The 56061-nt window shown below is 56.4% G+C and carries 58 protein-coding genes; 18 read left to right on the forward strand and 40 right to left on the reverse strand.

The features are described 5' to 3' along the window. The 9 genes from tuf to fkpA form a co-directional block, all read right to left on the reverse strand. On the reverse strand, positions 1–1112 hold a 1112-nt coding region (tuf, locus tag ACTJJA_RS21080; protein WP_440668893.1), incomplete at its 3' end, for an elongation factor Tu. A 69-nt stretch (positions 1113–1181) separates the two neighbouring features. Next, the gene (fusA, locus tag ACTJJA_RS21085) at positions 1182–3296 is read right to left on the reverse strand and encodes an elongation factor G (protein ID WP_010436278.1); all 2115 of its coding nucleotides are present in this window, start codon (positions 3294–3296) and stop codon (positions 1182–1184) included. Positions 3297–3392: 96 nt separating this feature from the next. Beyond that, on the reverse strand, positions 3393–3863 hold the full coding sequence (rpsG, locus tag ACTJJA_RS21090) for a 30S ribosomal protein S7 (RefSeq protein ID WP_003861706.1): 471 nt from the start codon (positions 3861–3863) through the stop codon (positions 3393–3395). Positions 3864–3959: 96 nt separating this feature from the next. Then, a complete protein-coding gene (gene rpsL / locus ACTJJA_RS21095; protein ID WP_000246815.1) occupies positions 3960–4334 on the reverse strand; it encodes a 30S ribosomal protein S12 in 375 nt (124 codons plus the stop codon). 124 nt (positions 4335–4458) lie between these two features. Next, positions 4459–4746 carry a sulfurtransferase complex subunit TusB gene (gene tusB / locus ACTJJA_RS21100; RefSeq protein WP_089598589.1) on the reverse strand — a complete coding sequence of 96 codons (288 nt, stop codon included), beginning with the start codon at positions 4744–4746 and terminating at the stop codon, positions 4459–4461. A 7-nt stretch (positions 4747–4753) separates the two neighbouring features. Beyond that, positions 4754–5113: a sulfurtransferase complex subunit TusC gene (gene tusC, locus ACTJJA_RS21105; protein WP_440669141.1), complete on the reverse strand. Its 360-nt coding sequence runs from the start codon at positions 5111–5113 to the stop codon at positions 4754–4756. Further along, the gene (gene tusD / locus ACTJJA_RS21110) at positions 5113–5499 is read right to left on the reverse strand and encodes a sulfurtransferase complex subunit TusD (RefSeq protein ID WP_440669143.1); all 387 of its coding nucleotides are present in this window, start codon (positions 5497–5499) and stop codon (positions 5113–5115) included. The genes tusC and tusD overlap by 1 nt, the downstream gene beginning before the upstream one ends. Further along, the gene (locus ACTJJA_RS21115; protein WP_023333674.1) at positions 5499–6221 is read right to left on the reverse strand and encodes a helix-turn-helix transcriptional regulator; all 723 of its coding nucleotides are present in this window, start codon (positions 6219–6221) and stop codon (positions 5499–5501) included. Before ACTJJA_RS21115 ends, tusD begins: the two co-directional genes overlap by 1 nt. A 167-nt stretch (positions 6222–6388) precedes the next feature. Next, positions 6389–7207: an FKBP-type peptidyl-prolyl cis-trans isomerase gene (fkpA, locus tag ACTJJA_RS21120; RefSeq protein WP_440669144.1), complete on the reverse strand. Its 819-nt coding sequence runs from the start codon at positions 7205–7207 to the stop codon at positions 6389–6391. A 238-nt stretch (positions 7208–7445) separates the two neighbouring features. On the opposite strand from fkpA, the gene ACTJJA_RS21125 reads away from it, so the two are divergent. Then, positions 7446–7664, forward strand: coding sequence for a protein SlyX (locus tag ACTJJA_RS21125; RefSeq protein ID WP_042321599.1), 219 nt, complete (start codon positions 7446–7448; stop codon positions 7662–7664). A 51-nt stretch (positions 7665–7715) separates the two neighbouring features. On the opposite strand, the gene slyD is transcribed toward ACTJJA_RS21125, so the two are convergent. The 4 genes from slyD to kefG form a co-directional block, all read right to left on the reverse strand. Then, a complete protein-coding gene (slyD, locus tag ACTJJA_RS21130; protein WP_440669145.1) occupies positions 7716–8294 on the reverse strand; it encodes a peptidylprolyl isomerase in 579 nt (192 codons plus the stop codon). Positions 8295–8388: 94 nt separating this feature from the next. Continuing rightward, entirely contained in the window at positions 8389–8589 is a 201-nt protein-coding gene (locus tag ACTJJA_RS21135; protein ID WP_010436300.1) for a YheV family putative zinc ribbon protein, read from the reverse strand. Positions 8590–8602: 13 nt separating this feature from the next. Next, a complete protein-coding gene (gene kefB / locus ACTJJA_RS21140; RefSeq protein ID WP_100167375.1) occupies positions 8603–10408 on the reverse strand; it encodes a glutathione-regulated potassium-efflux system protein KefB in 1806 nt (601 codons plus the stop codon). Continuing rightward, positions 10408–10962: a glutathione-regulated potassium-efflux system ancillary protein KefG gene (gene kefG, locus ACTJJA_RS21145; RefSeq protein ID WP_085928927.1), complete on the reverse strand. Its 555-nt coding sequence runs from the start codon at positions 10960–10962 to the stop codon at positions 10408–10410. The genes kefB and kefG overlap by 1 nt, the downstream gene beginning before the upstream one ends. Positions 10963–11097: 135 nt before the next feature. Here kefG and ACTJJA_RS21150 point away from each other — a divergent pair, with 135 nt between their 5' ends. Further along, complete coding sequence (locus ACTJJA_RS21150; RefSeq protein WP_333080479.1) at positions 11098–13002, forward strand: ABC transporter ATP-binding protein; 1905 nt, start codon at positions 11098–11100, stop codon at positions 13000–13002. A gap of 15 nt (positions 13003–13017) precedes the next feature. Next, the gene (locus ACTJJA_RS21155; RefSeq protein ID WP_440669146.1) at positions 13018–13950 is read left to right on the forward strand and encodes a LysR substrate-binding domain-containing protein; all 933 of its coding nucleotides are present in this window, start codon (positions 13018–13020) and stop codon (positions 13948–13950) included. An 85-nt stretch (positions 13951–14035) separates the two neighbouring features. Here the strand turns inward: ACTJJA_RS21155 and mdcH are convergent, their stop codons facing one another. From mdcH to mdcA, 8 genes are all read right to left on the reverse strand, one after another. Further along, positions 14036–14932 (reverse strand): malonate decarboxylase subunit epsilon, encoded by an 897-nt coding sequence (gene mdcH, locus ACTJJA_RS21160; protein WP_440669147.1) that lies wholly within the window; start codon positions 14930–14932, stop codon positions 14036–14038. Beyond that, positions 14932–15549 (reverse strand): malonate decarboxylase holo-ACP synthase, encoded by a 618-nt coding sequence (locus ACTJJA_RS21165; protein ID WP_440669148.1) that lies wholly within the window; start codon positions 15547–15549, stop codon positions 14932–14934. The genes mdcH and ACTJJA_RS21165 overlap by 1 nt, the downstream gene beginning before the upstream one ends. Positions 15550–15551: 2 nt before the next feature. Continuing rightward, positions 15552–16511: an AEC family transporter gene (locus tag ACTJJA_RS21170; protein WP_024907941.1), complete on the reverse strand. Its 960-nt coding sequence runs from the start codon at positions 16509–16511 to the stop codon at positions 15552–15554. A gap of 127 nt (positions 16512–16638) precedes the next feature. Continuing rightward, positions 16639–17439, reverse strand: coding sequence for a biotin-independent malonate decarboxylase subunit gamma (gene mdcE, locus ACTJJA_RS21175; protein ID WP_237848178.1), 801 nt, complete (start codon positions 17437–17439; stop codon positions 16639–16641). After that, entirely contained in the window at positions 17439–18272 is an 834-nt protein-coding gene (locus tag ACTJJA_RS21180; protein ID WP_320744038.1) for a biotin-independent malonate decarboxylase subunit beta, read from the reverse strand. The genes mdcE and ACTJJA_RS21180 overlap by 1 nt, the downstream gene beginning before the upstream one ends. Further along, positions 18265–18564, reverse strand: coding sequence for a malonate decarboxylase acyl carrier protein (gene mdcC / locus ACTJJA_RS21185; protein ID WP_440669149.1), 300 nt, complete (start codon positions 18562–18564; stop codon positions 18265–18267). Before mdcC ends, ACTJJA_RS21180 begins: the two co-directional genes overlap by 8 nt. Positions 18565–18573: 9 nt before the next feature. Further along, complete coding sequence (locus tag ACTJJA_RS21190) at positions 18574–19431, reverse strand: triphosphoribosyl-dephospho-CoA synthase (protein ID WP_440669150.1); 858 nt, start codon at positions 19429–19431, stop codon at positions 18574–18576. Then, on the reverse strand, positions 19431–21086 hold the full coding sequence (mdcA, locus tag ACTJJA_RS21195) for a malonate decarboxylase subunit alpha (protein ID WP_010436323.1): 1656 nt from the start codon (positions 21084–21086) through the stop codon (positions 19431–19433). The genes ACTJJA_RS21190 and mdcA overlap by 1 nt, the downstream gene beginning before the upstream one ends. Before the next feature lie 228 nt (positions 21087–21314). Between mdcA and ACTJJA_RS21200 the strand changes: the two genes are divergently transcribed. The 3 genes from ACTJJA_RS21200 to ACTJJA_RS21210 are packed head-to-tail and all read left to right on the forward strand — an operon-like array spanning position 21315 to position 23452. Beyond that, a complete protein-coding gene (locus tag ACTJJA_RS21200) occupies positions 21315–22337 on the forward strand; it encodes a hydrolase (RefSeq protein WP_440669151.1) in 1023 nt (340 codons plus the stop codon). Next, on the forward strand, positions 22334–22552 hold the full coding sequence (locus ACTJJA_RS21205; protein ID WP_010436326.1) for a YheU family protein: 219 nt from the start codon (positions 22334–22336) through the stop codon (positions 22550–22552). The genes ACTJJA_RS21200 and ACTJJA_RS21205 overlap by 4 nt, the downstream gene beginning before the upstream one ends. A gap of 30 nt (positions 22553–22582) precedes the next feature. Then, a complete protein-coding gene (locus ACTJJA_RS21210; protein ID WP_010436329.1) occupies positions 22583–23452 on the forward strand; it encodes a phosphoribulokinase in 870 nt (289 codons plus the stop codon). Positions 23453–23538: 86 nt separating this feature from the next. On the opposite strand, the gene ACTJJA_RS21215 is transcribed toward ACTJJA_RS21210, so the two are convergent. After that, complete coding sequence (locus tag ACTJJA_RS21215) at positions 23539–23943, reverse strand: OsmC family protein (RefSeq protein ID WP_010436331.1); 405 nt, start codon at positions 23941–23943, stop codon at positions 23539–23541. Between the two features lie 311 nt (positions 23944–24254). Here ACTJJA_RS21215 and crp point away from each other — a divergent pair, with 311 nt between their 5' ends. Then, positions 24255–24887 carry a cAMP-activated global transcriptional regulator CRP gene (gene crp / locus ACTJJA_RS21220; protein WP_000242758.1) on the forward strand — a complete coding sequence of 211 codons (633 nt, stop codon included), beginning with the start codon at positions 24255–24257 and terminating at the stop codon, positions 24885–24887. Positions 24888–24944: 57 nt separating this feature from the next. After that, entirely contained in the window at positions 24945–27032 is a 2088-nt protein-coding gene (locus ACTJJA_RS21225) for a YccS/YhfK family putative transporter (RefSeq protein WP_440669182.1), read from the forward strand. On the opposite strand, the gene argD is transcribed toward ACTJJA_RS21225, so the two are convergent. From argD to ppiA, 4 genes are all read right to left on the reverse strand, one after another. Next, positions 27029–28249, reverse strand: a complete 1221-nt coding sequence (gene argD / locus ACTJJA_RS21230) for a bifunctional acetylornithine/succinyldiaminopimelate transaminase (protein ID WP_172701514.1) — start codon at positions 28247–28249, stop codon at positions 27029–27031. The genes ACTJJA_RS21225 and argD overlap by 4 nt on opposite strands. Before the next feature lie 87 nt (positions 28250–28336). Continuing rightward, on the reverse strand, positions 28337–28900 hold the full coding sequence (gene pabA, locus ACTJJA_RS21235) for an aminodeoxychorismate synthase component 2 (RefSeq protein WP_089598576.1): 564 nt from the start codon (positions 28898–28900) through the stop codon (positions 28337–28339). 30 nt (positions 28901–28930) lie between these two features. Continuing rightward, positions 28931–29515 (reverse strand): putative adenosine monophosphate-protein transferase Fic, encoded by a 585-nt coding sequence (locus ACTJJA_RS21240; protein WP_440669152.1) that lies wholly within the window; start codon positions 29513–29515, stop codon positions 28931–28933. A 106-nt stretch (positions 29516–29621) separates the two neighbouring features. Continuing rightward, a complete protein-coding gene (gene ppiA, locus ACTJJA_RS21245) occupies positions 29622–30194 on the reverse strand; it encodes a peptidylprolyl isomerase A (protein ID WP_010436347.1) in 573 nt (190 codons plus the stop codon). A 278-nt stretch (positions 30195–30472) separates the two neighbouring features. On the opposite strand from ppiA, the gene tsgA reads away from it, so the two are divergent. Beyond that, on the forward strand, positions 30473–31657 hold the full coding sequence (gene tsgA / locus ACTJJA_RS21250; RefSeq protein ID WP_440669153.1) for an MFS transporter TsgA: 1185 nt from the start codon (positions 30473–30475) through the stop codon (positions 31655–31657). A 3-nt stretch (positions 31658–31660) separates the two neighbouring features. Here tsgA and ACTJJA_RS21255 read toward each other — a convergent pair whose 3' ends face one another. Further along, entirely contained in the window at positions 31661–32977 is a 1317-nt protein-coding gene (locus ACTJJA_RS21255; protein ID WP_174340030.1) for a cytosine deaminase, read from the reverse strand. 239 nt (positions 32978–33216) lie between these two features. Between ACTJJA_RS21255 and nirB the strand changes: the two genes are divergently transcribed. The 4 genes from nirB (at position 33217) to ACTJJA_RS21275 (ending at position 37906) form a co-directional block, all read left to right on the forward strand. After that, positions 33217–35760 carry a nitrite reductase large subunit NirB gene (gene nirB, locus ACTJJA_RS21260; protein ID WP_440669154.1) on the forward strand — a complete coding sequence of 848 codons (2544 nt, stop codon included), beginning with the start codon at positions 33217–33219 and terminating at the stop codon, positions 35758–35760. After that, the gene (gene nirD / locus ACTJJA_RS21265; RefSeq protein ID WP_042717791.1) at positions 35757–36083 is read left to right on the forward strand and encodes a nitrite reductase small subunit NirD; all 327 of its coding nucleotides are present in this window, start codon (positions 35757–35759) and stop codon (positions 36081–36083) included. The genes nirB and nirD overlap by 4 nt, the downstream gene beginning before the upstream one ends. A 135-nt stretch (positions 36084–36218) precedes the next feature. After that, positions 36219–37592 (forward strand): siroheme synthase CysG, encoded by a 1374-nt coding sequence (gene cysG / locus ACTJJA_RS21270; RefSeq protein ID WP_172701518.1) that lies wholly within the window; start codon positions 36219–36221, stop codon positions 37590–37592. A gap of 143 nt (positions 37593–37735) precedes the next feature. Further along, positions 37736–37906 (forward strand): YhfL family protein, encoded by a 171-nt coding sequence (locus ACTJJA_RS21275; protein WP_008503029.1) that lies wholly within the window; start codon positions 37736–37738, stop codon positions 37904–37906. A 142-nt stretch (positions 37907–38048) separates the two neighbouring features. Here ACTJJA_RS21275 and trpS read toward each other — a convergent pair whose 3' ends face one another. From trpS to ACTJJA_RS21335, 12 genes are all read right to left on the reverse strand, one after another. Further along, positions 38049–39053 (reverse strand): tryptophan--tRNA ligase, encoded by a 1005-nt coding sequence (gene trpS / locus ACTJJA_RS21280; protein ID WP_010436358.1) that lies wholly within the window; start codon positions 39051–39053, stop codon positions 38049–38051. Next, positions 39046–39807, reverse strand: a complete 762-nt coding sequence (gene gph / locus ACTJJA_RS21285) for a phosphoglycolate phosphatase (protein WP_100167359.1) — start codon at positions 39805–39807, stop codon at positions 39046–39048. Before gph ends, trpS begins: the two co-directional genes overlap by 8 nt. Further along, positions 39800–40477, reverse strand: coding sequence for a ribulose-phosphate 3-epimerase (rpe, locus tag ACTJJA_RS21290; protein ID WP_010436362.1), 678 nt, complete (start codon positions 40475–40477; stop codon positions 39800–39802). Before rpe ends, gph begins: the two co-directional genes overlap by 8 nt. Before the next feature lie 41 nt (positions 40478–40518). Further along, positions 40519–41331 (reverse strand): adenine-specific DNA-methyltransferase, encoded by an 813-nt coding sequence (gene dam / locus ACTJJA_RS21295; protein ID WP_042715393.1) that lies wholly within the window; start codon positions 41329–41331, stop codon positions 40519–40521. Between the two features lie 67 nt (positions 41332–41398). Further along, positions 41399–42697 (reverse strand): cell division protein DamX, encoded by a 1299-nt coding sequence (gene damX / locus ACTJJA_RS21300; RefSeq protein WP_440669155.1) that lies wholly within the window; start codon positions 42695–42697, stop codon positions 41399–41401. A 92-nt stretch (positions 42698–42789) separates the two neighbouring features. Further along, the gene (gene aroB, locus ACTJJA_RS21305; RefSeq protein ID WP_042715390.1) at positions 42790–43878 is read right to left on the reverse strand and encodes a 3-dehydroquinate synthase; all 1089 of its coding nucleotides are present in this window, start codon (positions 43876–43878) and stop codon (positions 42790–42792) included. Positions 43879–43935: 57 nt separating this feature from the next. After that, a complete protein-coding gene (gene aroK / locus ACTJJA_RS21310; RefSeq protein WP_010436374.1) occupies positions 43936–44457 on the reverse strand; it encodes a shikimate kinase AroK in 522 nt (173 codons plus the stop codon). 286 nt (positions 44458–44743) lie between these two features. After that, a complete protein-coding gene (gene hofQ / locus ACTJJA_RS21315) occupies positions 44744–45961 on the reverse strand; it encodes a DNA uptake porin HofQ (RefSeq protein WP_440669156.1) in 1218 nt (405 codons plus the stop codon). Next, positions 45873–46277, reverse strand: a complete 405-nt coding sequence (locus ACTJJA_RS21320) for a HofP DNA utilization family protein (RefSeq protein ID WP_440669157.1) — start codon at positions 46275–46277, stop codon at positions 45873–45875. The genes hofQ and ACTJJA_RS21320 overlap by 89 nt, the downstream gene beginning before the upstream one ends. Beyond that, entirely contained in the window at positions 46267–46728 is a 462-nt protein-coding gene (locus ACTJJA_RS21325) for a HofO family protein (RefSeq protein ID WP_440669158.1), read from the reverse strand. The genes ACTJJA_RS21320 and ACTJJA_RS21325 overlap by 11 nt, the downstream gene beginning before the upstream one ends. A gap of 3 nt (positions 46729–46731) precedes the next feature. Beyond that, positions 46732–47226: a PilN domain-containing protein gene (locus ACTJJA_RS21330; RefSeq protein WP_440669159.1), complete on the reverse strand. Its 495-nt coding sequence runs from the start codon at positions 47224–47226 to the stop codon at positions 46732–46734. Then, positions 47223–47999, reverse strand: a complete 777-nt coding sequence (locus tag ACTJJA_RS21335) for a DNA utilization protein HofM (RefSeq protein ID WP_440669160.1) — start codon at positions 47997–47999, stop codon at positions 47223–47225. Before ACTJJA_RS21335 ends, ACTJJA_RS21330 begins: the two co-directional genes overlap by 4 nt. A gap of 120 nt (positions 48000–48119) precedes the next feature. Here ACTJJA_RS21335 and mrcA point away from each other — a divergent pair, with 120 nt between their 5' ends. Next, the gene (gene mrcA, locus ACTJJA_RS21340; RefSeq protein ID WP_120159449.1) at positions 48120–50672 is read left to right on the forward strand and encodes a peptidoglycan glycosyltransferase/peptidoglycan DD-transpeptidase MrcA; all 2553 of its coding nucleotides are present in this window, start codon (positions 48120–48122) and stop codon (positions 50670–50672) included. 79 nt (positions 50673–50751) lie between these two features. Here the strand turns inward: mrcA and nudE are convergent, their stop codons facing one another. Next, complete coding sequence (gene nudE, locus ACTJJA_RS21345; protein WP_010436390.1) at positions 50752–51312, reverse strand: ADP compounds hydrolase NudE; 561 nt, start codon at positions 51310–51312, stop codon at positions 50752–50754. A 321-nt stretch (positions 51313–51633) separates the two neighbouring features. Between nudE and ACTJJA_RS21350 the strand changes: the two genes are divergently transcribed. From ACTJJA_RS21350 to hslO, 4 genes are all read left to right on the forward strand, one after another. After that, entirely contained in the window at positions 51634–53772 is a 2139-nt protein-coding gene (locus ACTJJA_RS21350) for an intracellular growth attenuator family protein (protein WP_089598562.1), read from the forward strand. Positions 53773–53836: 64 nt separating this feature from the next. After that, positions 53837–54520 carry a GMP/IMP nucleotidase gene (yrfG, locus tag ACTJJA_RS21355; RefSeq protein ID WP_440669161.1) on the forward strand — a complete coding sequence of 228 codons (684 nt, stop codon included), beginning with the start codon at positions 53837–53839 and terminating at the stop codon, positions 54518–54520. Next, a complete protein-coding gene (gene hslR, locus ACTJJA_RS21360) occupies positions 54517–54918 on the forward strand; it encodes a ribosome-associated heat shock protein Hsp15 (protein ID WP_042718914.1) in 402 nt (133 codons plus the stop codon). Before yrfG ends, hslR begins: the two co-directional genes overlap by 4 nt. A 24-nt stretch (positions 54919–54942) precedes the next feature. Next, a complete protein-coding gene (hslO, locus tag ACTJJA_RS21365) occupies positions 54943–55821 on the forward strand; it encodes an Hsp33 family molecular chaperone HslO (RefSeq protein ID WP_010436401.1) in 879 nt (292 codons plus the stop codon). Positions 55822–56061 lie beyond the last annotated feature (240 nt).

A 56061-nucleotide genomic window follows, 5' to 3' on the forward strand; every position in this document is an offset into this window, starting at 1 on the left:
TCGTCCATCGCGATTGGGTGGATCAGAGTCACAACCATCTTGATGTTGTCGCCTGGCATTACCATCTCAACGCCTTCTGGCAGTTCGATGGTACCGGTCACGTCAGTTGTACGGAAGTAGAACTGTGGACGGTAGCCTTTGAAGAACGGAGTATGACGGCCGCCTTCGTCTTTGGACAGGATGTACACTTCAGATTCGAACTTGGTGTGTGGCTTGATTGAGCCTGGCTTCGCCAGAACCTGACCACGTTCGATTTCTTCACGTTTGATACCACGCAGCAGAACACCAACGTTCTCACCAGCACGGCCTTCGTCCAGCAGTTTGCGGAACATTTCAACGCCAGTACAGGTAGACTTAGCAGTCTCTTTGATACCAACGATTTCAACTTCTTCGCCAACTTTGATGATACCGCGCTCTACACGACCGGTAACAACGGTACCACGACCGGAGATGGAGAATACGTCTTCGATTGGCAGCAGGAATGGCTTGTCAATCGCACGCTCTGGTTCTGGGATGTAAGAATCCAGGTAGCCAGCCAGTTCGATGATTTTTGCTTCCCACTCTGCTTCGCCTTCCAGCGCTTTCAGCGCGGAACCACGAACGATTGGAGTGTCGTCGCCTGGGAAATCGTACTGAGACAGCAGTTCACGAACTTCCATCTCTACCAGTTCCAGCAGCTCTTCGTCATCAACCATGTCGCATTTGTTCAGGAACACGATGATGAAAGGAACGCCTACCTGACGACCCAGCAGGATGTGCTCACGAGTCTGAGGCATTGGGCCGTCAGTCGCAGCAACAACCAGGATCGCGCCGTCCATCTGCGCAGCACCGGTGATCATGTTTTTAACATAGTCGGCGTGGCCTGGGCAGTCTACGTGTGCGTAGTGGCGAGTCGGGGTGTCGTATTCAACGTGGGAAGTGTTGATGGTGATACCACGAGCTTTTTCTTCTGGTGCGTTATCGATCTGGTCGAATGCACGAGCAGAACCACCGTAGGTTTTAGCCAGAACGGTAGTGATTGCAGCAGTCAGGGTAGTTTTACCATGGTCAACGTGGCCGATAGTACCAACGTTGACGTGCGGTTTTGTACGTTCAAATTTTTCTTTAGACACGGCTATATTCCTTACTATAGTGCTCTCCCCTTTGGAGAGAGCACGGGACTTAGGTTTTAATCCTGTGGATTACTTACCACGGGCTTCAATAACGGCCTGAGCAACGTTGTTAGGCGCATCATCATACTTCAGGAATTCCATGGTGTACGATGCACGACCTTTGGTCAGAGAACGCAGCTGAGTTGCATATCCGAACATTTCAGACAGCGGAACTTCAGCGTGGATCTTAACGCCAGTTACTTCAGATTCCTGACCACGCAGCATACCGCGACGACGGCTCAAGTCACCGATAACGTCACCGGTGTTCTCTTCAGGAGTTTCTACTTCAACCTTCATGATCGGCTCAAGCAGAACTGGTTTTGCTTTCTTAAAGCCTTCTTTAAAGGCAATAGACGCAGCCAGTTTAAACGCCAGTTCAGAGGAGTCAACGTCATGGTAAGAACCGAAGTGCAGACGAACACCCATGTCAACAACTGGATAGCCAGCCAGAGGGCCCGCTTTCAGCTGCTCCTGGATGCCTTTATCAACGGCTGGGATGTATTCGCCAGGAATTACACCACCTTTGATGTCGTTGATGAACTCGTAACCTTTAGGGTTAGAGCCCGGCTCCAGTGGGTACATGTCGATCACAACGTGACCGTACTGACCGCGACCACCAGACTGCTTAGCGTGTTTACCTTCAACATCGGTAACTTTCGCACGAATCGCTTCGCGGTAAGCAACCTGAGGTTTACCCACGTTCGCTTCAACGTTGAATTCACGCTTCATACGGTCAACGATGATGTCCAGGTGCAGCTCACCCATACCAGCGATGATGGTCTGGTTAGATTCTTCATCAGTCCATACGCGGAATGATGGGTCTTCTTTCGCCAGACGGCCCAGAGCCAGACCCATTTTTTCCTGGTCAGCTTTGGTTTTTGGTTCAACCGCGATGGAGATTACCGGCTCAGGGAATTCCATACGCTCCAGAATGATCGGGTGATCTGGGTTACACAGGGTGTCACCAGTAGTCACGTCTTTCAGACCGATAGCTGCAGCGATGTCGCCCGCACGAACTTCTTTGATCTCTTCACGTTTGTTAGCGTGCATCTGTACGATACGGCCAAAACGCTCACGCGCCGCTTTCACGGAGTTCAGGATGGTGTCACCGGAGTTAACCACACCAGAGTAAACGCGGAAGAAGGTCAGGTTACCCACGAATGGGTCGGTAGCAATTTTGAACGCCAGTGCAGAGAACGGCTCGTCATCACTTGCGTGACGCTCAGCCGGAGTATCTTTACCGTCGTCCAGGATGCCGTTGATCGCAGGTACGTCAACTGGGGATGGCAGGTAGTCAACTACCGCATCCAGCATCGCCTGAACACCTTTGTTCTTGAACGCAGAACCACAGGTTACCAGGATGATTTCGTTGTTCAGAACGCGCTGACGCAGAGCTTTCTTGATCTCTTCTTCAGTCAGTTCTTCACCACCCAGGTATTTCTCCATCAGCTCTTCAGAAGCTTCAGCAGCGGACTCGATCAGGTTCTGGTGCCATTCGTCAGCCAGGTCCTGCATGTCTGCTGGGATATCTTCGTAAGTGAAGGTAACGCCTGCGTCTTCTTCGTTCCAGTTGATGGCTTTCATTTTCACCAGGTCGATAACACCGGTGAAACCTTCTTCAGCACCAATTGCCAGCTGCAGCGGAACAGGGTTCGCGCCCAGACGGGTTTTGATCTGACCAACAACTTTCAGGAAGTTAGCACCCATACGGTCCATTTTGTTAACGAACGCGATGCGTGGAACTTTATATTTGTTCGCCTGACGCCATACGGTTTCAGACTGTGGCTGAACACCACCAACTGCGCAATAAACCATTACCGCGCCGTCAAGAACACGCATGGAACGTTCTACTTCGATGGTGAAGTCAACGTGGCCTGGGGTGTCGATGATGTTTACGCGATGCGGTTCGTACTGCTTAGCCATACCTGACCAGAATGCAGTAGTCGCTGCGGAGGTGATAGTAATACCACGCTCCTGCTCCTGTTCCATCCAGTCCATGGTGGCTGCGCCGTCATGAACTTCACCGATTTTGTGGTTTACACCGGTGTAGAACAGAATACGTTCGGTAGTAGTGGTCTTACCGGCGTCGATGTGCGCACTGATACCGATGTTACGGTAGCGTGCGATGGGTGTTGTACGAGCCATTTGATTCCTCGTTTGTTTCTTTAGGCGTTCAGTTAAGTTACCCAGAGCGGGCGGCTTCTCTGAAGCGCCCGCCTGGTGACTAATACTCCGAAGGGATTACCAACGGTAGTGTGCGAACGCCTTGTTGGCTTCTGCCATACGGTGAACGTCTTCACGTTTCTTAACTGCAGTACCTTTGTTTTCTGCAGCATCAGAAAGTTCGTTCGCCAGACGCAGAGCCATGGATTTATCACCGCGTTTACGAGCAGCTTCAACGATCCAACGCATTGCCAGAGCATTACGACGAACCGGACGAACTTCAACTGGAACCTGATAAGTAGAACCACCAACGCGGCGGGACTTAACTTCTACAGTTGGGCGAACGTTGTCGAGAGCGACTTCGAAAGCTTCCAGTTCATTTTTACCAGAACGCTGAGCCAGGGTCTCAAGCGCGCTGTATACGATTGCTTCTGCAGTAGATTTTTTACCATCTACCATCAGGATATTTACAAATTTTGCCAGCAGTTCTGATCCGAATTTCGGATCTGGAAGGATTTTACGCTGACCAATGACGCGACGACGTGGCATGGGAATACTCCGTTGTTAATTCAGGATTGTCCAAAACTCAAAGAGTTTAGTGTGACATTAAGATAAATCAGTTTGGCCTTACTTAACGGAGAACCATTAAGCCTTAGGACGCTTCACGCCGTACTTGGAGCGAGCCTGCTTACGGTCTTTAACACCTGAGCAGTCGAGCGCACCACGAACGGTGTGGTAACGAACACCCGGAAGGTCTTTAACACGACCGCCACGGATCAGGATCACGGAGTGCTCCTGCAGGTTGTGACCTTCACCACCGATGTAGGAAGTCACTTCGAAACCGTTAGTCAAACGCACACGGCATACTTTACGCAGTGCGGAGTTTGGTTTTTTAGGAGTGGTGGTATATACACGAGTACATACGCCACGTTTCTGCGGGCAGGCTTCCAGTGCAGGCACGTTGCTTTTTGCAACTTTGCGTGCACGTGGTTTGCGTACCAGCTGGTTAACTGTTGCCATTAAATAGCTCCTGGTTTTAGCTTTTGCTTCGTAAACACGTAATAAATCGACCTCATACAATATGAGGACGCGAAATTTTAGGGCTACGTCGAAAAGGTGTCAAGAAATATACAGCGATCTCAAATCACCAGTTCATTTGACTGGGGTGTGTCACAGTAAGATTGACGAAATCAGTATAGCCAACCACGTCAATTTTGGCTGAAATTTGACCAGCAAGACCTCGCGCTTCAAGATCGTCTTTCAGCGCAGAGATGGATATGGGGGCACTGCTGAGGATTTCAACGAACTGACTACCATCAAGCGCCGCAAGCACACCGTCCTGAATCAGCAGCAAATCATCCCCTTCGCGCAACATGCTCAGTAACGCGTCGATATCACATTGCCACGGTGAATGGCTCAGGGTGTGCAGCATGTCAGCCTCAGAAAGTCAGAACAGTATCATATTGAGAGAGTTGTTCGCGCAGCGCACCCGCGGGGAGGAGCGTGACATCCAGCACGAAAGACGTCTTATTATTGAGACCGCGCGCAGCCAATGAGTCAGCACACACGTAGAAGGTTTCAATGTCGTAAAGCGGTAAAACTTTGAAGGTAGCGATGTAGTCCCGCGCCAGAATTGCCTGCGGTTGCTGGCCCGCCAGCAGCTGGAATACGCCGTCTCCCAGAAAGAATACGCCAATATCTTCGGTTAATGCGGAGGTTGCGAGCAACGCGTCCAGCCCTTCTCTGCCAGACGCACTCCCATGGGGAGCAGACGAAAAAACAAACGCGACACGCTTCATTAAAACTGCACCACTCTGTCGCAGGTTAGCGCGGCCTGGGCCAGTGCCCCCAGGCCACTCAACGAAAACCCGGGCTGCAGGTTAGCCCCTGGCAAGCCGAGACGCTCCGCTTCAGCCGCATCCGTCACGCCGCGGCGCAATGCCGCTGCCACGCAGATATGCAGCTCAACGCCATGCTTTTCATTTAATGCCTGCCAGGCGCGGACAAGGTCAAATTCATCGCTCGCCGGTGACGTAAACTGGTTCGCGTTATAGACCCCTTCCCGATAGAAGAAGACGCTCGCCAGTTCGTGTCCAGCCTCACGTAGCGCATGAGCAAACTGCAGCGCACTGCTGGCCTGCTGAGTGCCATACGCCGGGCCTGTCACCATTAACGCAAAACGCATTACTTGTCTTGCCCCAGGAAATCGCCGCTTTTGAACTGGCGAATGTAGAGGTAAACCGTGTGCTTGGAGATATTCAGACGATCGGCCACCTGGTTAATGGCGTCTTTGATGTCAAAAATCCCTTTCTCGTAGAGGTTAAGTACGATCTGACGATTCTTGGCGTTGTTCGAGACGTTGCGATCGGCATTCACCTCTTCAATGGTGAACTCCAGCGTCTGGGTCACCAGGTCCTCAACAGAAGAGGCAAAATTCACAGAAGAGCCCACATCTGGGGTTTCTGGTGGAATAAAGGTGCTCATGATTTGCGAGAACGGTACATCAAGGTTCATGTTGATGCACAGCAAACCGATAACACGATGGTCACGGTTTCGAATGGCGATAGTTTCTGATTTCATCAACACACCGCTTTTGGCGCGAGTGAAGTAACATTTGGAGACGCTGCTGTCCGCGCCGGTCATGTCATGCAACATACGCAATGCAAGGTCGGTGATTGGCGAACCAATTTTACGGCCAGTATGTTCACCATTCGCAATGCGGATGGCGGAACATTTCAGATCTTGCAGGGAGTGCAATACGATTTCGCAGTGGGAGCCAATGAGCATCGCTAACCCGTCCACCACCGCCTCGTAGGATTTCAGAATATCGAAGTCGGTCTGGTCAAAAGGACGTTGATCCAGCAAATCGAGTTCACTGGTTTCGTTGGTTAAAAGCGACCTGGACATGAAAAAAACACTCCTTTTCAGGAGCCTGTCGTTAGGTTTTCAGGGCAGGCTCATTATCTACACGGACAACTAAATTAATACAGCGTGTATAGCGCTTTCCAGTGTTAATTATATCTGCCCTACAATAAAAAAACCGCCGCCTCAAAGGCGGCGGTTTTTTTTCAGCATTACTTCTTAGCAGCAGCGGCTTTATCGTCAGCCGGAGCATCTGCCTTGGTATCCGCTTTAGGTGCCGGTTTGATATCCAGCAGTTCTACGTCAAAGACCAGCGTAGAGTTCGCTGGGATACCCGGAACACCGGTTTTGCCGTAAGCCAGATCCGGTGGGATGACCATCTTGATCTTGCCACCTTTCTTGATGTTCTTCAGGCCTTCGGTCCAGCCCGGGATCACACCGTCCAGACGGAAGGAAAGAGGCTCACCACGGGTGTAAGAGTTGTCGAACTCTTTACCGTCGATCAACGTACCTTTGTAGTTAACCACAACGGTGTCGCTGTCTTTAGGCGCATCACCGGTACCTTCTTTCTCAACTTTGTACACCAGGCCAGTAGAGGAGGTTTTTACACCTTTTTCTTTAGCAAAGGTATCGCGGTAGGCTTTGCCTTTCGCTTCGTTGTCTTTGGCATCTGCTTCCATTTTGGTCTGAGCAGCACCTTTCACACGCGCTTCAAACGCCTGCAGAGTCTGTTCGATTTCCTGGTCAGACAGTTTGCTCTTATCTGCAAACGCATCCTGAACACCCGCGATCAGCTGAGCTTTGTCCAGTTTGATGCCCAGTTTCTCTTGCTCTTTCAGAGAGTTTTCCATGTAACGACCCAGAGATGCGCCAAGTGCGTAGGCGGATTTCTGGTCGTCATTTTTGAACGCCGCTTTGCTGTCTGCAGTTGCAGCAGGCTTCGCTGCAGTGTCAGCAGCGAAAGACAGCGGTGCATTCAGTGCGACAGCCATTGTCGTCGCCAGCAGCGTTACTTTGAACAGTGATTTCATCCATATCTCCAGGGCCTGGGGACTCTCACCCCAGCATTAAACGTAAATGAGTGACGTACTATAAATCGTTGCGGAAGAAATCTACAGACAGACTCTCCCGATTCTCGTCTCTTTTCAGACTATTTTTGTTTAAATAAGTTTCTTGCCAAAGGGATGGATACTGCACTTGAGGATAAACTCAGTTAAACTTCGCCGCCGCAGGCCCATTATGGCGAGTGTGAAATTGACGAGGTGAACCATGAAGGACACAATGATTGAAGCGAGACTGGCTGAGCTGGAAAGCCGACTGGCTTTTCAGGACATCACCATCGAAGAACTTAACCAGACCGTGACCGCCCATGAACTTGAAATGGCAAAACTGCGCGATCTGATGCGCCTGCTCACTGAAAAAGTGAAGGCAACGCAGTCGTCGCACATCGCCTCTCAGTCAGAAGAGACGCCACCACCTCATTATTGAGGCGTAAAAAAAGCGGGATTATCCCGCTTTTTTATTTTCCGCATGACGGTATTAGTGGCAGCCGCAGCCGCCGTTGCCGCAACCACCTTTACCGTGGTCGTGATCGTGGCCGTGACCACCGCAGCAGCCATCGTGGCCGTGATCGTGGTCATGGTCGTGACCGTGTGCACCGTGAACGTGGCCATGAGCCAGTTCTTCTTCGGTTGCTTCACGGATCGCAACAACTTCTACGTTGAATTTCAGGTTCTGGCCAGCCAGCATGTGGTTGCCGTCAACCACAACGTGGTCGTCTTCAACTTCAGTGATTTCAACCGGCACCGGGCCCTGGTCGGTTTCCGCCAGGAAGCGCATGCCAACCTGCAGTTCGTCAACGCCCATGAACACGTCTTTAGGAACGCGCTGAACCAGGTTGTCGTCATACTGACCGTAAGCGTCGTTCGCGCCTACAGCAACGTCGAATTTGTCGCCAACGTCATGACCTTCCAGCGCTGTTTCCAGGCCAGAAATCAGGGAGCCGTGACCATGCAGGTAGTCCAGCGGCGCACTCACCGGAGACTCATCAACCAACACACCGTCTTCTGTACGTACCTGATAGGCCAGGCTGACCACCAGGTCTTTTGCTACTTTCATGATATCTCCTGAGCGTGGGAAAATTGCTGGCGCAGATTGTAGCGGAAATCTGCACCCGTGTACCCTTTAGCTTAAAAAAACTCAGGGCATATCGCTAGTCCGGATGAAAAATGCCGATCACTTGCTCTTCTTTGCGAACGTGATCGCGGGCCTCTTTATCAGCCTCACGCATCTGGTGACCGCACTTAACACACTCAACTACATCAATATTATTCTCACGCCACATAGCCAAAGTATCTTGCGCCTGGCAGGTCGGGCATTTTGCCCCCGCGATAAAGCGTTTACGTACAGCCATCTTTCGTTACCCTTTATTCAAATTCGTCCCAGCCGTCCAGTTGGCGTCGTTCCTGTTGCATCTCTCTCTGGAAGATCTCCTCCAGCTCGCGACGCGCTTCCCGCACGCGGGAGATTTGCGCCGTATCGGTATGGACCGGCATCAGCTCGCGCAGCATCCGCATATCCAGCCGGCGGAAGTGCATCTGGGCGCGCTGCGCCTGATGCGGATGCATGCCGAGCGAGATCAGCGCCTTGCGGCCCAGCTCCAGCGCACTGGAGAACGTCTCACGTGAGAAGTGTTTCACACCCGCCTGCAACAATTCGTGAGCTTCAACACGCCCCCGCGCACGCGCCAGAATATGCAGATGCGGGAAATGCTGCTGACACAGCTCTACCAACTTCATCGTGTCTTCCGGATCATTACAGGTAATCACGATGGACTCTGCCGCTTCCGCCCCCGCCGAGCGCAGCAGCTCAAGCTGGGTCGCATCGCCGTAGTAAACCTTATAGCCATATTTGCGCATCAGGTTGACCGCGCTGATATCGCGCTCCAGTACCGTGATGCGCATTTTGTTCGCCATCAGCAAACGCCCAATCACCTGTCCGAAACGGCCAAAACCCACGACGATAACCTGTGGCTTATCATCTTCCACCCAGGGCGCTTCGTCTTCATCATCAGCCGGGTTAAACCGGCGCGACAGCAGTTTATCCACCAGCTTCATCAGCAGCGGCGTGGTCATCATCGACAGCGTGACCGTCACCAGCAGCAGCGCCATCTGGTCATCTTTGAAGAGTTTTTGGGAAGATGCGGTAGAGAACAGCACAAACGCGAACTCTCCTCCCTGGCTTAGCACGCTGGCAAACTGCATACGTTCCGAGCTACGCAGCCCGTAAATACGGGCCAGTACGTAGAGCACCAGCGTTTTCACCGCCACCAGCACCGCCACGCTCACGGCCACCCACAGCAGATGGGTATAAAGCACGCCAAGGTTCAGCGCCATGCCGACCGAAATAAAGAACAGCCCTAACAGCAGCCCCTTAAACGGATCGATGGCAATTTCCAGTTCGTGACGATATTCGCTCTCCGCCAGCAGCACCCCGGCGATGAACGTCCCCAGCGCCATCGACAGCCCCAGCGCATCCATAAACAGCGCAGAGCCAAGCACCAGCAACAGCGTCGCGGCGGTAAACACTTCACGAACGCCCGAGGCGGCAATAAAGCGGAACACCGGACGCAGTAAGAAACGCCCGCCAATCAGCATCCCCGCGAAGGCCAGCACCTTCATGGAGATTTTTACCCAGTCAAAATGATCGTCACCGGATCCTGCCAGCAGCGGCACCAGCGCCAGCGCCGGGATGACGGCCAAATCCTGAAACAGCAGCACCGAAAAGCCCAGCTGTCCGGCTTCGTTGCGATTCATCCCTTTGTCGCGCATCAGCTGCAGCGCCATCGCCGTGGAGGACATCGCGAGGCCAATCCCGCCGATCACCGCCGCCTGCCAGGAAAACTGCGTCAACATGAGCAGCCCGCCCAGAATCGCGGCGCTGAACAGCACCTGTGCCGCCCCCACGCCGAAGATGGAGCGCCGAAGCTGCCACAGCTTGGACGGGTTCAGTTCAAGGCCGATGATGAACATCAGGAACACGACGCCCAGTTCAGAGAAGTGGAGGATCTCATCCACATCGCTGATGAATCCCAGCCCCCAGGGGCCGATGGCGATCCCCGCCAACAAATACCCCAGCACTGCACCGATCCCGATACGTGCCGCAAGCGGCACCGCCACAACCGCCGCAAATAAAAACAACACCCCGGCGAGGAGTAAATTCGATCCTTCCATCAACGACCTCCTGCCGGAATCGGTGAGGCCAGCCATTCACCGTAGGCTCTGGCGTGGCTCGCCAGCTCTTGTGGCTGCTGGCGTCGCGCCCAGTAGACAATAATCGGGCTCATCCAGTGCATACGGCACATTGCCGCCGTCAGCTCAAAGGGACGCAGGATATCGCTCATCGGATAGCGGTTCAGCCCGTCGTGACGGTAAGCGCTTTCTGGTTCACCGGTCGTGATGACGCTACGCCAGTACTTTCCCGCCAGCTGGTTGCCCCCCACCCCGCTGGAGAAGCCCCGGCTCAGCACGCGGTCCAGCCACTCTTTAAGCAGCGCCGGACAGCTATAGGTATAAAGCGGATGCTGGAACACAATGACGTCATGCTGACGCAGCAGTTCCTGCTCGTAAGGAATATCAATAAAGAAATCAGGATAGTGCGCGTAGAGATCGTGCACTGTTACGTTACTGAGCTGTGTGGCCGGCTTAAGCAGCACCCGGTTCGCCACCGAGTCCTGAGATTCCGGATGGGCATACAGCAGCAGCACCTTTGCTGTCTGAGACATCATTCCCCTCCCGGTCTTGTTTCTGTTTTTGTGTATCGTCGTTGTTTTGGGCTACCATGGCGGCCCGGTGCGGAAAATGGCCCACACCTTACATTATCATAATGACAAATTAACATAGTCGGAACATACGGCGCTTCTATGATTGTTTTCTCCTCGTTACAAATTCGCCGCGGCGTGCGCGTCCTGCTGGATAACGCCACCGCCACCATTAATCCAGGTCAAAAAGTGGGTCTGGTCGGCAAAAACGGCTGCGGTAAATCCACCCTGCTGGCGCTGCTGAAAAACGAGATTAGCGCGGATGGCGGTAACTTTACCTTCCCGGGGAACTGGCAGCTTGCCTGGGTAAACCAGGAGACGCCTGCGCTGAGTGAACCGGCGCTCGACTATGTTATCGACGGCGACCGTGAATACCGCAAGCTCGAGGCAGAACTCAACGCCGCGAACGAGCGCAACGACGGTCACGCCATCGCCACCGTTCACGGCAAGCTGGACGCCATCGACGCCTGGACCATTCGCTCCCGCGCCTCCAGCCTGCTGCACGGCCTGGGCTTCAGCAATGAACAGCTGGAACGCCCGGTCAGCGACTTCTCCGGCGGCTGGCGTATGCGCCTCAACCTTGCGCAGGCGCTGATCTGCCGCTCTGACCTGCTGCTGCTCGATGAACCGACCAACCACCTCGATCTTGATGCCGTTATTTGGCTGGAGAAGTGGCTGAAGAGCTATCAGGGCACTCTGATTCTGATCTCCCACGACCGTGACTTCCTCGACCCGGTGGTGGATAAAATCATTCACATCGAACAGCAAACGATGTTCGAGTACACCGGCAACTACAGCTCCTTCGAGCGCCAGCGCGCGACGCGCCTTGCCCAGCAGCAGTCCATGTACGAAAGCCAGCAGCAGCGCGTGGCACACCTGCAGAGCTTTGTGGATCGCTTTAAGGCCAAAGCGTCAAAAGCCAAGCAGGCCCAGAGCCGCATCAAGATGCTGGAGCGCATGGAGATGATTGCCCCGGCGCACGTGGATAACCCGTTTCACTTCAGTTTCCGCGAGCCAGAAAGCCTGCCGAACCCGCTGCTGAAGATGGAGAAGGTCAGCGCGGGCTATGCCGAGCGCATTATTCTCGATTCCATCAAGCTCAACCTGGTGCCGGGTTCGCGCATTGGCCTGCTGGGGCGCAACGGTGCCGGTAAATCGACGCTGATCAAACTGCTGGCGGGCGAGCTTAACCCGGTCAGCGGTGAAATCGGCCTGGCGAAGGGCATCAAGCTCGGCTACTTCGCCCAGCATCAGCTGGAATTTTTACGCGCGGATGAATCGCCGATTCAACACCTGGCGCGTCTTGCGCCGCAGGAGATGGAGCAGAAGCTGCGCGACTACCTCGGCGGCTTCGGCTTCCAGGGCGATAAGGTGACGGAAAACACCGAGCGCTTCTCCGGGGGCGAAAAAGCCCGTCTGGTGCTGGCGCTGATCGTCTGGCAGCGCCCGAACCTGCTGCTGCTCGATGAACCGACCAACCACCTGGATCTCGACATGCGTCAGGCGCTGACCGAAGCGCTGATCGAGTTCGAAGGCGCGCTGGTTGTGGTTTCGCACGACCGCCACCTGATCCGCTCTACCACGGACGATCTCTACCTGGTACACGGCGGCAAAGTTGAACCGTTCGACGGCGATCTGGAAGATTACCAGCAGTGGCTGACGGACGTGCAGAAGCAGGAAAACCAGCCGGAAGAGTCCGCGAAAGACAACGCCAACAGCGCGCAGTCGCGTAAAGACCAGAAGCGCCGCGAAGCCGAACTGCGCACCCAGACGCAGCCGCTGCGTAAAGAGATTGCCCGTCTTGAAAAAGAGATGGAAAAGCTCAACGCCACGCTGGCTACCGTTGAAGAGAAGCTGGGCGACAGCGGGCTGTACGACCAGAGCCGCAAAGCGGAACTGACCGACTGTCTGCAAACCCAGGCGAAAACCAAATCCAGCCTCGAAGAGTGCGAAATGGCGTGGCTGGACGCGCAGGAACAGCTGGAAGCCATGCTTCAGGCCGACTAAACCATCGGGAGGGTTATGCGTTTCGATACCACGAGCGATATTACATTCCGCAAGCTCAGCATCTTCATGACGTTTATGGAGAAGGGGAATATCGCGCGTACCGCCGAAACGCTGGGCCTGAGCGGGGTCAGCGTGCACCGCGCGCTGCACACCCTGGAAGAGAACGTGCGCTGCCCGCTCTTTACCCACAAGGGGCGTAACCTGATTGCGCTCCCCTCCGCGTGGACGCTGCTGGAGTATTGCCAGGAGGTGATGCAGGTGATGGAGCGCGGGCTCGAGGAGTCCCGCAAAATCGCCGGTATCGGCCAGGGGCGGCTGCGCGTGGGCACGCTCTACTCGCTCACCCTGGAAACCGTACCGCGTCTGATTATGGGTATGAAGCTGCGCCGTCCGGATCTGGAGATGGATCTGACGATGGGCTCCAATGACACCCTGCTGCACATGCTGGATGAAGGCTCGCTGGACGCGATTCTTATCTCCATCTCCGAAAGCGACATCGACCGTAACAGCCTCGAAGTGCTGCCGCTGTTCCACGACGATATTTTCCTTGCCGCACCGGCTTCCGCCACGCTGAATACCTGCGGCCCCGCGGATCTGCGTGATTATAATGACCAGAAATTTGTCGCCCTGGCGGAAGGGTTCGCCACGTATGCAGGGTTTCAGGAAGCGTTTCATATCGCCGGGTTCGAGCCGGAAATCGTCACGCGCGTTAATGACATTTTCTCGATGCTGAGCCTGGTGCAGGCAGGCGTTGGATTTACGCTGATGCCGGGCAGGATGAAGAAGGTCTACGAGAATTCCGTGCAGCTGTTGAAGCTGGCGGAACCGTACCAGATGCAGCAGCTGATCGCGATTGTCTTTGCCCGTAACCGCGAGCAGGACCCAAGCCTGCGCGCGCTGGCGGCCGAAGGTCGGATGTATGCGCGCAGCTTACAGGAAGGTGCCTGATGTTATTGCCCGGTGGCGGCTGCGCCTTACCGGGCCTACTCCTGGATTGTAGGCCCGGTAAGCGTAGCGCCACCGGGCAACAAACTCATCGCTGAAGCCGACCCGCCAGATGCACCGCCACATCAACCCCGCTGCGCTCAAGAGAGATAGTCTCCCCTTCCCACGCGGCCTGTCGCGTCAGACAGGTCAGTACGCCGCCGGGCGGCATCTCGATCGCCAGCCGGGCTTCGCGTTCGTTAGCGGAAATCATCGCCTCCTGCCAGCGCACCGTACGCGCCATGTTCATCGCCAGATCGTCGGCAATCTTTTCCGGCTGCCAGAGCACGCGCCCGGTGCTGCCGCTCAGGTAGGCGCAGCGTGGACGAGCCAGCGTAACGGGCTCAAACGCCGACGCCAGCTTTTTCGCCGGTTCCGCCAGCAGCGCGCAGTGCGACGGCACGCTAACCGCCAGCCGCCTGGCCTTGCTCGCTCCTTTTGCCAGTGCGCGTTCTGCCACCTGTGCCATCCCGTCATTGGTTCCGGCAATCACGATCTGCGTTTCAGCGTTCAGGTTGGCAATATAGGTTCCGGTGCCTTCAATCAGCGTTTCCACCTGCGGCAGGGTCAAGCCCATGATTGCCGTCAGGCCGTAGCCGTGCGGATAAGCCTGTTCCATTAGATCGCCGCGCAGCGCCACCAGACTCAGCGCGTCCGAAAAATCCAGCGCGCCCGCGATAACCGCCGCCGGATAAGCGCCGATGGACAGACCGCTGACGATATCCGGCGTCACGCCGCGACGCTCCAGCTCGCGCCCCCAGGCCACGCCGGCAATCAGCAGCGAAAGCTGAACCGCGCGGGTGTGAGCGAGTGAGGCTGCACTGTCCAGCGTATCCACTTCGGCGCCAAGCACCTCTCGCGCCTGTTCCAGCTCCGTTCCCGGCAGGTTTTGCAGCATACCTTCGTGCTGCGTGCCCTGTCCCGGAAAGGTAAACAGTATTTTCATCACTCCTCCCTGCGCCACGGATCCGCCACCAGGCGCGGTCCACATTGAGTTTTCAGCAGCGTTTTGCCGTCGCGCAGCCACTCCGCCAACGCAAAGCCCCCTTCGGGGGTATCGACCTGCGTATCCGCCCGACACAGTGCGCGGCTCAGCTGCGACTGCCATGCGGTAAAAGCATCCGGGGAAATCGGCTCAGGGGCGCGGATCAGCAGGTCCAGATCGCTGTCGGCATGGATCACCGGAATGCCGGTCGCCAGCGCGTAGCCGGTGCTGCCGGTAATGCCCCACGTCCACGGCCACGCCTGCTGAGCCAGCTGCAGCGCCACCTGAACCGGCGGCTGGGTCACAAAGGGCGAGCGCAGCAGATCGGCGGTGACGCACAGGTCTTCAGGCGGCACCACGCGCTGCACGTTTTCGGTCTTCACCCATCCGGCTGCCCGCTGGTCGCGACGCAGGCCGCGCACGCCAACGGGAATACGGCCTTCATTATCAACATCACGCCGCACCACTACCGGCAGGCCAATATGCCAGGCTGCCTCAACCCAGGATTCGGTGATGCCTTCCAGCGCGTCGCGCGCGGTAAGCCAGATGAGGTCGTGCGGGCGTAATGTTGTGGTCATGATTACATTCCTGAAGTCAGCGAGATAAACAGCGGCAGCGACAGGATACACAGTACGGAGCTTAACAGCAGCACGGCTTCAGCATCCGGCGACTGCACGCCAAAACGGTTACCGAACACCACGCCGAAGAAGCCCGCAGAAAGCGCAATCATCAGGATAGCGGTAATCGCCACCGAGCCGTGCAGACCGAAGATCAGCACGATACCCCAGGCAATCGCTGGCTGAATCAGCAGCTTGGCGATGGTCGAGGTAATCACCATGGTGTTGATCTGCAGCTTGCGGGCAGAGAGGATCACCCCGGTCAGGAACAGCGCCGCTGCGGTGGCGGACAGCCCCAGCGGTTTAATCGCCGCAAGCACCAGTTCCGGCATTTTGATGCCGATGGCGGAGAGAATCACGCCCAGCAGCGGGCCCATCACGATCGGTTTTTTAATGGAACGCCACATCAGCACCGGCAGCATGGAGAGCGTTGAGCCGGAATTATTCCCCTCGGCGCGCGCTTTCTCGCGCTCCAGGATCAGCAGACAGAACGGGGTCATCAGCACCGAACCGCAGGCAATAGAGACCGCAACGGAAAGCGACGTGGAAGATCCTTCACCCAGCACGCTGCCCAGAATCGGCAGACCGAGCGCCGCGTAGTTCGGCAGGGCAACGGTAAGCGTCAGCACCGCCGCGTCCTGCGGGGATTTCTTAAAGACTTTTGTGGCAAGGAAGTAGATGGCCGCATAGGTGATCCACATCGCCAGAGTAAGCACCAGGATCAGCGGCGACTGCGCCACGATGCCGGTCCACGGGGTTTGCACGGTGGCGCTGAACAGCGCGGCTGGCAGTGCAAAATCCATCACGAAGATATTAAGCAGGGAAACGTTTTTGTTATCGACCATCTTTGCCTTACCGGCCCAGAATCCCAGCAGCATGATGACGAAAATCGGTGCAAGAGCATGAACAATTACGTAAGTCATAAATCACCTGTAGTAAAAAAAGTTTTAGCACTGGTGCGATGTTTATTATTTTTCAGGATGCAGGCTCCCACGCGGGCGCAGCAGGCGCGCCCACGGGGTTTGCATCTCTGGCAGGTCTCTTTTTTACTTACCAGCTGGCTCGCATACGTTCGCGTACGAGCGCCGAGCTGCGGCGGTTGTCAGCACCCAGACGGTTTTTCAGCGTGGTGTCCTGACGAGCGTCACTGATGGCCTGTTGCAGGGTGGTTTTCACCTGCGCCAGATCGTTATCGGATGGGGCGTCCGGGTTGCTGATGTCCAGCAGGTTAGAAAGCAGCCCCAGCGTGGCGTAGTTGCTGATGTCATACGCCATTGGCGGAATGGTTGCCGCCAGTTTTTCCAGGGCCTCCACGGTACGCAGCGTAATGCGCGCCGCAGACTCTTTGCCCATCGCGTGGATCAGCACGCCTTTGTCGTTAAAGGCAATCAGGCGGTTGGCCTGGTAGCCGTGCGCCAGGAATGCGCCGGACATCGCCTTGCCGACGATAAGCCCAATCACCGGGTGACCGGCCAGACGCGCGTTAGCATACGCGGCAGCGGCTCCCGCCAGCGCCTGATGAATACCAAACGCCTCTTCACGACGGCCATAGGCCTGGCTTGGGACGTCAATCACCGCCACAATCGGGCGCTTAACGGCCTTATCGGCATCCGCCGCGACGGTTTCGCTGACCACTTTCGCCAGGGTCCAGCCTTCCAGCAGACCGACTTCACCTTTCGCGGCGCGCGGGAAGTGGTTGTTGGCATCCGGCACCACGGCCACAAAGCGCACCGCTTCACCATTAAGCTCGCCGTCTGCCGCCTGCACGGACGGGCATAACCCTTCCACACGTTTTGCATTCGGGGCGAGAATGTCCAGCCAGAGTTCGCCACGGCTCATTGAGTTAGTCATCATTTCACCTCCCGGGCAAAAAGCGCGTTAATTTGTTCGGCATCGGCCTGTTTGCGGGTGTCGAAATTCGTCAGACGGTTCAGGTAATCGTCGTAGTTATCGGTGCGATGTTTCGCCGGTACGCCTTTCGCTATCGCCTCGTTCATCGCCGCTTTCACCGCGTTTACGCCGTCGCCTACCAGCGCATCCACCAGACCGCTTTGATAGCGCACTTCACCGCCGGTCATGCTCCAGATAAACGGACGGTCGCGGGAGTCGTACTCTTCAATCCCCGCCTCCTGCTCGATAACCTGCGGGCCGTTGAGGCCGAGACGCGCTTCACGGGTCACGATCAGGTAGCTGCACAGCGCCGCGGCGATGGACATGCCGCCGAAGCAGCCCACGGTCCCGGCAACAATCCCGACCACCGGGGTATACCGGCGCAGGTCAACAATCGCGGCGTGGATATCGGCAATCGCCGCCAGGCCGAGGTTAGCTTCCTGCAGGCGTACGCCGCCGGTTTCGAGGCACAGCACCGCCTGCGTCGGAATGCCGTTGCGGTTATCTTCTGCCGCCAGCTCCAGCGCCGCCGCCATTTTGGCGCCGGACACTTCGCCCATGCTGCCGCCCTGGAACGCGCCTTCAATCGCGACGACGACCGCAGGCTGACCGTTGATGGTGCCCTTCGCCACCACCATGCCGTCGTCGGCCTGTGGCACAATACCCTGTGGCCCAAGCCATGGGGAGATAATGCCCTCAAACGGATCCAGCAGTTCGCGGTAGCTGCCGTCATCCAGCAGCGCCTGCGCGCGCTGGCGCGCTTTTAGTTCGATAAAGCTGCTGTCGTTACGCATGGCTCACCCCCTCAAAGACCTGTTCGATGCGAATGCGCGCCACACCCGGCGTCGCGCCGAAGTCGTGGATGGTCAGTTTGCCTGCGGGCAGGCTGCTGACGGTGTGCAGACGGTTGAACAGCGCCTCCCAGCGACCACGGCTGTTGTCGACTGAAGTGGTAATATCAATGGTTAAGGTCTGGCCCGGTTCGGCGGCGAACAACACCTCCATATCCCCGGAGCCGACGACGCCTGCCAGCGCCCTGCCGCTTAACGTGCGGCTGGCTGGCATGGTCAATGTAATTTTTTCCATAACATCCTCTTAATGCTTTGAATAAGGCGTTTCGACGCGGTCGAGAAACAGCGTGGCGGCAAGCAGGTCGGCAGCGCCGCCCGGTGACGCGTTGAGCGAGAGCATCTGGCGGTCTAAGCTCACCAGCGCCTGCTGGCCTTCGGGCGTAGCGCATCCTCCGGCGTTCAGTACCGCACGAGCACCGTTCTGCATGGCGTCCAGCCCCTCCATGCCGGCGCGCGACAGCACGCAGGTGTCGGTGAGTGACGTCATGATCGCCATCAGCGCGTCGAGCCTCGCATGCGTTTCGCTGCTGCCGTTGAGACGGCTGAGGCGAAGCTGCGGCAGCGCGCGCTGCATAACGTGCGGGAACGCCTGCTGCGCCTCTTCACGCGCGCCCGGCACGCGGTAGCGGTGCGTGGCGCGCAGCCCTTTGCTGAACACTTTCGGCGCCGCATCGTCCGGGAGTTTCGCCAGCTGAGCGGCGGTATTCGCGACGGCCTGCGCAGTCGCCTCCCCGCCCAGCATCGCCACCGCGCTCACCAGCAATCCCAGCGCCCAGATCGCACCACGGTGGGTATTAACCCCGTCGGTGGCTGCCATCATCTGCTGCTCGCCTTCGCGGCCAAGACGACCAACGGTTTGCCGAAGCGCAATGTCCGCCGGACGCTGCCAGCTCTGCTGCGCCAGCGCCTGAAACGTGGGGGTCAGGCTGTGCGCCGAGCGCTCCATCAGCGCAAGGGATAAATCGTGGTGCGCGCCGTTCCCCCGACTGTCCACCAGACCGGGTTTCGGGCTTAAACGTGCTTCGTCAATCAGACACTGCGTGGCGGTTCGCGCCAGCCATTCGGCACCGCCTTCAACCTGAATCTGGGGCAGAAGTTTCATTACCAGCTCCGGAATTTCGCAGGTGGGTTATACAGACCGCCGGACCACTCCACGAGGTCTGACACGCTGCCTGCCGCCAGCAGAGAGCGGGTGGCGTCGGTGCGGCGAATCCCCATATCTTCCGGATACACCACTTTGCCGCTCTGGCGCAGTTCCGCCACGCGTTTGGCGTCAACGCCCAGGCCGATATCGGTGATCCCCGCGACGGCGGCAACCATGGCCCGACGCTCTTCCAGATCTTTCGCCCGGTAGAGGTAGGCAATTCCCTCTTCCGTCAGCACGTGCGTCACGTCATCGCCGTAAATCATCACCGGAGCCAGCGGCATGCCGGAGGCTTTCGCCACGTCGACGGCATCGAGTTTTTCCACGAAGGTCGGCTTCACGCCCGCCTGGAAGGTTTCCACCATCTGCACGACCAGCTTTTTACCGCGCTGCATCGGATCCGGCTCGGTGATCATGTTCAGCCAGGCCGGGGTCGCATGACGACGACCGTGCGGGTCATGGCCCATATTTGGCGCACCGCCGAAGCCGGAAAGACGACCGCGGGTCACGGTTGAGGAGTTGGCATAGCCGTCAACCTGCAGCGTAGAGCCGATGAACATATCCACCGCGTACTGGCCTGCCAGCTGGCAGAAGGCGCGGTTGGAACGCATGGAGCCATCGGCACCGGTAAAGAAGACATCAGGACGGGCGCGGATGTACTCTTCCATCCCCAGCTCGCCGCCGAAGCAGTGCACGCTTTCCACCCAGCCGCTTTCAATGGCGGGGATCAGCGTCGGATGCGGGTTCAGCGTCCAGTGTTTACAGATTTTGCCCTTCAGGCCGAGCTGTTCGCCGTAGGTGGGCAGCAGCAGCTCAATCGCCGCGGTGTTAAAGCCGATACCGTGGTTCAGGGACTGCACCTGGTGTTCCGCATAGATGCCTTTGATCGCCATCATCGCCATCAGGATATGTTCCTGTTTGATCAGGCGCGGGTCGCGGGTGAACAGCGGTTCAATAAAGAACGGCTTGTCCGCAACGACCACGTAGTCGATCCAGGAGCCCGGAATATCGACGCGCGGCAGATCGCACTCGTCGTCCACCAGCTCGTTCACCTGCGCGATGACGATGCCGTCGTGGAACGCGGCGGCTTCCACCAGCGCCGGGGTATCTTCGGTACTCGCCCCGGTGTAGAGATTGCCTTTGCGGTCGGCTTTAAAACCGGCAATCAGCGCCACGTTGGGGGACAGGTCGACGTAGAGGCGCGAGTAGAGTTCGATGTAGGTGTGAATTGCACCGATTTCGAGCTGACCGTCTTCCAGCAGCTGCGAGATACGCAGGCTCTGTGTCCCGGAGAAGGAAAAATCCAGCTTGCGGGCGATGCCTTTTTCAAAGATATCGAGATGCTCGCTGCGGCCAACGCTCGGCATGATCATATGCAGGTCGTGAACGATTTGCGGGTTCACTTCAGCCAGCGAGCGGGAAAGGAAATCCGCCTGCTTCTGGTTGTTGCCTTCCAGCACAACTTTGTCGCCCGGGGCGATCAGTTTTTCCAGCATGGCGACAAGATCGCCGGTTGGCAGTACTTTGCCCTGCACCGGTACGGACGCCAGACGACGCGCTTTCTCGCTGCGTCGTGTGTTCCATTGCCGGGTGGGTGTTTGCCCAGATAACATTATTAACCTCCTGATTCAGCACATCATTCTGATTTGCTTAACGTTGAGTAAAGTCTGCGCTCTGGCGAGAAAGGCATCAATTAAGCGTAGAGCTGAATCATTAGCCTGAGAGTAATAATCAAGGTAAAGATTTGTGATCGGGATCAGTTCATGGTTCGGAAATCCAGGCTAAACGGGGTACAATTCGGAAGGTATAGTAAATTTCTGACAAGAATCAGCATCGCCCTTATGACCCAAATCATTCCATCAGACTTCGACATTGCAGCCGAAGAGAGCGCAGAGTTCGTGCCCATGCGCGGCGTGGCTAACCCCCACCTGCAAACCATGCTGCCGCGCCTGATCCGCCGCAAGGTGCAGTTCACCCCGCACTGGCAGCGCCTGGATTTGCCGGACGGCGACTTTTTAGATCTCGCCTGGAGCGAAGCGCCGGAGCAGGCCCGACACAAACCTCGCCTGGTGGTGTTTCATGGTCTGGAAGGCAGCCTGCACAGTCCCTACGCCCACGGTTTAATCGAGGCGGCGAAAGCCCGCGGCTGGCTGGCTGTGGTGATGCATTTTCGCGGCTGCAGCGGCGAGCCGAATCGCCAGAAGCGCATTTACCATTCCGGCGAAACCGAAGACGGCACCTGGTTCTTACACTGGCTGAGAGAAAATTTTGGCACGATGCCAACGGCGGCGGTGGGCTATTCGCTGGGCGGCAATATGCTGGCCTGCCTGCTGGCGAAAGAGGGTGATGCGGTTCCGCTGGATGCCGCTGTTATTGTCTCCGCCCCCTTTATGCTGGAGCAGTGCAGCTACCATATGGAAAAAGGGTTTTCTCGCGTCTATCAGCGCTACCTGCTCAACCTGCTGAAGGCCAACGCCGCGCGCAAGCTGAAAGCCTACCCTGATACCCTGCCGGTTAGCCTGCAGCAGCTCAAGCGCGTGAAGCGTCTGCGCGAGTTTGACGATCTGATTACCTCGAAGATCCACGGTTTTGCCGATGCGATTGACTATTACCGTCAGTGCAGCGCCATGCCGCTGTTGAATCAAATCACCACGCCGACGCTGATTATTCACGCCAAAGACGATCCGTTTATGGATCATCACTCCATTCCGGCACCGGAGCATTTACCGGCTAACGTGCAGTATCAGCTCACCGAGTACGGCGGGCACGTCGGCTTTGTTGGCGGCACGCTACGCAGGCCGAAAATGTGGCTGGAAACCCGCATCCCTGACTGGCTCACCTCTTTTCTGGACGGTAAAAAATGATTATCCCCTGGCAGGATCTCGCTCCCGAAACGCTCGATAATCTGATTGAAAGCTTTGTATTACGTGAAGGCACCGATTATGGTGAACAAGAACGTTCGCTCGAACAAAAGGTCAGCGATGTTAAGCGCCAGCTGAAAAGTGGCGACGTGGTGCTGGTGTGGTCCGAACTGCATGAGACGGTCAATATCATGCACCGCAACGCGTTTCACGGCTGATCTGTAAACCTTTCCAGTCAGGGAGTTGCTATGTCTGCCAGACATCCGGTTATTGCCGTAACGGGCTCAAGTGGTGCGGGTACCACCACCACAAGCCTCGCCTTTCGCAAGATTTTCGCACAGCTGAATCTCCGGGCGGCAGAAGTGGAGGGCGATAGCTTTCACCGCTATACGCGCCCGGAAATGGACATGGCCATCCGCAAGGCGCGCGATCTGGGCAAACACATCAGCTATTTCGGGCCGGAAGCCAACGATTTCAGCCTGCTGGAACAAACCTTCCGCGAATACGGGCAGAGCGGGACCGGGCAGTCCCGCAAATACCTGCACACCTACGACGAAGCGGTTCCCTGGAATCAGGTGCCGGGGACGTTCACCCCGTGGCAGCCGCTGCCGGAGCCGACCGACGTGCTGTTTTACGAAGGGCTACACGGCGGCGTGGTCACGCCTCAACACGACGTCGCGCGTCACGTGGATCTGCTGGTCGGCGTGGTGCCGATTGTTAACCTTGAATGGATCCAGAAACTGACGCGTGACATGAGCGAGCGTGGGCATTCTCGCGAAGCGGTGATGGATTCCGTCGTGCGCTCCATGGAGGATTACATCAACTTCCTGACGCCGCAGTTCTCCCGCACCCACATCAACTTCCAGCGCGTGCCGACGGTAGATACCTCCAACCCGTTTGCGGCCAAAACGATCCCGTCGCTGGATGAGAGCTTTGTCGTCATCCATTTCCGCAATCTCGAAGGCATTGATTACCCCTGGCTGCTGGCGATGCTGCAGGGCTCGTTTATTTCGCACATGAATACGTTGGTGGTGCCGGGCGGAAAAATGGGGCTGGCGATGGAGTTAATTATGACGCCGCTGGTCCAGCGACTGATGGAAGGGAAGCAGATCGCGTAAGTTGTTTTGCCCGGTGGCGCTGCGCTTACCGGGCCTACGGTCGTGCTTTTGTAGGGCGGGTCAGCGAAGCGCCACCCGCCAAAAGATTAAGCCTCGATCACTTCATACGAATGCGTGATTTTTACCGCTTTCTCCAGCATTAACGCCACAGAGCAGTATTTCTCCGCAGAAAGGTCTACGGCGCGTGATACTGCGGCATCTTTCAGTTCTTTACCGGTCACGATAAAGTGCAGATTAATGTGCGTGAACAGGCGTGGCGCCTCTTCGCGACGTTCGGAAGTAAGCTTCACTTCGCAATCGGTCACATCATGGCGACCTTTTTGCAAAATCGACACCACGTCAATTGCACTGCATCCGCCCGCCGCCATCAGCACCATCTCCATCGGGCTTGGGGCTTTGTCGCCGGAGTTACCGTCCATCAAAATCTGATGTCCAGAAGCGGATTCGCCCAGGAACGTTAAACCTTCAACCCATTTGACACGCGCTTGCATATTCATTAACTCCAACGTTGCATTTTTGGTGACAGATTACGCGTGCATTACATTTCTCGCAACGGAAGGCGACCTGCATCATGCTGAAGCGAGACACCAGGAGACACGCGGCAAAAGCTATGCTAAAACACTCTGGATGCTACAGTAATACATTGACGTTACACATGTATGCAGAGGACATCAAACTTTACTGGCTGCGAAACGTTACGACAGCCGACTTCCCAGGGTATGGGTAAGAATTCGATTGCAACCCCAGAGTCCGGATGCATCTTATGACTCTGGTGACAGCTTATAACAGAGGATAACAGCGCATGGTGCTTGGCAAACCGCAAACAGACCCGACTCTCGAATGGTTCTTGTCTCATTGCCACATTCATAAGTACCCATCGAAGAGCACGCTGATTCACCAGGGTGAAAAAGCGGAAACGTTGTATTACATCGTTAAAGGCTCGGTGGCAGTGCTGATCAAAGATGAAGAAGGGAAAGAGATGATCCTTTCTTATCTGAACCAGGGCGATTTCATCGGTGAACTGGGCCTGTTTGAAGAGGGCCAGGAACGTAGCGCCTGGGTTCGTGCAAAGACAGCATGTGAAGTGGCTGAAATTTCTTACAAGAAGTTCCGTCAGCTGATTCAGGTTAATCCTGACATCCTGATGCGTCTTTCTTCCCAGATGGCGCGCCGTCTGCAGGTGACGTCTGAGAAAGTGGGTAACCTCGCCTTCCTGGACGTGACCGGCCGTATCGCGCAGACCCTGCTGAACCTGGCGAAACAGCCAGACGCCATGACCCACCCTGACGGCATGCAAATTAAAATTACCCGCCAGGAAATTGGTCAGATCGTCGGTTGCTCCCGTGAAACAGTAGGCCGTATCCTGAAAATGCTGGAAGACCAGAACCTGATCTCCGCCCACGGTAAAACCATCGTGGTTTACGGAACGCGTTAATTCCGCTTAAACGGCGTGGCATCGCAAGGTGTCACGCCGTTTTTGTCTCTACTCCCCATGTGGCGCAGGCTGATCTATCACCCGGAAGTTAACTACGCACTGCGACAAACGCTGGTGTTGTGCCTTCCTGTGGCCGTGGGCCTGATCCTCGGACACCTCCAGCAAGGTCTGCTGTTTTCCCTCGTGCCCGCCTGCTGCAACATTGCCGGTCTGGACACGCCGCATAAGCGCTTTTTCAAACGCCTGATTATCGGTGGCTGTCTGTTTGCTGGCTGTAGTCTCGCCGTACAGCTCCTGCTTGCCCGTGATATCCCGCTGCCCCTGATCCTGACCGTGCTGGCGATGACGCTTGGCGTGACGGCGGAAATCAGTTCGCTGCACGCGCGCCTGCTGCCCGCCTCGTTGATTGCGGCTATCTTCACCCTGAGCCTCGCCGGGAATATGCCGGTATGGGAGCCGCTGCTGATCTACGCCCTTGGCACGCTCTGGTACGGGGTGTTTAACTGGTTCTGGTTTTGGCTCTGGCGGGAACAGCCGCTGCGTGAATCCCTGAGCCTGCTCTATGTGCAGCTTGCGGATTACTGTGAAGCCAAATACACCCTGCTCACCCAGCATACCGACCCGGAGAAATCCCTGCCGCCGCTGCTGACGCGCCAGCAAAAGGTTGTCGACCTGATTAGCCAGTGCTACCAGCAACTGCACATGCTTGCCGCCAACAAGAACCACGAATACAAACGGCTGCTGCGCACCTTCCAGGTCGGGCTGGACCTGCAGGAGCATATCTCCGTTAGCCTTCACCACCCGCAGGAAGTACAAAAGCTGGTAGAGCGTAGCCATGCAGAAGCGGTGATCCGCTGGAACGCCCAGACCGTCGCCGCGCGGCTTAAGGTACTGGCTGACGATATTCTCTATCACCGCTACCCCACGCGTTTTAACATGGATAAACAGCTCGGCGCGCTGGAGAAAATCGCCCGTCAGCATCCGGATAACCCGGTAGGCCAGTTTGCCGCCTGGCACTTCAGCCGTATCGCCCGCGTGTTGCGTACGCAGCGCCCGCTTTATCCCCGCGACCTGATGGCGGATAAGCAGAAACGTCTGCCGCTGCTGCCTGCGCTCAAAAGCTATCTGTCACTGAAATCCGCCGCCCTGCGCAACGCGGCGCGGATAAGCGTGATGCTGAGCATTGCCAGCCTGATGGGCATGGCGCTGCACCTGCCTAAACCCTACTGGATCTTAATGACCGTGCTGTTTGTCACGCAGAACGGCTACGGGGCCACGCGAGTGCGTATCTTCCACCGGGCTGGCGGAACGCTAGCCGGGCTGATTATTGCGGGCGTGACGCTTCACTTCCACGTGCCGGAAGGCTATACGCTGGTCGGGATGCTGGCGATCACCATGGTGAGCTATCTGATCATCCGTAAAAATTACGGCTGGGCGATGGTGGGCTTTACGGTCACGGCGGTGTACACCCTGCAGCTGCTCACGCTCAACGGCGAGCAGTTTATCGTGGCTCGTCTGGTCGATACACTGATTGGCTGCCTGATTGCCTTCGGCGGTATGGTCTGGCTGTGGCCGCAGTGGCAGAGCGGATTGCTCAGGCAGAACGCCCATGACGCGCTGGAAGCCGACCAGCAGGCCATTCGCCTGATCCTTAGCGACGACCCGCAGCCCTCCCCGCTGGCTTATCAGCGGATGAAGGTCAACCAGGCGCACAACGCCCTGTTCAACTCGCTCAATCAGGCGATGCAGGAGCCGGGGTTTAATTCACACTATCTTGCAGACATGAAGCTGTGGGTGACACACAGCCAGTTTATCGTCGAGCACATTAACGCCATGACCACGCTGGCGCGCGAGCACACGATGCTGACGCCGGATCTGGCGCAGCGCTATTTGCAGTCGTGTGAAATTGCGTTGCAGAGGTGTCAGCAGCGTCTGGAGTATGACTCGCCGGGTGAATCGGGAGATTCGAATATTCTGGAAGCGCCTGAAACGCTGACCCACGGGCCGATGAGCACCCTTGAGCAGCATCTGCAGCGCGTTCTGGGGCATTTGAACACCATGCACACCATTTCATCGGTGGCATGGCGTCAGCGCCCGCATCACGGGATTTGGTTAACGCGACGGTTAAAGCGAACCGAGTATTAGCCTTTAACGATCTTCGCGACCGCCGCGGCAAAGCGGGTTAACCCGTCCTCAATATCTTTATCTTCCACCACCAGCGACGGCGCAAAGCGCATCACGTCAGGTCCGGCATTGAGCACCATCACCCCTTCGTGCGCGGCGGCGTGCAGGAAATCACGCGCGCGGCCTTTGAACTGCGGCTTCAGCTCGGCGCCAATAAGCAGCCCCATGCCGCGGATCTCGCTGAAAACATCATATTCATCGTTAATCTGCTGGAGATGCTTCACGAACAACTCGCGCTTCGCGCTAACGCCGTTCAGCACCTCAGGCGTATTGATAATATCAAACGCGGCACCCGCCACGGCGCTCGCCAGCGGGTTGCCGCCGTAGGTAGAGCCGTGAGAGCCGACGTGGAACGCAGAGGCAATCTCCTGCGTCGTCAGTACCGCACTCACCGGGAAACCGCCGCCGAGCGCTTTGGCGCTGGTCAGGATGTCCGGCGTCACGCCATAGTGCATGTAGGCAAACAGATCCCCGGTGCGCCCCATGCCGCACTGCACTTCATCAAAGACCAGTAGCGCCTGATGCTCGTCACACAGTTCGCGCAGCCCTTTCAGGAATTCCGGCGTCGCTGCGGTCACGCCGCCTTCGCCCTGAATAGGCTCGACCACCACCGCGCAGGTGTGGTCGTCCATTACCGCTTTCACGGCATGCAGATCGTTAAACGGCACGTGGACAATATCTGCCGGTTTCGGGCCGAAGCCGTCGGAATACTTCGGCTGGCCGCCAACGGAGACGGTAAAGAAGGAGCGTCCGTGGAAGGCATTATGAAAGGCGATGATTTTGGTTTTGTACGGGCTGTGGCGCGTGGTGGCGTAGTAGCGCGCCAGCTTAAAGGCGGTTTCGTTGGCTTCGGTGCCGGAGTTCATAAACAGCACGCGTTCCGCGAAGGTGGCATCGATGATCTTACGCCCCAGACGAAGCGCCGGTTCGTTGGTGAACACGTTGCTGGTGTGCCACAGGGTTTCGCCCTGAGTTTTCAGCGCCTCCACCAGCGCGGGATGGCAATGGCCCAGCGCCGTCACCGCAATCCCGCCCGCGAAATCAACATACTCTTTACCCTGCTGATCCCAGACGCGGCTGCCTTTCCCCTTCACAGGGATAAACTCAGCCGGTGCATAAATCGGCAGGATCACTTCATCAAATGTTGCACGGGTAATTGCTGGTTGTTCAGTTGCCATGTCATGACCATCCATTTTTATGTCACAGTGATTGTGAAAATATAATCACAAAATATGCATAAAAAATCACAGCAAGGCAACAGATATTCAGCGATTGAGGAAATTTGCCAGCAGCGCGTGTCCCTGCTCGCTGAGGATGCTTTCCGGATGGAATTGCACGCCTTCGAGATCCCACTCGCGGTGACGGATCCCCATGATCTCCTGCGTCTCGCTCCAGGCGGTGACCTCAAAGCAGGCGGGTAGCGTCGGCGGGTCAATGACCAGAGAATGGTAGCGCGTCACGGTTAACGGATTATTTAACCCTGCGAATACGCCCGTGCCGGTGTGGGTGACCGGAGAGGTTTTCCCGTGCATCACTTTCGCCGCGCGCACGATGGTGGCACCAAACGCCTGGGCAATAGCCTGATGGCCCAGGCAGACGCCCAGAATAGGCAGTTTGCCTGCATAGTGGCGGATAACATCCAGAGAAATGCCCGATTCCGAGGGCGTACACGGCCCCGGTGAAATCACGATTTTCTGCGGGGCCAGCGTGTCGATATCGGCCAGGGTGAGGTCATCATTACGGCGGACAACCACCTCTGCACCCAGTTCACAAAAATACTGGTAAAGGTTCCAGGTGAAGGAATCGTAGTTATCAATCAGCAGAATCATGGCGGCTCCCGAAAAAAATGCCGCCCTATTCTACTCAGATTCCCGTGCTTCGCTCACTACTTTGGCAAAGATAGCGCTCAGCGCGGTCAAATCGCCCATTGCGCCGCTTCGGTTAGCCGCCACCCACTGCTCGGGATCGATATCCCGCCAGTCCAGCGCGTAACCCGCGTGGATCGCCAGCTGCTCGAAGAAGACGCGTTGGGCAATGCCGTTGCCGCGCATAAAAGGATGCAGCATATTGATTTCACAGTAGTAATGGCTAACTTTGTCAACAAAAGCCGCCTTCTCAAGACCCACAAGATACTTTTCGCTTTCAAGCGCCGCCATCAGCTCGTTGCCCATCTTCTCGATGTACTCGAAATGGCAGAAGGGAATGTCGCCCTTAAAAATATCGTCGGTACGGAATTCGCCTGCCCGCTTCATCTCACTGTGATACAGATGGCGGTGAATCAGGCACAGATGGGGCAACCCGGGCGCGGATGGCCCAAGCTCCAGCGTTTCGATGTGGGGCGCTGAAGGACCATGACCTTTTTCAAGGAGACAACTGGCCTGCAAATTGACGCTACGCTGCTGTTCCCAGAGACGGGATTTTTGCTTGTCGGTGAGTTTTTTCACTTAACGCCTCCCTGAATAGTCCGTTTGCCACAAGTATAAGCAGCAAAACGCGCTTTCGCAGGGAGGGCTACATAACGCGGGCAGATGAAACCCGCGTTCAGAAGAGTTACGGCAGAACTTTTGCGGACAGGATAACGATCGGTTTTGACGGGACATTCTGATACGGGCCGACGTCGTGAGTAGGCACCTGAGAAATCTTGTCGGCCACGTCCATCCCTTTCACGATTTTACCGAAGACGGCATAGCCAAAGTCACGCTGGCCGTGGTCAAGGAAGGCGTTATCCGCCACGTTGAGGAAGAACTGGCTGGTCGCGCTGTCTTTATCGGCGGTACGCGCCATGGAGATAGTGCCGCGCTTGTTCAGCAGGCCATTGTCCGCTTCGTTTTTAATCGGCGGGTTTGGCTGCTTCTGCTGCATCTGCTCGTTGAAACCGCCGCCCTGCACCATAAAGCCCGGGATCACGCGGTGGAAAGTAGTGTTGTTGTAGAACCCACTGTTCACGTAGTCGAGGAAGTTTTTCACAGAAACAGGGGCTTTCTGGCTGTTCAGTTCCAGCTCAATATTCCCGGCAGAGGTGGTCAACAGGACGTGAGGGTCACCCTTGGCTGCCAGCGCAGCAGGGGAAACGGCAGAAAGAGCAAACACAGCTGCAACAGCCGCCAGTGTTGATTTGAGCATGAGAATTCCTTAACAAAGCGCAGTATAAAAAGCGAATGGCTTGATTCTAAAGAGCAGTATGAACGGAGACCAGCCTTTTACCTAATTTTACGAAATTGAAACAGTTGTTACCGCGCAAACGATTGGTAATGGCGCTATTTTACGTGATCTGCATCACACAAAAGCATGCAAATGTGATCAATATTTTCTGAAAAGATTTAATTAGATCACTTTCGAGTCTAAAATCTGCCCGCTCTCAGCGCCTTCCCGGCGCTTTTCTTTTTCTGAACAGGCCAGACATGACTAACAGCAATCGCATCAAGCTCACATGGATCAGCTTCTTCTCCTACGCCCTGACCGGCGCGTTGGTGATCGTCACCGGGATGGTGATGGGAAATATCGCAGACTACTTCCAGCTGCCCGTTTCCAGCATGAGTAACACCTTTACCTTCCTGAACGCGGGGATCCTGATCTCTATCTTCCTGAATGCCTGGCTGATGGAAATTGTGCCACTGAAAACCCAGCTGCGTTTCGGCTTTGTGCTGATGGTCGCCGCCGTGGCGGGCCTGATGCTGAGCCACAGCATCGCCCTGTTCTCCGCCGCCATGTTCGTACTCGGTCTGGTCAGCGGGATCACCATGTCGATCGGTACGTTCCTGATTACCCATATGTATGAAGGCCGCCAGCGCGGCGCGCGCCTGCTGTTTACCGACTCCTTCTTCAGCATGGCCGGTATGATCTTCCCGATGGTGGCTGCCGTTCTGCTGGCGCGCAGCATCGAGTGGTACTGGGTTTATGCCTGCATCGGTCTGGTCTACGTGGCGATCTTTATCCTGACCTTCGGCTGCGACTTCCCCGTGCTGGGCAAGAAAGCACAGACTACCGCAGAACCCGTCGCGAAAGAGAAATGGGGCATTGGCGTGCTGTTCCTCTCCGTTGCCGCCCTGTGCTACATCCTGGGCCAGCTGGGCTTTATCTCCTGGGTACCGGAATACGCGAAAGGGCTGGGCATGAGCCTGAACGACGCGGGTAAGCTGGTGAGTGATTTCTGGATGTCATACATGTTCGGCATGTGGGCGTTTAGCTTCATCCTGCGCTTCTTCGACCTGCAGCGTATTCTGACCGTGCTGGCGGGCCTGGCAACCGTGCTGATGTATCTGTTCATCAATGGTTCGCCGGAACATATGCCGTGGTTCATTCTGACCCTGGGCTTCTTCTCCAGCGCGATCTACACCTCGATCATTACCCTGGGCTCTCTGCAGACCAAAGTGGCCTCGCCGAAGCTGGTTAACTTCGTCCTGACCTGCGGCACCATCGGCACCATGCTGACCTTCGTGGTCACAGGCCCGATCGTCGCCCACAGCGGTCCGCTGGCGGCGCTGCACACCGCGAACGGTCTGTATGCCGTGGTGTTCATCATGTGCTTCATCCTGGGCTTCGTGACCCGCCACCGCCAGCACAACGTCGCAGCGGCGTCTCACTAACGTCTACGCCCCTTTGCGCTCGGCAGAGGGGCTGTTTCTGGCAAAGCTCACCTCTTCTCCCCCGACATCCATCTGGATCCACGTCTGCGCCAGCTGCGTCGTGGCAATCACGCGTCCCTGACGAATCGACCAGCGCACCGGCACCTGGCAGCGCACCGCTTCAAACCCGCTCTCCGCAGGCAGAATAATCAGGTTTGCCGGGTTCCCCGTCTTAATACCGTAATCGCTCAGGCCAAAGGTCCGGGCGCTGTTATGGGTGATCAGGTTCAGGCCGTTGTCGATTTGCGGATAGCCCATCATCTGACAGACGTGCAGTCCCATATGCAGCACCTGCAGCATATTGCCGGTCCCGAGCGGATACCAAGGGTCAAACACATCATCGTGACCAAAGCAGACGTTAATGCCCGCGTCCTGCAGCTCTTTCACGCGCGTGATGCCGCGGCGTTTCGGGTAGTCATCAAAGCGCCCCTGCAGGTGGATATTCACCAGCGGGTTAGCGACGAAGTTAATCCCTGACATTTTCAGCAGGCGGAACAATCGCGAGGTGTATGCGCCGTTGTAGGAGTGCATGGCGGTAGTATGGCTGGCCGTCACGCGCGGACCGATGCCTGCTTCATATGCCAGCGTCGCCACCGTCTCGACAAAGCGCGACTGTTCGTCGTCAATTTCGTCGCAGTGAATATCCAGCGGGCGGTCATATTTCTTCGCCAGATCAAAAGCGATATGCAGCGACTGGACGCCATACTCGCGGGTGAACTCGAAGTGCGGGATCGCCCCCACCACGTCGGCCCCCAGCTTTAACGCCTCTTCCAGCAGCGCCGCGCCGTTCGGGTAAGAGAGGATCCCCTCCTGCGGGAACGCGACGATTTGCAGCGTCACCCACGGCGCGACCTCCTGCTTCACCTCCAGCATCGCCTTCAGGGCGGTGAGCGTCGGATCAGAGACATCCACATGGGTGCGGACAAACTGGATGCCGTTGGCGATTTGCCACTTCAGCGTTTTCCAGGCGCGCGCTTTCACATCCTCATGGCTGAGCAGCGCCTTGCGCTCGGCCCAACGCTCAATACCTTCGAACAGGGTGCCGGACTGGTTCCAGTTTGGCTCCCCCGCCGTCTGGGTGGTATCGAGATGAATATGCGGCTCGATAAACGGCGGGATCGCCAGCCCGCCGCGCGCATTCAGGATTTCGTAACTTTCGGCATGGGTATCATCCATTGGTGTGATATCACCAAAACGACCGTTCTCGATGGCGATTTGCCACAGCCCTTCCCGACCCGGTAAGCGAACATTCTGGACAAGCCAAAGCGGTGTTGTAGACATACCTTTCTCCCGAAAAACACGGCTGATATTTAGGAGTACGCATTTTCAAAAAACGCACTCTATTTTGTACACAAAATCAACGAATACGAAAAGCCAGCAAATTCCATAACTTATAAAAATCCTGACAAATCAGTCATATACCACCTTGTGGGTAGGTGAAGGCGTATTTGATTTGCATCAATAAGTGCCCCTGCTGAATCGTTAAGGTAGGCAGTAATAGAAAAGAAATCGAGGCAAAAATGAGCAAAGTCAGACTCGCTATCATCGGTAACGGCATGGTCGGCCACCGCTTTATTGAGGATCTTCTCGATAAAGCCGACGCCGACCGTTTCGACATTACCGTGTTCTGTGAAGAACCCCGCAAGGCGTACGACCGTGTGCACTTGTCTTCCTACTTCTCCCATCATACCGCCGAAGAGCTCTCTCTGGTGCGTGAAGGTTTCTACGAGAAGCATGGCGTAAAAGTGCTGGTGGGCGAACGCGCCATCACCATCAACCGTCAGGAAAAAGTGATCCACTCCAGCGCCGGGCGTACGGTTTTTTACGACAAGCTGATCATGGCGACTGGCTCCTATCCGTGGATCCCGCCTATCAAAGGCTCGGAAACGCAGGATTGCTTCGTTTATCGTACCATTGAAGACCTCAACGCCATCGAATCCTGCGCCCGTCGAAGCAAACGCGGCGCGGTCGTCGGCGGCGGCCTGCTGGGTCTGGAAGCGGCTGGCGCGCTCAAAAACCTCGGCGTTGAAACCCACGTCATCGAATTTGCCCCGATGCTGATGGCCGAACAGCTGGACCACATGGGCGGTGACCAGCTTAAGCGTAAAATCGAAAGCATGGGCGTGAAGGTTCACACCAGCAAGAACACCAAAGAGATCGTGCAGGAAGGCACAGAAGCGCGCAAAACCATGCGCTTTGCCGACGGCAGCGAGCTGGAAGTGGACTTTATCGTCTTTTCCACCGGTATTCGTCCGCGCGACAAGCTGGCGACCCAGTGCGGTCTTGCCGTGGCGCAGCGCGGCGGGATCATGATTAACGATGCCTGCCAAACCTCCGATCCGGATATCTACGCCATCGGCGAATGCGCCAGCTGGAACAACCGCGTTTACGGTCTGGTCGCGCCGGGTTACAAAATGGCGCAGGTCGCCGTTGACCATATTCTCGGCAGCGAAAACGCGTTTACCGGCGCAGACATGAGCGCCAAGCTGAAGCTGCTGGGTGTGGACGTAGGCGGTATTGGCGATGCGCACGGTCGTACCCCGAATTCCCGCAGCTACGTCTACCTCGACGAAAGCAAAGAAGTCTACAAACGCCTCATCGTCAGCCAGGACAACAAAACCCTGCTCGGTGCGGTACTGGTGGGCGATACCAGCGACTTCGGCAACCTGCTCCAGCTGGTGCTGAACGCCATCGAGCTGCCGGAGAACCCGGACGCGCTGATCCTCCCGGCGCACGCCTCCAGCGGCAAGCCGTCTATCGGCGTGGATAAACTGCCGGACAGCGCGCAGATTTGCTCCTGCTTCGACGTCACCAAAGGCATGCTGATCTCCGCCATCAACAAAGGCTGCCACACCGTGGCGGCGCTGAAAGCGGAAACCAAAGCCGGTACCGGCTGCGGCGGCTGTATTCCGCTGGTCACTCAGGTGCTGAACGCCGAGCTGGCGAAACAGGGCATCGAAGTGAACAACAACCTGTGCGAGCACTTCGCGTATTCTCGCCAGGAGCTGTACCACCTGATCCGCGTGGAAGGCATCAAGTCCTTCGATGAACTGCTGGCGAAACACGGCCAGGGCTATGGCTGTGAAGTCTGTAAACCGACCGTCGGCTCCCTGCTGGCCTCCTGCTGGAACGAGTACGTGCTCAAGCCGGAACACACGCCGCTGCAGGACACCAACGACAACTTCCTGGCGAACATTCAGAAAGACGGCACCTACTCCGTCATCCCACGTTCCGCCGGTGGCGAAATCACGCCGGAAGGGCTGGTGGCCGTGGGCCGTATCGCCCGTGAATTTAACCTGTACACCAAAATCACCGGCTCCCAGCGTATCGGCCTGTTTGGCGCGCAGAAGGACGACCTGCCGGAAATCTGGCGTCAGCTGATTGAAGCGGGCTTTGAAACCGGCCACGCGTATGCCAAAGCGCTGCGTATGGCGAAAACCTGCGTGGGCAGCACCTGGTGCCGCTACGGCGTGGGCGACAGCGTGGGCTTCGGCGTGGAGCTGGAGAACCGCTACAAAGGCATCCGCACCCCGCACAAAATGAAGTTTGGCGTCTCCGGCTGTACCCGTGAATGTGCGGAAGCACAGGGTAAAGACGTGGGGATCATCGCCACCGAGAAAGGCTGGAACCTTTACGTCTGCGGCAACGGCGGGATGAAACCACGCCACGCGGACCTGCTGGCAGCGGATCTTGACCGCGACACGCTGATTCAGTATCTCGACCGCTTCATGATGTTCTACATCCGCACCGCCGATAAGCTGACCCGTACCGCCTCCTGGCTGGATAATCTGGAAGGCGGCATCGACTACCTGAAGTCCGTCATCATCGACGACAAACTGGGCCTGAACGAACAGCTGGAAGCCGAAATGGCTCGCCTGCGCGAGGCGGTGATCTGCGAGTGGACTGAAACCGTGAACACGCCTGCGGCGCAGACGCGCTTCAAACACTTTATCAACAGCACCCAGCGCGACCCGAACGTGCAGGTAGTGCCAGAGCGTGAACAGCATCGCCCGGCAACGCCGTATGAACGCATCCCAGTGACGCTGGTGGAGGAAAACGCATGAGCCAGTGGATAAACATTTGCGATATTAACGACATTATCCCCGCCACCGGCGTATGTGCGCTGCTGGGCAGCGAGCAGGTCGCGATTTTCCGCCCTCGCCACGATGAACAGGTTTATGCCATCAGCAATATTGACCCGTTCTTCGAGGCCAGCGTGCTCTCCCGTGGATTGATTGCCGAGCATCAGGGTGAACTGTGGGTTGCCAGCCCGCTGAAAAAGCAGCGCTTCAGCTTAACTGACGGACGCTGCATGGAAGATGAAAGTGTCTCCGTGAAACACTACGACGCCCGCGTGAAGGACGGCAAGGTGCAGCTGAAAGGCTAATCCCCCGCCTTTTCAATACGAAAAGCTTATGACCCCTTATGGGTAACGGCAGGAAAAACCGTATGTTCTGTACGATTCCTGCTGTTATCCTGACGTCAATCATTACCCCCTCCATGAATGCTGCGAGGTAACGTCGTGGATCACCTGCCGATATTTTGTCAATTACGCAACCGCGACTGCCTGCTCGTGGGTGGCGGCGACGTGGCTGAACGCAAAGCGCGCCTGCTGTTAGAGGCTGGCGCCCGACTCACCGTCAACGCCCTCGACTTCGCCCCACAGTTTGAGGTCTGGGCCCAGGAAGGGATGCTCACGCTGGAACAGGGTGAGTTTAATGAATCCCTGCTGGATACCTGCTGGCTGACCATCGCTGCGACGGATAACGATGAAGTGAACCAGCGCGTCAGCGACGCCTGCGAAGCGCGACGCATCTTCTGTAACGTGGTGGATGCGCCGAAAGAGGCCAGCTTCATCATGCCGTCGATTATCGACCGTTCGCCGCTGATGATCGCAGTGTCGTCCGGCGGTCGCTCGCCGGTTCTCGCCCGCCTGCTGCGGGAAAAGCTGGAGGCCGTGCTGCCCCAGCATCTTGGTCAGATAGCTCATTACGCCGGGCAGCTTCGTACCCGCGTGAAGCAAACTTTCTCGACCGTGGGCGAGCGTCGCCGCTTCTGGGAGAAATTCTTTGTTAACGACAGGCTGGCACAGTCGCTGGCGAATCAGGACGCGAAAGCCGTTGAAGAGACGACCGAACAGCTGCTAAGCGAACCGCTGGATCACCGCGGTGAAGTGGTGCTGGTGGGCGCAGGTCCCGGCGATGCAGGTTTGCTGACCCTGAAAGGGCTGCAGCAGATCCAGCAGGCCGATATTGTGGTTTACGATCGCCTGGTGTCCGATGACATCATGAATCTGGTGCGCCGCGACGCCGACCGCGTGTTCGTCGGTAAACGCGCGGGCTACCACTGCGTGCCCCAGGAGGAGATCAACCAGATCCTGCTGCGTGAAGCGCAAAAAGGTAAGCGTGTGGTGCGCCTTAAGGGCGGCGATCCGTTTATCTTTGGCCGCGGCGGCGAAGAGCTGGAAACCCTGTGCAACGCGGGCATTCCGTTCTCTGTCGTGCCGGGCATTACGGCGGCGTCAGGGTGTTCAGCCTACTCAGGCATTCCGCTGACCCACCGTGATTACGCCCAGAGCGTGCGTCTGGTGACGGGGCACCTGAAAACCGGCAGCGAGCTGGACTGGCACAACCTGGCCGCCGAAAAGCAGACGCTGGTGTTCTATATGGGGCTTAATCAGGCCGCGACTATTCAGGCGAAACTGCTGGAACACGGCATGGAGGCAGATATGCCCGTCGCGCTGGTAGAAAACGGTACCGCCATTACGCAGCGCGTGGTGGATGGTGTGCTGACACAGCTTGGTGAACTGGCGCAGCAGGTAGAGAGTCCGGCGCTGATTATTGTTGGCCGCGTGGTTGAACTGCGCGAAAAACTCAACTGGTTCTCTAATCACTAACGCATATCCGCCCTTCTTCGAGTAGTCCTTAACCGGACTACTCCCCTGTTACCGCTTGTCGATAACATACCGCCCTGAAATGGAACTTTTCCATTTATTCCCTCGTGTTACATCCAATTTAAGTTTCAAGACAAGGAATGCGTATGTTCAAACTGGCAAAAGCCGCCGTTCTGGTCGGCCTGTTATCGACTCTGACCGCCTGCACCGGTCACGTGCAAAACACCAAAAATAACTGCAGCTACGATTACCTGCTGCACCCGGCGATCTCCATTTCGAAGATCATCGGTGGCTGCGGCCCGGCGGCACAACAGTAAGCGATTTTCAGGCGTAAAAAAACCGGGATTTCCCGGTTTTTTAGTTTTGGTGGTGCGGCCTGATGCCCTCACCCTGGCCCTCTCCCACAGGGAGAGGGAACAAACCCTAAAAACGGTAACGTGGTTACCGTTTTGCTTTTACCTAAGGTTTCGCGACAAACCCAATTGCTTCGTACACCGCTTTCAGGGTTTCGGACGCGCGCGCGCTGGCTTTTTCCGCGCCGTCTTTCATGACCTTCTGCAGGAAGGCTTCGTCGTTGCGATAGCGGTTATAGCGCTCCTGAAGCTCGGTCAGCATGCCGGAAACGGCGTCTGCCACTTCACCTTTCAGGTGGCCATACATTTTGCCTTCGAAGTGCTGCTCCAGCTCAGGAATGCTCTGGCCGGTGACACCGGAGAGAATATCCAGCAGGTTGGAGACGCCCGCTTTGTTCTGCACATCGTAGCGCACAACAGGCGGCTCGTCGGAATCGGTCACAGCACGCTTGAGCTTTTTCACCACCGATTTCGGGTCTTCCAGCAGGCCGATAACGTTGTTGCGGTTATCATCTGACTTGGACATCTTCTTGGTCGGCTCCAGCAGCGACATCACGCGCGCACCGGATTTCGGAATGAACGGCTCTGGCACTTTAAACACATCGCCGTAAATTGCGTTGAAGCGCTGGGCGATATCACGGCTCAGCTCAAGGTGCTGCTTCTGGTCTTCACCCACCGGCACCTGGTTGGTTTGATACAGCAGGATGTCAGCCGCCATCAGCACCGGATAGTCAAACAGACCGGCGTTGATGTTTTCAGAGTAGCGCGCGGATTTATCCTTGAACTGGGTCATGCGGCTCAGCTCGCCGAAATAGGTGTAGCAGTTCAGCGCCCAGCCCAGCTGTGCGTGCTCTGGCACGTGAGACTGAACAAAGATGGTGCTCTTCTCTGGATCGATACCGCAGGCCAGATATAAAGCCAGGGTATCCAGCGTGGCTTTGCGCAGCTTCTCAGGATCCTGACGCGCGGTAATCGCGTGCAGATCGACGATGCAGTAAATGCAATGGTAATCATCCTGCATGCTGACCCACTGACGTAACGCACCCATGTAGTTACCAATGGTCAATTCACCTGACGGCTGTGCGCCACTAAAAACGATGGGCTTAGTCATTATTCAATTCCTGATGTTCACTGTGCGAAAGCCCGAGTGCGGGCAACAAATCTTTGAAGTGGTCGAACACGACATCCGGCTCACTCAGCGTGATGGCCTCACCGTAGTTGTAGCCATAGGTTAATCCCACGGAAGGACAGCCTGCCGCTCTGGCAGCCAGAATATCATTACGGGAATCACCGACAAAGAGCAGCTCCGCTGGCGTTAAGGATAATTTTCCTGCCACCAGCAGAAGCGGTTCCGGGTGCGGCTTTTTGTTCTGCACGTCGTCGCCGCCCACAATCACGGAGAAATACTTCGCGATATCCAGCGCTTCCAGAAGCGGTGCGACAAACGGCGTCGGCTTGTTCGTCACCAGACCCAGCGGGATGCCTTTGGCGTGAAGTGCGCTCAGCGTTTGTTCAACATCCGGGAACAGGAAGCTGCCCTCTTCAACGGTCTCTTCGTAGAAACGATCGAACAGTTTACGCAGAATACGCAACTGCTCATCTTTAGGAATGTCGGCGTGATCGACGCTCGGTTTACCCTGCGCAGCACGCTGCGATGCGCGTTCCTGACGAGCCCAGGTCAGGGCGCGATCCATCAGCACATCTGCGCCGTTGCCAATCCACGTCACCACGCGCTCTTCGCCCGCAACGGGTAATTCGAGAGCATACAGCGCCTGATCGACGGCGCTCGTTAAGCCAGGCGCGCTGTCGACCAGCGTGCCGTCGAGGTCAAATGCGATACCCCGGGTTGCCTGCAATTTATCCATGACTTACCTTCGCCAGTTCACGGCGCATTTCATCAATGACTTTTTTGTAATCCGGTTGGTCGAAAATCGCTGAGCCTGCAACGAACATATCCGCGCCCGCAGCCGCAATTTCACCAATGTTATTCACTTTCACGCCGCCATCCACTTCCAGACGAATATCGTAACCTGACTCGTCAATACGACGGCGCACTTCACGCAGTTTATCGAGCGTCTGAGGAATGAACGACTGGCCGCCAAAGCCCGGGTTAACGGACATCAGCAGGATCACGTCCAGCTTATCCATCACGTAATCGAGATAGCTCAGCGGCGTAGCCGGGTTAAAGACCAGGCCTGCTTTACAGCCGTTCTCTTTGATCAGCTGCAGCGTGCGGTCAACGTGTTCGGAGGCTTCCGGGTGGAAAGTGATGATACTGGCGCCCGCAGCGGCGAAATCAGGCACGATGCGATCAACCGGTTTTACCATCAGGTGCACGTCAATCGGTGCGGTAATGCCGTAGCTACGCAGCGCCTTGAGCACCATAGGACCGATGGTCAGATTGGGAACGTAGTGGTTATCCATAACGTCAAAATGGACGACATCCGCGCCAGCCGCCAGTGCGTTGGCGGTGTCTTCACCCAGGCGGGCAAAATCGGCCGACAGAATTGAGGGAGCAATCAAAAACTGTTTCATCCGCATCTCCTTGAAATGTGTTTACCGGCGGGCAAAACGGCTCAGGGGCGATAAAGAGCCAGGAGTTCGTCCACCTTTTTACGTGTGCCGCCGTTGCTGCTAATGCTACGCCGCACCTTGACCTGAAAATGCTTCGCGGCTTTGTACCATTCGCGCGTATCAGGGGTATCGTGATTCGAAATTAACACCGGAATTCTTTTGCTGACCAGCTTTTCCGCCATCTCCGCCAGACGCGCCTGCTCGGCAGGGCTGAAGCTGTTGGTGTGATAAGCGGTAAAATTCGCCGTCGCAGAGAGCGGGGCGTAAGGCGGGTCGCAGTAGACGACCGAGTTTACGCCAGCCAGCTCCATGCACTCCTCATAGGAGAGACAGTGGAATTCTGCATTCTGCGCTTTTTCAGCAAAGTGGTACAACTCATCCTGCGGGAAGTAAGGACGCTTGTAGCGACCAAACGGCACGTTAAATTCACCGCGCAGATTATACCGGCACAGGCCATTGTAGCCATGGCGGTTGAGGTAGAGGAACAACAGTGCGCGACGGAACGGATCCTGGCTCTGATTAAACTCAGTGCGGAACTGATAGTAAACGTCAGGATGGTTGTTCTCAGGGGTAAACAGCTTCCGCGCCTCTTCCACATACTCATCGGTACGCAGCTTAACAATGTTATAGAGGCTGATAAGGTCGCTGTTGATATCCGCCAGGATATAACGAGAAAAATCGGTATTCAGGAATACCGATCCAGCGCCCACGAAGGGCTCGATAAGACACTCGCCTTTCGGCAGGTGCTTTTTAATATCGTCGAGCAGGGGGTATTTCCCCCCTGCCCATTTCAGAAAAGCGCGATTTTTTTTCATGCTGACTAACTGATTACACCTTCTCCGGCTGTGGAGAAAGCTCCGACAGCATCCTGCGCTTTAAACATTACTTCAGATCGGCCTGCACCTGATGAATCGGCTTCGCCCACGGGTTCTTCGCCTGGACATCAGCGGGCAGTGTTGCAACGGCGCGTTTCGCTTCATCTTTAGAAGCATACACACCGCTTACCAGCACATACCACGGCTGCCCGTTGCGGGTCGTCTGATAAACAACGTAGTTTTTCAGATTTGATTTCTTCGCCCAACCGTTGAGGTTGTCATAGTTAGACGAACTGCTCAGCTGCAGGGTGTAATTGCTGGATGGCGCAGATTTCAGAGAACCCACGTTGCCTGCCGTTTTACCTGCTGCTGCGCTGGAAGTGGTTGCCGTTGCAGTTGGTGCTGCCGTCGCTGCTGGTGCCGTTGTGGTTGCTGTCGCTTTTGGCGCTGCTGTTGCCGTTGGCGCTTTCACCGGCTCGCTCACTGCAGGTTTGGTCTGCGCTGGCGCTTTCACTTCAGGCGCTTTAGCCACAGTCTGCGGCTTGCTTTCACGCTTCGGCTCAATTACGGCCTGTTTGCGTTCCTGGCGCGGTGCAGTCTGCGTCTGGCGCGGTTTGGTTTCCGTTGTCGGCGCGGTTGCCGTTGCTTGCGGTTGTGCATTGCTACCGCGAATCGGCGCGACGGTTGCAGGTTCAGTTGGCAGCGTAGAGTTGACCACCACGTTGTTCATCTGATCCTGGTTCTGAGGCTGCGTCAGTGCGTTGTTCAGATCGCCCTGAACCTCTACACGCTGCTGACCCTCTGGCGTAGCAGGTGCCTGCCCTTCGGTCGGGGTAGAAGAGACTGGCGGCAAAGACACATCCTGCGGAGGCGTGGTATTACCCGCAGTCTGCTCTGCAGACGTGGTACCCGGTGCAGGCTGCGCACCGTTTGCCTGGTCGGTCGCATCGTTACCTGACAGGTTGATGCTCTTCTCGGTAGAAGCCGTCTGATCGGCTGAATTCGTTGAGGGTGCTTTCAGCGCGGAACCAATGCCGACAATCAGCAGCAGCAGTACCAGAACGCCCAGCCCCATCATGATGTACTGGCGGGAAGCCGGTTTCGCCGCTACCGCTTTTTTACGTTTACGCGGGCGACGCTCTACAGGCTCTTCGTCCATTGAATCTTCTTCGGACTCATAATCCTCTTCTTCTCGCTCATCACGCGCGTTACGGCTGCGTGAAGGGCGACGATCGTCTGCATCCAGATCAACATCGTCAAAATTGATCTGCGGCTCGTTATCACGTTCTGAAGATTGACGAGAACGACCAGTACGACGATCGCTGGGATCGGGTTTCAGCTCGTCTTCTGGTTTGAATTCATCCATTTAACACCCCACTCAAAGGCTTATGCCAACGACTTTGCATTTCACCTGAAGCTAAACGACCACCGGTAACAGTGGCCTGACCTTTCTAGTTGTTACGCCTGCTGACAATCAGCGATAGCGCCAAGAACGACATCGTGCGGCACTCCGCCGCGCATTTCACTCTTCCCTATTGCAAGCGGGAGTACCAGACGCATCTCACCTGCCAATACTTTTTTATCGCGCATCATGTGGGGTAGATACGCCTGCGCAGACATCTCCTGCGGCCCAGTCACTGGCAACCCGGCACGTTCAAGCAGCGCAATAATGCGCGCTGTCTCTTCCGGTTTGAACTGACCCAGGCGCTCAGACGCACGCGCAGCCATGACCATACCGGCCGCGACCGCTTCGCCATGAAGCCAGTTGCCGTAGCCCATTTCAGCTTCGATCGCGTGACCAAACGTATGCCCCAGATTCAGTAAAGCACGTAAGCCCGTTTCGCGCTCGTCTGCTGCAACGACTTCTGCTTTCAGCTCACAACAACGACGAATACAGTACGCCAACGCTGGCCCGTCAAGGCGCAGCAGGGCATCCATATTCTCTTCCAGCCAGGTGAAGAACTCACCGTCAAGAATAATGCCGTATTTGATCACTTCTGCAAGACCAGACGCCAGCTCACGCTCAGGTAAGGTTTTCAGACAGTCGAGATCCACCACCACCGATGCCGGCTGGTAGAATGCGCCAATCATGTTTTTACCGAGCGGATGGTTGACGGCGGTTTTGCCACCAACAGAAGAGTCGACCTGTGACAGCAAGGTCGTTGGGATCTGAATAAAGCGCACGCCACGTTGATAGCTGGCGGCAGCAAAGCCTGTAAGATCGCCTACAACACCGCCGCCGAGGGCGAGCAGTGTCGTATCGCGACCGTGCGGTTTTTGCAGAAGTGCGGTAAAGACGGTATCAAGCACCGTCAGGCTTTTATACTGCTCGCCATCGGGCAGAATCACACTGTCGACCTTCACGCCCGCCTGCTCAAGCAGGTGGCGCACGCGGTCAAGATAAAGCGGAGCCAGTGTCTCATTGGTGACCAGCATCGCCTGATCACCCGCTTTCAGTGGTAAGAAGGAAGCTGGGTCGTTAAACAAACCAGCCGCGATGGTGATAGGGTAACTACGTTCCCCGAGAGTAACTGTAATCCTCTCCATGACGCGACATCCACCTTAAATGCTTTTACCCGCAGGCGAGTGTATATAAAGCCAGAATCAGTTGCTTTCCAGCATATGAATAATCTGGTTTGCAACCACTTTAGCGCTCTGATCGTCAGTACGAATGGTCACATCAGCAATCTCTTCGTACAGAGGATTGCGTTCGCCTGCCAGGGCTTCCAGAACTTCACGTGGTGGCGTTTCAACCTGCAGCAGCGGGCGCTTTTTATCGCGCTGCGTACGTGCCAGTTGTTTTTCGATAGTTGTCTCAAGATAGACCACTACACCACGGGCGGAGAGACGGTTGCGGGTTTCGCGAGATTTAACAGAGCCGCCGCCAGTTGCCAGCACAATGCCCTGTTTTTCCGTGAGTTCGTTGATCACTTTTTCTTCTCGGTCACGGAAACCTTCTTCGCCTTCTACATCGAAGACCCAGCCCACATCCGCTCCGGTTCGTTTCTCAATCTCTTGATCAGAATCGTAAAATTCCATATTGAGTTGTTGAGCTAACTGACGCCCAATAGTGCTTTTGCCGGCACCCATAGGCCCAACCAGAAAGATATTGCGTTTCTCTGCCATTTTTTCGGTACTACTAAGACTATTCGTTAATGGTAATCCCCGCTTCGCAGACACCCAGCGTAGCAGGACATGAACTGAAACCTCATATGCAATAGAGCGAGAGTCAGACTAAAAATTATCTCAATACTCCGGCTTGTTTGGCAACTGATTAAATCACCGCACCAGACGCATAAGGTAATAAGACGTAAGTCCAACTCAAATCGGTACTCCTTGTATGCTAATTCATGCCCCACGTCAAACATCTGCAACAAACTGAATGCAAAATCCTTGCGGGGATCGTTACCCATTAATGAATACCGACCAGGCGTGGCGTAATAAACACCACCAGCTCGCGCCGCTCGTTATCTTTGCCGTCGTGACGGAACAGTTGCCCAATCCAGGGGATTTTCCCCAGCCCCGGCACGCTATCACTTCCGGTTTTGTTCTTTTGCGAGAAAATACCGCCCAGCGCCAGCGTTTCTCCGCTTTTTACCTCCACCTGCGTTTCTATCTCTTGCTTATCAATTGCCAGCGTTTCGCCATCGGCCTGCTGAAGCACCTGGCCCGGCATGTTTTCGCTGATGTGAAGCTTCAGACGCACGCGCCCTCCCGGCAGCACCACCGGCGTGACCTCCATCCCTAGCACGGCCTCTTTAAATTCCACGGAGGTCGCGCCGCTCTCGCCGCTGGAGACCTGATACGGAATTTCGCTGCCCTGCTTGATGCTGGCCGGTTGCATATGGGACGCCAGCAGCCGTGGACTGGCGATAATATCCACCTGCTGTTTTTGCTCCAGAGCCGACAGTTCCAGATCCAGCAGCCTGCCGTTGATGCGCCCAATGTTAAACCCGACGTGCGTGGTCGCACTGGCGACCGACAGATCTGCCCCGAGCGTCGTGACCTGCCCCACTTTACCGGCCTCTGTAGCCTCTGCGAGATTCCATTTCACCCCCAGTTCACGCAGGCTTTTTTCGTTAATGGTGACGATATGGGCCGAAAGCTCCACTTGCTCAACGGGCAGGTCCATCTGCTCCGCCCAACGCTTTAGCACATCCACGACGCTCTGATTATCCCGCACCCACAGTCGATTTGTGCGCTTATCGACGGATAAACTGCCCTTCGGGCTCAGGAGCCTTTCGGCGTTTTTTTGCACGTCTGCGGCATCCGCCCAGGTGAACGGAATGCTGTGTGAGACGAGCGGTGCCTCAAGCAACCGCCGTGCCTGCTGCTCGCGCTGCCAGGCGGCAGTATGGACATAAAAGATGCCGCCATCTTCCTGCAGGACCAGCCCGGCACTGGTCACCACCGTCTGCAGCGCCTGTCGCCAGGGCACGCGCGTTAAATTCAACGAAAGCGAGCCCGTCACATCCGGCGATACCACCAAATTACGGTTCTCCTGCGCCACCAGCGCCTGTAGCACCTGTACGACAGGGACATCATCCACCACGAGGGTGACGGGTTTTGGCGCGGCGGCCCACAGGGGCTGGCTGAGCGCCAGCAGTAACAGCAGTATCCTTAACGTCACTTTTATGCGTTCCTTCTCGTTGCCATGTCCATTGCGTCGGTTCACACAGGTCACCGACATCCACGGTCAGCTGTTGTTGATCCATCTTGCTCACCTGCCAGCCAGGCGGTAAACGTTCATCCTTTTTCACGCGGTGCCAGCGCTGTTGTCCGTCGCGCAAAATGCCGATTTCCATGCTGCCACCCACCATTCCCTGATATCGCCACTGAGTGAGCTGCCCAACCGCGCAGCTATCCTCCGGAGGCTGGAAGGGATCGCGCATTCCAGTCAGAAACAGCAGCGAACAGAGAATCAGGTAGCGCACCTTACTGCGCATGATCGCTCTCCAGCTGCAGGCTAAGGCGTAGCGTTGCGCCTTCAGGGGCAAGGTTAAATGCGCTGATGCGCACCGCCTGCTGCGCCAGACGGGAAAACAGTGCAGGGACATCTGACCATAGCGCATCCAGCACCAGTTCCCCGCCGTTCTGCTGCGGTTTCCAGTGCACCAGCGCGGTTCTCTTGTCCTGAAAATCCAGCGGCGAGAAGGGCTGAACGGGCGGCATCTCGCGCCGGGCTGGCGCCACGGGTTGCCGTCCGGCCCCAGGCCACAACGTGGCATTCGATTGCCTGCCGCGAATGGATAACGCCTCGAGTTCTGCACACTTCAACCCGACGGGCCGGACCAGAAGCCCCCATACGGCCATGGCAATAGCCCCGGACACCACGCACCAGCAGATCACCCGCACAGAAGAGCGGATGTCTACCCAGCGTTGCAGACGTTGTTCCACGGCCTACCCCCGGCGCTTAATCTGAAAAGTGAACACCCAGCGGCCCTGGCTATCCTGCTGCAGTTCACCAACAGACCCGAAGCTAAACCCTGCCACCTGTTTCAGCGCATCCGTCATGGCCGCAAGCGCCGGGAGGGCGGAGGCATACCCGCTCACCGTAAGCACAGGCGGTTGATAACGTAACGCTGAAAGCCAGGCTTGCGCTGGCATCACGGCAGAGAGTGACTCCAGTGCCGGTTGCCATGCGACGGGACGAGATTCCACCTCAGTCGTCGCCGGGAGTGCAGAGGGGCGCTGACGTGTTTTCAGTATTTGCTGCACCGCGTTGATTCCCGCCAGTTCACTCTGTAGCCCACGCAGCTTCACGTCATGGTTCATCCGCAGGCCAAGCCCGACGGTCAGCGTCACCAGCAATGAAGCGATAAACAGCACGCCCCAGAAGCGCAGGCAGCGCATCCGGCGCTGCTGTCGCCACGGTAAAAAATTCGCCGTGCTCATTCAGGCACCTCACTCATGGCCAACGCCAGCGCGACGGTAAAATCAGCACCGCACTCGGGTAAGGGAGGCTGGCAACTGACCAGCAGTTTCAAGGGGTCACGTGTGGCATCGAACTGAACGATGTCATCAGAAGAGAGCGCAAGCAGGGCCGCCAGCTCGGTGACATCTTTCGCTTCTGTGGCGTAGCGCCGTCCCCACTGGTGGCGCATCGCCCACAACCACTGGTGCCGATCCCGCCAGGCGACGCACTGAGCAGGGGCAACGGCAGGGAGGAGATTCCCTAACGCGCCTGCATCCGGCGTGATAGCCGCTAACCGCAAGCGCAGCGTTTTTGCCAACAACAAAAGGGCATCGACTTCGTTGTTTTGCGCCGCCGTAACATGAAATGTGTTGCTGAACGTGTCCTCCACATAGTCAAAGCACAGCCCGTCTGTGGACATCTCCAGCTCACGGGACAGCGTGGAACCCACCCAGGAAACCTGCTCGCTGTCACGAAGGGCCATGGACGGGCGCGGCAGCGAGCGTTGCAACGTGCGCGCAGCGGGAAATGAGAGGAATACCCGGTGGTAATGGGGCAATGCCCGCCGCCAGTCGCGTAACGCGGCAACCAGATGTTCTGGCTTGAGAATTTTCCCGTCGCGGATAATCCCGTCTGCCAGAGAAACAGCCCACCAGCGCCGTAAACGCCACCCTGACTTCTCTTTGGTCAGCGCTACAATGAGCACCCTATCTTGTTGAATATGAATGCCCGTTTGCCAGGTTTTGAAAGCCATACTTCACGATCTCCTTATCGCCCGTCAGAGTGACGGCTATATCAATGAATCAGGCTTGCCTTTATACTACCGCGCGATTGTTTAGAAACTGCCCAAGTGAAACCAGATGGGAAATCTCCGGTGAAGTTCGTAAAGTATTTATTGATCCTTGCAGTCTGTTGCATTCTGCTGGGAGCAGGCTCGATTTATGGTTTGTACAAATATATTGAGCCGCAGCTACCTGATGTCGCCACGCTTCGTGATGTGCGGCTCCAGATCCCAATGCAGGTCTATAGCGCCGATGGCGAACTCATGGCGCAATATGGCGAAAAACGCCGTATCCCGCTGACCTTAAAACAAATTCCTCCCGTGATGGTGAACGCTTTTATCGCCACCGAGGACAGCCGTTTTTACGAGCACCACGGCGTCGATCCGGTGGGGATTTTCCGCGCCGCCAGCATAGCGTTGTTCTCCGGTCATGCCTCTCAGGGGGCCAGTACCATTACGCAGCAGCTGGCGCGTAACTTCTTCCTCAGCCCTGAAAAGACGCTGACGCGTAAGATCAAAGAGGTGTTTCTCGCGATCCGCATCGAGCAGCTGCTGAGTAAAGACGAGATCCTTGAGCTTTACCTCAACAAAATCTATCTCGGTTACCGCGCCTATGGCGTTGGCGCTGCGGCGCAGGTGTACTTCGGTAAGCCGGTAGAACAACTGACGCTGAGCGAAATGGCGACCATCGCCGGTCTGCCGAAAGCGCCATCCACGTTCAACCCGCTCTACTCCATGGACCGTGCAACTGCGCGTCGTAACGTGGTGCTGTCGCGTATGCTGAGCGAAGGCTACATCAGCCAGACCGAGTACGACCAGGCACGCAGCGATGTTATCGACGCTAACTACCATGCGCCGGAAATCGCCTTCTCCTCACCGTATCTCACCGAGATGGTTCGTCAGGAGATGGTGAGCCGTTATGGCGAGAAGGCCTATGAAGACGGCTATCGCGTATACACCACAGTGACCCGCAAAGTTCAGCAGGCGGCACAGCAGGCAGTGCGTAACAACGTGATGGATTACGACATGCGCCACGGCTACCGCGGCCCGTCGAACGTGTTGTGGAAAGTGGGCGAAAGCGCGTGGGACAGCAAGAAAATCACCGACTCGCTGAAAACACTACCAACCTATGGCCCGCTGCTGCCAGCCGTTGTCACACAGGCCGATCCGCAGGAGGCCGTCGCACTGCTGGCAGACGGCACGTCCGTCTCGCTGCGAATGGACGGGATCCGCTGGGCCCGTCCGTACCGCTCTGACACGCTGCAAGGCCCGACGCCGCGCAAAGTGACTGACGCGGTGCAGACGGGTCAGCAAATCTGGGTTCGCCAGGTGGGCGATGCGTGGTGGCTGGCACAGGTGCCAGACGTGAACTCCGCGCTCGTCTCCATTAATCCGCAAAACGGTGCGGTGATGGCGCTGGTCGGCGGGTTTGATTTCAACCAGAGCAAATTTAACCGTGCCACTCAGGCGCTGCGTCAGGTTGGCTCTAACATCAAGCCGTTCCTCTACACCGCCGCGATGGATAAAGGGCTGACGCTCGCCAGTATTCTCAATGACGTACCGATTTCCCGCTGGGATGCCGGTGCGGGTTCTGACTGGCAGCCGAAGAACTCTCCACCGCAATATGCGGGCCCAATCCGTCTTCGTCAGGGTCTGGGGCAGTCGAAAAACGTGGTGATGGTTCGCGCCATGCGCGCCATGGGCGTTGACTATGCGGCAGAGTATCTGCAGCGCTTCGGCTTCCCGGCGCAGAATATCGTCCATACCGAATCGCTGGCGCTGGGCTCCGCGTCCTTTACGCCGCTTCAGGTCGCGCGCGGTTATGCGGTAATGACGAACGGCGGGTTCCTGATCGATCCGTACTTCATCAGTAAAATTGAGAACGACCAGGGCGGCGTGCTGTTCGAGGCGAAACCAAAAATCGCCTGTGCTGAGTGCGATATTCCGGTCATTTACGGCGATACGCAGAAGTCTAACGTACTTGAAAACAAAGACATGGAAGATGTCGCTATTTCTCAGGAACAGCAGAACTCAGCGGTACCACAGCCTCAGCTGGAGCAGGCTAACCAGGCCCTGGTTGCCCAGACCGGTGCGCAGGAGTATGCCCCGCACGTGATCAACACGCCGCTGTCGTTCCTGATTAAGAGCGCGCTGAATACCAATATCTTTGGTGAACCGGGCTGGCAAGGCACCGGTTGGCGTGCCGGACGTGATTTGCAGCGCCGCGACATCGGCGGGAAAACGGGGACCACCAACAGCTCGAAAGATGCGTGGTTCTCCGGTTACGGGCCGGGTGTGGTCACTTCTGTCTGGATCGGCTTTGACGATCACCGCCGCGATTTGGGTCGTACCACCGCCTCCGGCGCGATTAAAGATCAGATCTCCGGTTACGAAGGCGGTGCGAAGAGTGCGCAACCGGCGTGGGATGCGTACATGAAATCCGTTCTGGAAGGCGTGCCGGAGCAGCCGCTAACGCCTCCGCCGGGCATTGTGACGGTCAACATTGACCGCAACACCGGTCAGCTCGCCAATGGCGGAAATAGCCGTGAAGAGTATTTCATCGAAGGCACGCAGCCAACCAGGCAGGCGGTGCATGAGGTGGGAACAGAAATTATCGATAACGGCGAAACGCACGAGTTGTTTTAAGCATAAAAATGCCCGGTAAAAACCGGGCAAAGAATTGTAGGCCGGGTAAGGCGAAGCTGCCACCCGGCTTTTTTATGGCCTACAGCCGCCCCTGCCCTTTCAACCACTCGCGTACCAGGAACAGGGCGCTCACGTTACGCGCTTCGTTAAAGTCCGGATCTTCCAGTAAATCCATCAGATGCGCCAGCGGCCAGCGAACCTGCGGCAGCGGCTCCGGCTCGTCTCCTTCCAGCGATTCTGGATAGAGATCTTCCGCCACCACGATATTCATTTTGCTGGAAAAATAGGACGGTGCCATGCTCAGTTTTTTCAGGAACGACAGCTCATTCGCGCCAAAACCGACCTCTTCTTTCAGTTCACGATTGGCGGCTTCGAAAACGGTCTCGCCAGGATCGATCAGTCCCTTAGAAAATCCCAGTTCGTAAGATTCAGTTCCTACCGCGTATTCACGGATCAAGATCAGGTGATCGTCAACGATGGGGACAATCATCACTGCTTCACGCGAAGAGGGGCGCATACGTTCGTAAACGCGACGCACACCGTTGCTGAACTCCAGGTCCACACTTTCCACATTAAACAGGCGCGATTTAGCGACGGTTTCAACGCTCAGAATGGTGGGTTTTTGTAGTGGTTTGCTCATCTTGACGGGTCTTTGCTGTGTGAACTGGCGTTATTGTGCGATATGCCGCACGGTTTGGGCAATGTCAATTGTACTTTATTTACATTTATGCAACGTAACTGGAATCAATCCTTAATTCAAAACAAATGTCAAGAGGTTGAAATGTTTCCAGGAATTTGCTGATATCGCGCCATCACAGGCTTTGCTATTATCTTCGGTCACTGGGATGCGCTTCAGAATGCTCAAGTTCGACTCCATACTTGCCGATAGCCAACCACAGACTCTCATTCATGTTAAAGGTGCTACTGACTACACCTGTAAGATAAGTAAGATGGGGAAAGCATGAGCACCATTTTGATTGTTCTCACTGCTATGCTGGCCGCCGCGCTGGTTGCAGGGTGGGCGTACAGGCGTCGCGTACAGCGTCGATATCGACTGCCCTTTTTAAACGCTTTTGCGGGTGCGACGACACGTAAGCTCGCGCCTGAAGAACGCAGCGCCATTGAACACTACCTCGATAACCTGAACCGCGCTCAGCAGTCTCCTGGGCCAACGGGTGCCAGTACTGCGCCGGTCTCCCTCAATCTTAACGCACAAAGCGACACCGTGCTCTGCGTGACGCGCTCGATCACCCGTTACGGCATTACGACTGACGACCCTAACAAATGGCGTTATTACCTGGATTCTGTCGAGGTCCATCTGCCGCCATTCTGGGAACAGTACATTAATGATGAAAACAGCGTAGAGCTGATTCATACCGACTCCCTGCCGCTGGTTATCTCGCTAAACGGCCATCACCTCAATGAGTACGTGCATGAAGCGCCGCGCTTCGCGCTGGAGCGGGCAAGTTCAACGCAGGCCAGCATTCGCGGTGAAGAGACAGAGCAGATTGAACTGCTGAACATTCGTCAGGAGACGCATGAAGAGTACGCCTTAAGCCGTCCGGATGGTATTCGTGAAGCGGTGCTGATTGTTGCGGCATTTCTGCTCTTTTTCTTCTGCCTGCTCACGCCAGATGTTTTCGTTCCCTGGCTTGCGGGCGGCGCAGTTCTGCTCCTGGCGGCCGGATTGTGGGGTCTGTTTGCCCCTCCGACGAAAACGTCGCTGCGTGAAATTCACTGCCTGCGTGGAACGCCAAAGCGCTGGGGTCTCTTCGGCGAGAACGATCAGGAGCATCTCAATAATATCTCGCTCGGTATTATCGACCTTATTTATCCGCGCCACTGGCAGCCGTGGATCGCCCAGGATTTAGGGCATAAAACCGATATCGATATCTACCTCGACCGCCACGTGGTGCGTCAGGGGCGTTATCTGTCTCTGCACGATGAAGTGAAAAACTTCCCGCTTCAGCACTGGCTTCGCAGCACGGTCATTGCTGGTGGCGCAGCGCTGGTCTTTTTGATGCTGCTACTTTTCGTGCCGCTGGATATGCCCATTAAGTTCACCCTGTCATGGATTAAAGGGGCGCAGACGGTGGAAGCCACCAGCGTGAAGCAGCTGGAAGACGCCGGCATACGCGTGGGTGATACGCTGCGTCTGCAAGGGACCGGAATGTGTAACATCCATGCGCCTGGCGCATGGAACACACGTCAGAATTCGCCGTTTATGCCGTTTGATTGTTCGCAAATTATCTGGAACGATGCGCCTCCGCTGCCGCTGCCTGAATCCGATGTCGTGAATAAAGCCACGGCGCTCACCGAGACGGTCAGCCGCCAGCTGCATCCGAAACCGGATGACGATTCCCGCGTTAGCCCTGCCCTGCGTTCGGCTATTCAGAAATCTGGCATGGTACTGCTGGATGACTTTGGTGAAATCGTCCTGAAAACAGAGGATCTCTGTTCTGCTCAGGACGAGTGCGTGCGGCTTAAAAATGCACTGGTGAATCTCGGGAACAGCAAGGACTGGGATGCACTGGTGAAACGCGCGGAAGCAGGACGCCTGGACGGCGTCAACGTGCTGCTGCGTCCGGTCAGCGCTGAATCTCTGGATAACCTGGTCGCCACCTCCACCGCGCCATTTGTGATGCGCGAAACCACCCGAGCAGCCCAGGCGTTAAACAGCCCGGCTCCGGGCGGCTTTGTGATTGTCAGCGATGAGGGGAGCGATCTGGTTGATCAGCCTTATCCGCAAGTTGCGTTATATGACTACCCGGCTCAGGAGCAGTGGGGAGAGTTCCAGCGCCTTGCTCAAATGCTGATGCAAACGCCGTTCAGCGCGGAAGGGATCGTCACACGTATCTTCACAGACGCCAATGGCACGCGCCATGTCGACCTGCACCGAATGCCGGATAGCGCAGGATTGTGGCGTTATATCGGCACATCCCTGCTGATGATGGCGATGCTGGCATGCATATTCTGGAACGGCTTTATGGCCTTGCGCCGCTATCAGCGTTCGCGCACCCGGCTTGCTGAGATTCAGCAGTATTACGAAAATTGCCTCAATCCTAAACTCATCTCATCCTCTGAGAGCCTGATCGGATAACGTCACTGCGCGGCAAGTTGTGCTACCCTGTCGCGCACGTTTCTTCTGGCTGGAGTTCCCCTAAATGCATCTTGATATTGCCTGGCAGGAGGTCGATACCGTCCTGCTGGATATGGACGGCACGCTGCTTGATCTCGCCTTTGATAACTTTTTCTGGCAACAACTGGTGCCCGAAACATACGGTAAACAGCAGGGTATCTCTCCGGCAGAAGCGCAGGAATTCATTCGTTCGCAATATAGCGCCGTGCAGCATACGCTAAACTGGTACTGTCTGGACTACTGGAGCGAGCGCCTCGGTTTGGATATTTGTGCCATGACCACCGCCCAAGGGCCACGCGCGGTACTGCGCGACGATACGGTGCCGTTCCTGGATGCCCTGCAAGCCAGCGGTAAGCGCCGCATTTTGCTGACTAACGCGCATCCTCATAATCTGGCCGTGAAGCTGGAACATACGGGGCTGGCGTCACACCTTGATTTATTACTTTCCACCCACACATTTGGTTATCCGAAAGAGGATCAGCGGTTGTGGCATGCGGTGGCGGGAGAGACCGGTTTGCAGCCGGAACGTACGCTGTTTATTGACGACAGCGAGCCGATTCTGGATGCCGCCGCGACGTTTGGCATTCGCTATTGTCTGGGCGTGACCAATCCTGATTCCGGACTGGCTGAAAAAAGCTACCTGCGGCATCCGGGGCTGAACGACTATCGCCGGATGATCCCCTCACTCACCGTGAAGGAGACGCCATGAAAGAAAAACCCTCTGATGGGGTAAGACTGGATAAATGGCTATGGGCGGCCCGGTTTTATAAAACGCGCGCCCTTGCCCGCGAAATGGTTGATGGTGGCAAAGTGCATTACAACGGTCAGCGCAGCAAGCCGAGCAAGATGGTTGAGCTGAATGCCACCTTAACGCTGCGCCAGGGTAATGATGAAAAAACGGTAGTGATTAAAGCCATTACCGAACAGCGACGTCCCGCAACCGAAGCCACACAGCTTTATGAAGAGACAGCTGAAAGCATTGAAAAGCGTGAGAAAACCGCGCTGGCGCGCAAAATGAACGCGCTGACGATGCCTCACCCGGACCGGCGACCGGATAAAAAAGAGCGCCGCGATCTGATGAAATTTAAACACGGTGAGACCGAGTAACCCTCACCTGCACGAGAGATGAAAATGGCCCAACACGACCAATTACACCGCTATCTGTTTGAACAATTCGCCGTGCGCGGCGAGCTGGTCACCGTATCCGAAACCTGGAAACAGATTCTGGAAAACCACAACTACCCGCTGCCGGTGAAAACCCTGTTGGGCGAACTGCTGGTTGCCACCAGCCTGCTGACCGCCACGCTAAAATTCGCTGGCGATATCACCGTGCAGCTGCAGGGTGACGGCCCGATGACGCTGGCAGTGATCAACGGCAACAACCAGCAGCAGATGCGCGGCGTTGCGCGCGTTCAGGGCGAAGTCCCTGAAAATGCGGATCTGAAAACGCTGGTTGGCAATGGCTATCTGGTGATCACCATCTCCCCGGAGGAAGGCGAGCGCTATCAGGGCGTGGTCGGGCTGGAAGGCGATACCCTGGCAGCCTGCCTGGAAGACTACTTCATGCGGTCTGAACAGCTGCCAACCCGTCTGTTCATCCGCACCGGTGAAGTTGACGGTCAGCCTGCTGCTGGCGGTATGCTGCTGCAGGTTCTGCCTGCGCAGGATGCGCAGACCAATGATTTTGAGCACCTGGCGACGCTGACCGAAACCGTCAAAGCAGAAGAGCTCTTCAACCTGTCGGCGACCGACGTGCTGTGGCGTCTGTACCACGAAGAAGAAGTGACGGTATACGACCCGCAGGCGGTGGAGTTTAAGTGCACCTGCTCCCGCGAGCGCTGCGCGGGCGCCCTGAAAACGCTGCCTGACGAAGAGATCGACAGCATCATGGCGGAAGACGGTGAAATCGACATGCACTGTGACTACTGCGGTACGCACTACGTGTTCAATTCGATGGATATCGCCGAGATCCGCAATAACGCCTCCCCGGCGGATCCGCAGGTTCACTAAACCTCTTTCCCCTCACCCTAACCCTCTCCCCAAAGGGGAGAGGGAACTTGCCCCAAGCTGAATCGTTTTCCCTATGTAACACTTACGTAATTTTCTTACGTGTATGCGATTACATTCACATTCCTTCGGTTAAATTCACCAGCCCTTAACCTTTTAGGAACATTTTCCACAACCAAAAAGCGATTCCTGCGATAATCCGCCTGCGCTGTGACTGGAGTCGCAGCGTTTTCCGTTAGTAAG

This window comes from Enterobacter sp. 22452 (assembly GCF_052045065.1).
Taxonomy (GTDB): Bacteria; Pseudomonadota; Gammaproteobacteria; order Enterobacterales; family Enterobacteriaceae; genus Enterobacter; species Enterobacter mori.

Bases quoted from the DNA above. Each gene is read 5' to 3' on its own strand.
- fusA (WP_010436278.1), bottom strand. From the start codon at position 3,296: ATGGCTCGTACAACACCCATCGCACGCTACCGTAACATCGGTATCAGT.
- rpsG (WP_003861706.1), bottom strand. From the start codon at position 3,863: ATGCCACGTCGTCGCGTCATTGGTCAGCGTAAAATCCTTCCAGATCCG.
- rpsL (WP_000246815.1), bottom strand. From the start codon at position 4,334: ATGGCAACAGTTAACCAGCTGGTACGCAAACCACGTGCACGCAAAGTT.
- tusB (WP_089598589.1), bottom strand. From the start codon at position 4,746: ATGCTGCACACCCTGAGCCATTCACCGTGGCAATGTGATATCGACGCG.
- tusC (WP_440669141.1), bottom strand. From the start codon at position 5,113: ATGAAGCGTGTCGCGTTTGTTTTTTCGTCTGCTCCCCATGGGAGTGCG.
- tusD (WP_440669143.1), bottom strand. From the start codon at position 5,499: ATGCGTTTTGCGTTAATGGTGACAGGCCCGGCGTATGGCACTCAGCAG.
- ACTJJA_RS21115 (WP_023333674.1), bottom strand. From the start codon at position 6,221: ATGTCCAGGTCGCTTTTAACCAACGAAACCAGTGAACTCGATTTGCTG.
- fkpA (WP_440669144.1), bottom strand. From the start codon at position 7,207: ATGAAATCACTGTTCAAAGTAACGCTGCTGGCGACGACAATGGCTGTC.
- ACTJJA_RS21125 (WP_042321599.1), top strand. From the start codon at position 7,446: ATGAAGGACACAATGATTGAAGCGAGACTGGCTGAGCTGGAAAGCCGA.
- slyD (WP_440669145.1), bottom strand. From the start codon at position 8,294: ATGAAAGTAGCAAAAGACCTGGTGGTCAGCCTGGCCTATCAGGTACGT.
- ACTJJA_RS21135 (WP_010436300.1), bottom strand. From the start codon at position 8,589: ATGGCTGTACGTAAACGCTTTATCGCGGGGGCAAAATGCCCGACCTGC.
- kefB (WP_100167375.1), bottom strand. From the start codon at position 10,408: ATGGAAGGATCGAATTTACTCCTCGCCGGGGTGTTGTTTTTATTTGCG.
- kefG (WP_085928927.1), bottom strand. From the start codon at position 10,962: ATGATGTCTCAGACAGCAAAGGTGCTGCTGCTGTATGCCCATCCGGAA.
- ACTJJA_RS21150 (WP_333080479.1), top strand. From the start codon at position 11,098: ATGATTGTTTTCTCCTCGTTACAAATTCGCCGCGGCGTGCGCGTCCTG.
- ACTJJA_RS21155 (WP_440669146.1), top strand. From the start codon at position 13,018: ATGCGTTTCGATACCACGAGCGATATTACATTCCGCAAGCTCAGCATC.
- mdcH (WP_440669147.1), bottom strand. From the start codon at position 14,932: ATGAAAATACTGTTTACCTTTCCGGGACAGGGCACGCAGCACGAAGGT.
- ACTJJA_RS21165 (WP_440669148.1), bottom strand. From the start codon at position 15,549: ATGACCACAACATTACGCCCGCACGACCTCATCTGGCTTACCGCGCGC.
- ACTJJA_RS21170 (WP_024907941.1), bottom strand. From the start codon at position 16,511: ATGACTTACGTAATTGTTCATGCTCTTGCACCGATTTTCGTCATCATG.
- mdcE (WP_237848178.1), bottom strand. From the start codon at position 17,439: ATGACTAACTCAATGAGCCGTGGCGAACTCTGGCTGGACATTCTCGCC.
- ACTJJA_RS21180 (WP_320744038.1), bottom strand. From the start codon at position 18,272: ATGCGTAACGACAGCAGCTTTATCGAACTAAAAGCGCGCCAGCGCGCG.
- mdcC (WP_440669149.1), bottom strand. From the start codon at position 18,564: ATGGAAAAAATTACATTGACCATGCCAGCCAGCCGCACGTTAAGCGGC.
- ACTJJA_RS21190 (WP_440669150.1), bottom strand. From the start codon at position 19,431: ATGAAACTTCTGCCCCAGATTCAGGTTGAAGGCGGTGCCGAATGGCTG.
- mdcA (WP_010436323.1), bottom strand. From the start codon at position 21,086: ATGTTATCTGGGCAAACACCCACCCGGCAATGGAACACACGACGCAGC.
- ACTJJA_RS21200 (WP_440669151.1), top strand. From the start codon at position 21,315: ATGACCCAAATCATTCCATCAGACTTCGACATTGCAGCCGAAGAGAGC.
- ACTJJA_RS21205 (WP_010436326.1), top strand. From the start codon at position 22,334: ATGATTATCCCCTGGCAGGATCTCGCTCCCGAAACGCTCGATAATCTG.
- ACTJJA_RS21210 (WP_010436329.1), top strand. From the start codon at position 22,583: ATGTCTGCCAGACATCCGGTTATTGCCGTAACGGGCTCAAGTGGTGCG.
- ACTJJA_RS21215 (WP_010436331.1), bottom strand. From the start codon at position 23,943: ATGCAAGCGCGTGTCAAATGGGTTGAAGGTTTAACGTTCCTGGGCGAA.
- crp (WP_000242758.1), top strand. From the start codon at position 24,255: ATGGTGCTTGGCAAACCGCAAACAGACCCGACTCTCGAATGGTTCTTG.
- ACTJJA_RS21225 (WP_440669182.1), top strand. From the start codon at position 24,945: ATGTGGCGCAGGCTGATCTATCACCCGGAAGTTAACTACGCACTGCGA.
- argD (WP_172701514.1), bottom strand. From the start codon at position 28,249: ATGGCAACTGAACAACCAGCAATTACCCGTGCAACATTTGATGAAGTG.
- pabA (WP_089598576.1), bottom strand. From the start codon at position 28,900: ATGATTCTGCTGATTGATAACTACGATTCCTTCACCTGGAACCTTTAC.
- ppiA (WP_010436347.1), bottom strand. From the start codon at position 30,194: ATGCTCAAATCAACACTGGCGGCTGTTGCAGCTGTGTTTGCTCTTTCT.
- tsgA (WP_440669153.1), top strand. From the start codon at position 30,473: ATGACTAACAGCAATCGCATCAAGCTCACATGGATCAGCTTCTTCTCC.
- ACTJJA_RS21255 (WP_174340030.1), bottom strand. From the start codon at position 32,977: ATGTCTACAACACCGCTTTGGCTTGTCCAGAATGTTCGCTTACCGGGT.
- nirB (WP_440669154.1), top strand. From the start codon at position 33,217: ATGAGCAAAGTCAGACTCGCTATCATCGGTAACGGCATGGTCGGCCAC.
- nirD (WP_042717791.1), top strand. From the start codon at position 35,757: ATGAGCCAGTGGATAAACATTTGCGATATTAACGACATTATCCCCGCC.
- ACTJJA_RS21275 (WP_008503029.1), top strand. From the start codon at position 37,736: ATGTTCAAACTGGCAAAAGCCGCCGTTCTGGTCGGCCTGTTATCGACT.
- trpS (WP_010436358.1), bottom strand. From the start codon at position 39,053: ATGACTAAGCCCATCGTTTTTAGTGGCGCACAGCCGTCAGGTGAATTG.
- gph (WP_100167359.1), bottom strand. From the start codon at position 39,807: ATGGATAAATTGCAGGCAACCCGGGGTATCGCATTTGACCTCGACGGC.
- rpe (WP_010436362.1), bottom strand. From the start codon at position 40,477: ATGAAACAGTTTTTGATTGCTCCCTCAATTCTGTCGGCCGATTTTGCC.
- dam (WP_042715393.1), bottom strand. From the start codon at position 41,331: ATGAAAAAAAATCGCGCTTTTCTGAAATGGGCAGGGGGGAAATACCCC.
- damX (WP_440669155.1), bottom strand. From the start codon at position 42,697: ATGGATGAATTCAAACCAGAAGACGAGCTGAAACCCGATCCCAGCGAT.
- aroB (WP_042715390.1), bottom strand. From the start codon at position 43,878: ATGGAGAGGATTACAGTTACTCTCGGGGAACGTAGTTACCCTATCACC.
- aroK (WP_010436374.1), bottom strand. From the start codon at position 44,457: ATGGCAGAGAAACGCAATATCTTTCTGGTTGGGCCTATGGGTGCCGGC.
- ACTJJA_RS21320 (WP_440669157.1), bottom strand. From the start codon at position 46,277: ATGCGCAGTAAGGTGCGCTACCTGATTCTCTGTTCGCTGCTGTTTCTG.
- ACTJJA_RS21330 (WP_440669159.1), bottom strand. From the start codon at position 47,226: ATGAGCACGGCGAATTTTTTACCGTGGCGACAGCAGCGCCGGATGCGC.
- ACTJJA_RS21335 (WP_440669160.1), bottom strand. From the start codon at position 47,999: ATGGCTTTCAAAACCTGGCAAACGGGCATTCATATTCAACAAGATAGG.
- nudE (WP_010436390.1), bottom strand. From the start codon at position 51,312: ATGAGCAAACCACTACAAAAACCCACCATTCTGAGCGTTGAAACCGTC.
- ACTJJA_RS21350 (WP_089598562.1), top strand. From the start codon at position 51,634: ATGAGCACCATTTTGATTGTTCTCACTGCTATGCTGGCCGCCGCGCTG.
- yrfG (WP_440669161.1), top strand. From the start codon at position 53,837: ATGCATCTTGATATTGCCTGGCAGGAGGTCGATACCGTCCTGCTGGAT.
- hslR (WP_042718914.1), top strand. From the start codon at position 54,517: ATGAAAGAAAAACCCTCTGATGGGGTAAGACTGGATAAATGGCTATGG.
- hslO (WP_010436401.1), top strand. From the start codon at position 54,943: ATGGCCCAACACGACCAATTACACCGCTATCTGTTTGAACAATTCGCC.